This window comes from Ectobacillus funiculus (genome assembly GCF_004138295.1).
GTDB lineage: Bacteria > Bacillota > Bacilli > Bacillales > Bacillaceae_G > Ectobacillus > Ectobacillus funiculus.
Map to the genome: position 1 here is coordinate 1 of NZ_SCFM01000033.1, position 57,671 is coordinate 57,671.

48 protein-coding genes, 4 pseudogenes and 2 riboswitches (1 of these 54 running past the window's edge) are annotated in these 57,671 nt (G+C 39.8%); of the genes and pseudogenes, 24 read left to right on the forward strand and 28 right to left on the reverse strand.

Annotation, left to right across the window (positions count from 1 at the left end):
- Nucleotides 1-803 (reverse strand): annotated as a pseudogene (gene iolA / locus EP737_RS18500) (methylmalonate-semialdehyde dehydrogenase); the annotation flags it as partial.
- A 117-nt stretch (nucleotides 804-920) separates the two neighbouring features.
- Entirely contained in the window at nucleotides 921-1,310 is a 390-nt protein-coding gene (locus EP737_RS18505; RefSeq protein ID WP_129729704.1) for a tautomerase family protein, read from the reverse strand.
- Nucleotides 1,311-2,195: 885 nt separating this feature from the next.
- Here EP737_RS18505 and EP737_RS18510 point away from each other — a divergent pair.
- Nucleotides 2,196-2,957 (forward strand): DeoR/GlpR family DNA-binding transcription regulator, encoded by a 762-nt coding sequence (locus EP737_RS18510; RefSeq protein WP_129729705.1) that lies wholly within the window; start codon nucleotides 2,196-2,198, stop codon nucleotides 2,955-2,957.
- Nucleotides 2,958-3,345: 388 nt separating this feature from the next.
- Here EP737_RS18510 and EP737_RS18515 read toward each other — a convergent pair whose 3' ends face one another.
- Both EP737_RS18515 and EP737_RS18520 read right to left on the reverse strand, forming a co-directional pair.
- Entirely contained in the window at nucleotides 3,346-4,128 is a 783-nt protein-coding gene (locus EP737_RS18515; protein ID WP_129729707.1) for a PhzF family phenazine biosynthesis protein, read from the reverse strand.
- Nucleotides 4,129-4,461: 333 nt separating this feature from the next.
- The gene (locus EP737_RS18520; protein ID WP_129729709.1) at nucleotides 4,462-4,641 is read right to left on the reverse strand and encodes a hypothetical protein; all 180 of its coding nucleotides are present in this window, start codon (nucleotides 4,639-4,641) and stop codon (nucleotides 4,462-4,464) included.
- A 105-nt stretch (nucleotides 4,642-4,746) separates the two neighbouring features.
- On the opposite strand from EP737_RS18520, the gene pdxR reads away from it, so the two are divergent.
- Both pdxR and EP737_RS18530 read left to right on the forward strand, forming a co-directional pair.
- A complete protein-coding gene (gene pdxR, locus EP737_RS18525; protein ID WP_129729711.1) occupies nucleotides 4,747-6,225 on the forward strand; it encodes a MocR-like pyridoxine biosynthesis transcription factor PdxR in 1,479 nt (492 codons plus the stop codon).
- Nucleotides 6,226-6,238: 13 nt separating this feature from the next.
- Nucleotides 6,239-6,682, forward strand: a pseudogene (locus EP737_RS18530) (GH32 C-terminal domain-containing protein); the annotation flags it as partial.
- A gap of 206 nt (nucleotides 6,683-6,888) precedes the next feature.
- On the opposite strand, the gene EP737_RS18535 reads toward EP737_RS18530, so the two are convergent.
- Nucleotides 6,889-8,328: an NAD-dependent succinate-semialdehyde dehydrogenase gene (locus EP737_RS18535; protein WP_129729715.1), complete on the reverse strand. Its 1,440-nt coding sequence runs from the start codon at nucleotides 8,326-8,328 to the stop codon at nucleotides 6,889-6,891.
- A 295-nt stretch (nucleotides 8,329-8,623) separates the two neighbouring features.
- Between EP737_RS18535 and EP737_RS18540 the strand changes: the two genes are divergently transcribed.
- Complete coding sequence (locus EP737_RS18540; RefSeq protein WP_129729717.1) at nucleotides 8,624-9,013, forward strand: thiol-disulfide oxidoreductase DCC family protein; 390 nt, start codon at nucleotides 8,624-8,626, stop codon at nucleotides 9,011-9,013.
- A 52-nt stretch (nucleotides 9,014-9,065) separates the two neighbouring features.
- Here EP737_RS18540 and EP737_RS18545 read toward each other — a convergent pair whose 3' ends face one another.
- From EP737_RS18545 to EP737_RS18560, 4 genes are all read right to left on the reverse strand, one after another.
- On the reverse strand, nucleotides 9,066-10,232 hold the full coding sequence (locus tag EP737_RS18545; RefSeq protein WP_129729719.1) for a mannitol-1-phosphate 5-dehydrogenase: 1,167 nt from the start codon (nucleotides 10,230-10,232) through the stop codon (nucleotides 9,066-9,068).
- Nucleotide 10,233: 1 nt separating this feature from the next.
- Nucleotides 10,234-10,671 carry a PTS mannitol transporter subunit IIA gene (locus EP737_RS18550; RefSeq protein ID WP_129729721.1) on the reverse strand — a complete coding sequence of 146 codons (438 nt, stop codon included), beginning with the start codon at nucleotides 10,669-10,671 and terminating at the stop codon, nucleotides 10,234-10,236.
- A 2-nt stretch (nucleotides 10,672-10,673) separates the two neighbouring features.
- Nucleotides 10,674-12,788, reverse strand: a complete 2,115-nt coding sequence (locus EP737_RS18555) for a BglG family transcription antiterminator (protein WP_129729723.1) — start codon at nucleotides 12,786-12,788, stop codon at nucleotides 10,674-10,676.
- Nucleotides 12,789-13,158: 370 nt separating this feature from the next.
- Nucleotides 13,159-14,610, reverse strand: a complete 1,452-nt coding sequence (locus EP737_RS18560; RefSeq protein WP_129729725.1) for a PTS mannitol transporter subunit IIBC — start codon at nucleotides 14,608-14,610, stop codon at nucleotides 13,159-13,161.
- Nucleotides 14,611-15,095: 485 nt separating this feature from the next.
- On the opposite strand from EP737_RS18560, the gene EP737_RS18565 reads away from it, so the two are divergent.
- Nucleotides 15,096-15,320, forward strand: a complete 225-nt coding sequence (locus tag EP737_RS18565) for an alpha/beta-type small acid-soluble spore protein (protein WP_129729727.1) — start codon at nucleotides 15,096-15,098, stop codon at nucleotides 15,318-15,320.
- A 108-nt stretch (nucleotides 15,321-15,428) separates the two neighbouring features.
- Here the strand turns inward: EP737_RS18565 and EP737_RS25720 are convergent, their stop codons facing one another.
- Entirely contained in the window at nucleotides 15,429-15,794 is a 366-nt protein-coding gene (locus EP737_RS25720; RefSeq protein WP_165350857.1) for a hypothetical protein, read from the reverse strand.
- A 201-nt stretch (nucleotides 15,795-15,995) separates the two neighbouring features.
- Between EP737_RS25720 and EP737_RS18570 the strand changes: the two genes are divergently transcribed.
- Nucleotides 15,996-18,086 (forward strand): LTA synthase family protein, encoded by a 2,091-nt coding sequence (locus EP737_RS18570; protein ID WP_205650976.1) that lies wholly within the window; start codon nucleotides 15,996-15,998, stop codon nucleotides 18,084-18,086.
- A 77-nt stretch (nucleotides 18,087-18,163) separates the two neighbouring features.
- On the opposite strand, the pseudogene gudD reads toward EP737_RS18570, so the two are convergent.
- Nucleotides 18,164-18,496: pseudogene (gene gudD / locus EP737_RS18575) on the reverse strand (glucarate dehydratase); the annotation flags it as partial.
- A gap of 191 nt (nucleotides 18,497-18,687) precedes the next feature.
- On the opposite strand from gudD, the gene EP737_RS26610 reads away from it, so the two are divergent.
- The 4 genes and pseudogenes from EP737_RS26610 to EP737_RS18590 all read left to right on the forward strand — a co-directional run bounded on the left by EP737_RS26610 (nucleotide 18,688) and on the right by EP737_RS18590 (nucleotide 22,046).
- Complete coding sequence (locus tag EP737_RS26610; protein ID WP_281278908.1) at nucleotides 18,688-18,822, forward strand: hypothetical protein; 135 nt, start codon at nucleotides 18,688-18,690, stop codon at nucleotides 18,820-18,822.
- A gap of 5 nt (nucleotides 18,823-18,827) precedes the next feature.
- Nucleotides 18,828-20,402 carry a spore germination protein gene (locus tag EP737_RS18580; RefSeq protein ID WP_129729731.1) on the forward strand — a complete coding sequence of 525 codons (1,575 nt, stop codon included), beginning with the start codon at nucleotides 18,828-18,830 and terminating at the stop codon, nucleotides 20,400-20,402.
- Nucleotides 20,403-20,465: 63 nt separating this feature from the next.
- Nucleotides 20,466-20,854: pseudogene (locus EP737_RS18585) on the forward strand (GerAB/ArcD/ProY family transporter); the annotation flags it as partial.
- A 1-nt stretch (nucleotide 20,855) separates the two neighbouring features.
- Nucleotides 20,856-22,046 carry a Ger(x)C family spore germination protein gene (locus EP737_RS18590; RefSeq protein WP_129729733.1) on the forward strand — a complete coding sequence of 397 codons (1,191 nt, stop codon included), beginning with the start codon at nucleotides 20,856-20,858 and terminating at the stop codon, nucleotides 22,044-22,046.
- A gap of 153 nt (nucleotides 22,047-22,199) precedes the next feature.
- Here EP737_RS18590 and EP737_RS18595 read toward each other — a convergent pair whose 3' ends face one another.
- Complete coding sequence (locus tag EP737_RS18595) at nucleotides 22,200-22,466, reverse strand: hypothetical protein (protein WP_129729735.1); 267 nt, start codon at nucleotides 22,464-22,466, stop codon at nucleotides 22,200-22,202.
- A gap of 203 nt (nucleotides 22,467-22,669) precedes the next feature.
- Here EP737_RS18595 and EP737_RS26615 point away from each other — a divergent pair, with 203 nt between their 5' ends.
- The 3 genes from EP737_RS26615 (at nucleotide 22,670) to EP737_RS18605 (ending at nucleotide 25,821) form a co-directional block, all read left to right on the forward strand.
- Entirely contained in the window at nucleotides 22,670-22,792 is a 123-nt protein-coding gene (locus EP737_RS26615) for a hypothetical protein (RefSeq protein ID WP_281278907.1), read from the forward strand.
- A 249-nt stretch (nucleotides 22,793-23,041) separates the two neighbouring features.
- On the forward strand, nucleotides 23,042-23,935 hold the full coding sequence (locus tag EP737_RS18600; RefSeq protein WP_129729737.1) for an ATP-binding protein: 894 nt from the start codon (nucleotides 23,042-23,044) through the stop codon (nucleotides 23,933-23,935).
- Between the two features lie 2 nt (nucleotides 23,936-23,937).
- Nucleotides 23,938-25,821, forward strand: coding sequence for a vWA domain-containing protein (locus EP737_RS18605; RefSeq protein ID WP_129729739.1), 1,884 nt, complete (start codon nucleotides 23,938-23,940; stop codon nucleotides 25,819-25,821).
- A 218-nt stretch (nucleotides 25,822-26,039) separates the two neighbouring features.
- Here EP737_RS18605 and EP737_RS18610 read toward each other — a convergent pair whose 3' ends face one another.
- From EP737_RS18610 to EP737_RS18675, 14 genes are all read right to left on the reverse strand, one after another.
- A complete protein-coding gene (locus EP737_RS18610; protein ID WP_129729741.1) occupies nucleotides 26,040-27,380 on the reverse strand; it encodes an MATE family efflux transporter in 1,341 nt (446 codons plus the stop codon).
- 12 nt (nucleotides 27,381-27,392) lie between these two features.
- Nucleotides 27,393-28,178, reverse strand: a complete 786-nt coding sequence (locus tag EP737_RS18615; RefSeq protein WP_246040302.1) for an ATP-binding cassette domain-containing protein — start codon at nucleotides 28,176-28,178, stop codon at nucleotides 27,393-27,395.
- A gap of 16 nt (nucleotides 28,179-28,194) precedes the next feature.
- Nucleotides 28,195-29,016: an ABC transporter ATP-binding protein gene (locus tag EP737_RS18620; RefSeq protein WP_129729745.1), complete on the reverse strand. Its 822-nt coding sequence runs from the start codon at nucleotides 29,014-29,016 to the stop codon at nucleotides 28,195-28,197.
- The gene (gene nikC / locus EP737_RS18625; RefSeq protein WP_246040303.1) at nucleotides 29,016-29,846 is read right to left on the reverse strand and encodes a nickel transporter permease; all 831 of its coding nucleotides are present in this window, start codon (nucleotides 29,844-29,846) and stop codon (nucleotides 29,016-29,018) included. The genes EP737_RS18620 and nikC overlap by 1 nt, the downstream gene beginning before the upstream one ends.
- On the reverse strand, nucleotides 29,846-30,787 hold the full coding sequence (nikB, locus tag EP737_RS18630; protein ID WP_129729749.1) for a nickel ABC transporter permease: 942 nt from the start codon (nucleotides 30,785-30,787) through the stop codon (nucleotides 29,846-29,848). The genes nikC and nikB overlap by 1 nt, the downstream gene beginning before the upstream one ends.
- On the reverse strand, nucleotides 30,784-32,319 hold the full coding sequence (nikA, locus tag EP737_RS18635; RefSeq protein WP_205650977.1) for a nickel ABC transporter substrate-binding protein: 1,536 nt from the start codon (nucleotides 32,317-32,319) through the stop codon (nucleotides 30,784-30,786). The genes nikB and nikA overlap by 4 nt, the downstream gene beginning before the upstream one ends.
- Nucleotides 32,320-32,417: 98 nt before the next feature.
- On the reverse strand, nucleotides 32,418-32,567 hold the full coding sequence (gene rpmG / locus EP737_RS18640; RefSeq protein ID WP_129729751.1) for a 50S ribosomal protein L33: 150 nt from the start codon (nucleotides 32,565-32,567) through the stop codon (nucleotides 32,418-32,420).
- Nucleotides 32,568-32,845: 278 nt separating this feature from the next.
- On the reverse strand, nucleotides 32,846-34,033 hold the full coding sequence (locus tag EP737_RS18645) for a GTP-binding protein (RefSeq protein ID WP_129729753.1): 1,188 nt from the start codon (nucleotides 34,031-34,033) through the stop codon (nucleotides 32,846-32,848).
- Nucleotides 34,034-34,528: 495 nt separating this feature from the next.
- Complete coding sequence (locus tag EP737_RS18650; RefSeq protein ID WP_129729755.1) at nucleotides 34,529-35,482, reverse strand: aminoimidazole riboside kinase; 954 nt, start codon at nucleotides 35,480-35,482, stop codon at nucleotides 34,529-34,531.
- A 181-nt stretch (nucleotides 35,483-35,663) separates the two neighbouring features.
- Nucleotides 35,664-35,837 (reverse strand): H-type small acid-soluble spore protein, encoded by a 174-nt coding sequence (locus tag EP737_RS18655; protein WP_379952513.1) that lies wholly within the window; start codon nucleotides 35,835-35,837, stop codon nucleotides 35,664-35,666.
- Nucleotides 35,838-36,028: 191 nt separating this feature from the next.
- On the reverse strand, nucleotides 36,029-36,292 hold the full coding sequence (locus EP737_RS18660; protein WP_129729759.1) for a metal-sensitive transcriptional regulator: 264 nt from the start codon (nucleotides 36,290-36,292) through the stop codon (nucleotides 36,029-36,031).
- A gap of 111 nt (nucleotides 36,293-36,403) precedes the next feature.
- Entirely contained in the window at nucleotides 36,404-37,186 is a 783-nt protein-coding gene (locus EP737_RS18665) for a nucleotidyltransferase domain-containing protein (RefSeq protein ID WP_129729761.1), read from the reverse strand.
- Nucleotides 37,187-37,359: 173 nt separating this feature from the next.
- Complete coding sequence (locus tag EP737_RS18670) at nucleotides 37,360-38,514, reverse strand: acyl-CoA dehydrogenase family protein (protein ID WP_129729763.1); 1,155 nt, start codon at nucleotides 38,512-38,514, stop codon at nucleotides 37,360-37,362.
- 230 nt (nucleotides 38,515-38,744) lie between these two features.
- Nucleotides 38,745-39,431, reverse strand: coding sequence for an aspartate/glutamate racemase family protein (locus tag EP737_RS18675; RefSeq protein ID WP_129729765.1), 687 nt, complete (start codon nucleotides 39,429-39,431; stop codon nucleotides 38,745-38,747).
- Nucleotides 39,432-39,634: 203 nt separating this feature from the next.
- Here EP737_RS18675 and EP737_RS18680 point away from each other — a divergent pair, with 203 nt between their 5' ends.
- On the forward strand, nucleotides 39,635-40,510 hold the full coding sequence (locus EP737_RS18680) for a LysR family transcriptional regulator (protein WP_129729767.1): 876 nt from the start codon (nucleotides 39,635-39,637) through the stop codon (nucleotides 40,508-40,510).
- A gap of 439 nt (nucleotides 40,511-40,949) precedes the next feature.
- Nucleotides 40,950-42,029 carry an isocitrate/isopropylmalate dehydrogenase family protein gene (locus tag EP737_RS18685; RefSeq protein WP_129729769.1) on the forward strand — a complete coding sequence of 360 codons (1,080 nt, stop codon included), beginning with the start codon at nucleotides 40,950-40,952 and terminating at the stop codon, nucleotides 42,027-42,029.
- A 252-nt stretch (nucleotides 42,030-42,281) separates the two neighbouring features.
- Here the strand turns inward: EP737_RS18685 and EP737_RS18690 are convergent, their stop codons facing one another.
- Nucleotides 42,282-43,592: a hemolysin family protein gene (locus tag EP737_RS18690; protein ID WP_129729817.1), complete on the reverse strand. Its 1,311-nt coding sequence runs from the start codon at nucleotides 43,590-43,592 to the stop codon at nucleotides 42,282-42,284.
- Nucleotides 43,593-44,115: 523 nt separating this feature from the next.
- Between EP737_RS18690 and EP737_RS18695 the strand changes: the two genes are divergently transcribed.
- The 5 genes from EP737_RS18695 (at nucleotide 44,116) to EP737_RS18715 (ending at nucleotide 51,571) form a co-directional block, all read left to right on the forward strand.
- On the forward strand, nucleotides 44,116-45,849 hold the full coding sequence (locus EP737_RS18695) for a hypothetical protein (protein WP_129729771.1): 1,734 nt from the start codon (nucleotides 44,116-44,118) through the stop codon (nucleotides 45,847-45,849).
- Nucleotides 45,850-46,165: 316 nt separating this feature from the next.
- Nucleotides 46,166-47,350, forward strand: coding sequence for a class I SAM-dependent rRNA methyltransferase (locus EP737_RS18700; RefSeq protein WP_129729773.1), 1,185 nt, complete (start codon nucleotides 46,166-46,168; stop codon nucleotides 47,348-47,350).
- Between the two features lie 605 nt (nucleotides 47,351-47,955).
- Nucleotides 47,956-49,212 (forward strand): VanW family protein, encoded by a 1,257-nt coding sequence (locus tag EP737_RS18705; RefSeq protein ID WP_129729775.1) that lies wholly within the window; start codon nucleotides 47,956-47,958, stop codon nucleotides 49,210-49,212.
- A 99-nt stretch (nucleotides 49,213-49,311) separates the two neighbouring features.
- Nucleotides 49,312-49,854 carry a TVP38/TMEM64 family protein gene (locus EP737_RS18710; protein ID WP_129729777.1) on the forward strand — a complete coding sequence of 181 codons (543 nt, stop codon included), beginning with the start codon at nucleotides 49,312-49,314 and terminating at the stop codon, nucleotides 49,852-49,854.
- 256 nt (nucleotides 49,855-50,110) lie between these two features.
- Nucleotides 50,111-51,571 (forward strand): nicotinate phosphoribosyltransferase, encoded by a 1,461-nt coding sequence (locus EP737_RS18715; RefSeq protein WP_129729779.1) that lies wholly within the window; start codon nucleotides 50,111-50,113, stop codon nucleotides 51,569-51,571.
- A gap of 151 nt (nucleotides 51,572-51,722) precedes the next feature.
- Here the strand turns inward: EP737_RS18715 and helD are convergent, their stop codons facing one another.
- Nucleotides 51,723-54,029 (reverse strand): RNA polymerase recycling motor HelD, encoded by a 2,307-nt coding sequence (gene helD / locus EP737_RS18720; protein WP_165350858.1) that lies wholly within the window; start codon nucleotides 54,027-54,029, stop codon nucleotides 51,723-51,725.
- Nucleotides 54,030-54,544: 515 nt separating this feature from the next.
- Here helD and EP737_RS18725 point away from each other — a divergent pair.
- The 4 genes from EP737_RS18725 to metE all read left to right on the forward strand — a co-directional run.
- Nucleotides 54,545-54,937 (forward strand): YybH family protein, encoded by a 393-nt coding sequence (locus EP737_RS18725; RefSeq protein ID WP_129729783.1) that lies wholly within the window; start codon nucleotides 54,545-54,547, stop codon nucleotides 54,935-54,937.
- Nucleotides 54,938-55,022: 85 nt separating this feature from the next.
- Complete coding sequence (locus EP737_RS18730; RefSeq protein WP_129729785.1) at nucleotides 55,023-55,508, forward strand: GNAT family N-acetyltransferase; 486 nt, start codon at nucleotides 55,023-55,025, stop codon at nucleotides 55,506-55,508.
- A 69-nt stretch (nucleotides 55,509-55,577) separates the two neighbouring features.
- Nucleotides 55,578-56,045 (forward strand): GNAT family N-acetyltransferase, encoded by a 468-nt coding sequence (locus tag EP737_RS18735; RefSeq protein ID WP_129729787.1) that lies wholly within the window; start codon nucleotides 55,578-55,580, stop codon nucleotides 56,043-56,045.
- Between the two features lie 462 nt (nucleotides 56,046-56,507).
- A riboswitch (SAM riboswitch) is annotated at nucleotides 56,508-56,618 on the forward strand.
- A gap of 112 nt (nucleotides 56,619-56,730) precedes the next feature.
- Nucleotides 56,731-56,923: riboswitch (cobalamin riboswitch) on the forward strand.
- A 161-nt stretch (nucleotides 56,924-57,084) separates the two neighbouring features.
- Nucleotides 57,085-57,671 carry the start of a 5-methyltetrahydropteroyltriglutamate--homocysteine S-methyltransferase gene (metE, locus tag EP737_RS18740; RefSeq protein ID WP_129729789.1) on the forward strand. The gene runs 1,711 nt beyond the window's last position, so the window shows 587 of its 2,298 coding nt (coding positions 1-587); its start codon is at nucleotides 57,085-57,087; its stop codon lies beyond the right edge, outside the window.

The following is a 57,671-nucleotide window of genomic DNA, read 5'->3' on the forward strand; positions in this document are numbered from 1 at the left end:
AAATCCGCATCATTTAGAACGATTGTATGGTTTTTCGCACCTGTTAACGATTGAACACGTTTTAGGTTCTCACTGCCGCGTTTAAATACGTACTCACCAACTGGCTTAGATCCAACAAACGAAATTGCTTTTACTTCAGGGTGATCTAGAATACCGTTTACAACATCATGCGCACCGTGAACCACGTTGAATACGCCATTTGGAAGTCCTGCTTCTGTAAATAGCTCTACTAATTTTTCTGTTAAAAGTGGTGTTCTTTCAGATGGCTTTAACACAAACGTATTACCTAACGCAATTGCCATCGGGAACATCCAGCAAGGTACCATCATTGGGAAGTTAAATGGTGCAATTCCGCCAACAACCCCAATTGGATAACGGTAGTTTGTTGCTTCAACATCCGTAGCAATGGAAGCTAATGAATCGCCCATCATTAGAGAAGGTGCACCGGCAGCAAATTCAACATTCTCAATTCCGCGTTGTACTTCCCCACGTGCTTCAGAAAGGCTTTTTCCATTTTCCTTTGTGATCAATTGAGCCAATTCTTCTTTATGCTTAGTTAGTAATTGTTGATAGTTAAATAGGATTCTTGCACGTCTTGGTACTGCAACGTTTTGCCATTTTTTAAATGCTTTTGCAGCAACCTCGATCGCATAGTCGATATCTTCTTTTGTTGAGTGTGGAACTTGAGCAATTACTTCTTTTGTAGCTGGATTGTAAACATCCTCATACTTCGTTGTGTTACTTTCAACCCACTCACCGTTAATGTAGTTTTTCAATTTTACCGCTTTTACTGTTTCTACCATGTTTTCTTCCCCCTTAGAAAATTTGCTTCTGCTTCTATTGATTATCTAAACCACTTTAACAACCCATACGGGCAGGTCCTCACAAGAGAATTTCCGTATCTTTTTTATGAAATACGGTTATAATTTACCAGTTAAAAACTGGGCTTCTCCAAATCCAAAGCTCCAATCAGCATCTCCGTTGGTAACAATAGAAACCATAATATCATTAGGTTCTATTCCGCAGCTTTCCCCGAGCTCTTGAACCAAAAGCTGATAAAGAGTCTGCTTTTGCTCCTCAGTTCTTTGCTTACTAGTTACACTGATAATTACTACATTTTCACTTCTCTCAAATCCTAAACCAGTATCCTCTATAATTAACTCATGAGCAGGATGCTGATGAACGATTTGATAACGATCTCTTTCCGGTACACCAAAAGCCTTAACCATTGCTCGGTGAGAAGCATCTAATAGACTTTTTAGTGACTCCTTGTCTCGCCCTTCTATTACATCGAATCTAATTAATGGCATAATGAATAACCTCCAAAGCTAATGTAGTTACGTTAAGCCAGCGGTGTCATATTGAAAATTCATTTTATATTTAGACATAAGGTCGTCTAAATATCTTAGATTATCGGGTAGTAGTGCAATCGATTACATCATCTTGCTTTTATACCCTTGTCATATGAATTTCAATTAGCTTTAGATCCTGCAAGGACTTAATCACATTCAGATCGTTGGGCAAAATTTGCAATCGATTACATTCTTTTCCCCTTCTATACCCGTGTAACAAGAATCCCAGATAGAATTTAAATCCTACAAGAACTTAATCACTTTCAGGTTATTGGGCAACTAATACAATCGATTACATCGTCTTGTTTTTACATCTTTACATCTTTGATTCCAAATGGCGTACAGATATCACCAAGACTTAACCATACCCAGATTATCCAGAAAGTGCTGCAATCGATTACAACCTCTTGCTTTTCTGCCTCTTTCAAGACGATCTTGTCATATTTCGGTAACATGTTGGATATGTTTGATTTCATAATACTGTTAAAACCGCTTTCAGTCAATAAAAAATCCAAGATTTTTTCTATCGACTTAAGTTATCATGAGAAAAACCCTTATAAATCAAGAGATTTCTATTAAAATTTATCTTCTTTCGTCAAAATTATAAACATTAAACGACATTATTTTTTATTTTTAGACAGTTCTTCATCTGCAATCAAATGAATATCCCATAAAAAACATGGTGAATTCTTGAGTAAGTTTTGTTAGAATACATTAAAACACTTATACTATCACCAGAAATACATTTCTAATCCTATGATTGTATAAATTGTAATGGTGAATTATATTTTTGATCAGCAGTTAAGTTAATGTAAAATAAAAAAAATAAACCGAGGGATAAATATGTTAAAAACAAAACGGATTGAACGAATACAAGATTATATCTTTGAGCATCAAACAGTATCTTTAGATGAACTTACCACGGTGTTTAATGTATCAAAAAACACAATTCGCCGTGATGTTCAGCAATTGGTTGAAGGAGGAAAAATAAAAAAGGTCTATGGCGGAGTAGCGATAGATCATGCCCCTGCTCCACTGGAATCCTTTAATAAAAGACAAACACGTAATCAAGAACAAAAAGAGGCAATTGCCAAAGCGGCAGCAGATTTAGTAGAAGATGGGGACATTATTTATATTGACTCCGGAACAACCACATTAGAAATGGTGGAATATTTACAGCCAAAACAAGTGACTGTCATTACTAATAACTTGGATTTTATTACTCATTCCCTTCCTTACTCTAACTTAAATGTAATTTCAACAGGCGGAGTAGTTAACCGTGAAACAAAATCATTTGTTAGCTTTAAAAACACGGATTTATTAAAGGCTTATAATATTAACAAAGCTTTCATGGCCTCAACTGGCATCTCTATAGAAAATGGCGTGACTCATTCATCTCCTCTTGAAAGCGAAATAAAGCAAGCGGTCGTTAAACGGAGTTCAAAAGTATATTTGATGGTGGATCAGCATAAATTTGACAAGTATGCCCTGATTACTTATTGCGGTCTCAATGAGATCGATTATATCATTACTAATACTAATCCAAGTGAGGATTACCAAGAGTACGCAAAAAATCATAATATTGAGCTTGTAATCTCCAAGTAACTGAATTGACCTGCAGAAAAAATTGGTATCGGTTATGTTATTTAATGGAAAATAGCCCCTTGCAATAGAGTCTGAAAGCTGATTTTTTGCAAACGGATACAATAAGGGGGCTCTTGCAAAAAATATTCGAGAAAAATATAAAACCTACATGAATTATTCAAGGATAGTGTAAAGAAAACTCGTCGATTGGCGAGCCCTGCCTTTGGGCGAAGACAGCGGCGTAGTTGCACTTATACTGTATTCTTAAAATTTCCCGCTACTTCGAATTGTCTTCCAGCTAGAAATTTATACTTTTTCTTAAAGTGCAAAAAAGCCTCTATAATCTCTGCAGGCTTTTTTGCACTATTTACTTAAAAGAGATACCATCATCGGCACATAGGCCCATCCCTTATGAATTTATCTGCAGATCTGCAATGGAATATAAAACTGCTGATCCGCTGATTTTTACTCTATCACCAGCTAATTTACAGTATACTGTTCCACCACGCTTAGAAAGCTGTCTCGCTATCATTTCATCCTTTTCTAAACGTTTTGCCCAGAAAGGGATGAAATTACAATGGGCAGAACCACACACAGGGTCTTCATTTACATTTAGCTTCGGAAAAAAGCATCTAGAAACAAAATCATACTTTTCACTTTTCGCGGTAATTAAAACACCCAAACCATCTGACAATTTTTCTAGCTTAGAGAAATCAGGTGATGCATTTTGAACGTCTTCTTCCCTCTCCAGTACAAACATTAAATCTCTGCCCAAATAGGTTTCAATAGGCTTTACCCCTAGAGCTTCGACCATTTGCTCCGTTAACCTAAATTCTTCAGGCATTCTGCTAGGAAAATCCATTTCATAAAGCTCATCTTTTTTTAGCACAACAAGCTCCCCGCTCATTGTCTGAAACGTAATTCTATTCACAGTCTTTTCATAATAATTGGCAATCACATACGCTGTTGCCAAAGTAGCATGGCCACAAAGGTCAATTTCTCCCCCCGGAGTAAACCATCTTAACCGATAACCGTCTCCCTCCTTCACAGCAAACGCTGTTTCAGACAAGTTATTTTCAGCAGCAATTTTTTGCATCGTATCATCCAAAATCCACTTCTCCATAATACAAACAGCAGCAGGATTTCCTTCGAATACATTTTCGGCAAATGCGTCCACAACATAGCATTTCATTATTACGTCCCCCTCTAAATATTATAAAGTATTTATTCAACAATGTTATTTTACACTAGCGCTATACATAACACTCAACACACTTGTATAACACTTTAAAGAGGATCAACTACGTATATTAACATGCAGCAGAACGCTGAGATTGCAGTGCGAGTTAAAGTCAGAACCACCGGTCGAGCCCTGCCTTTGGGCGAAGACAGCGGCGTAGCCCTACTTATACTTTATTCCTAAAATTTCTCGCTACATCAAATTGTCTTCTAGCTAGAAATTTATACTTTCTTAAAGTGTAAAATAGATACTTGACCTTCATTTTGCTGTTCGCCTAAGTGTGCTTTACCCAGCCTTAAACTCGATATATGGAGGCAAACGTACAGGATGGTCCCTCTTGATTACAGCTAAGGCGTAGATAAATATTCCGATTACAATAGTCATACTTATTATCGTGAAAACACGAAGGAAGCTCTGCAACTTTTTTCTTTTACGATACTCCTGCAGCTCAATAGCTTTGCTCATCCTATCCCTCCAAGTGTTATAATATGTTCATCTGTAATTGGCATTTTATATCAAAACTATGTATAACACTCAACACACCTATATAACACTTGAAGGAGAAGAATTATGCATATTGAAATCCAACGGAAAGCTGAGATTTCACTTTCTAAGCAAATATACTTATCTATCATCGATCACATCCGTTCAGGGCTCCTGCCAGAAGGAATTCAACTGCCTTCCGTACGTGATCTATCGAAACAGCTGGGAGTAAGTTTGGTTACTGTTGTGAAGGCATACAACAAACTGGAGCAAGAAGGTTTTATTACTTCTGTCCAAGGAAAAGGGACCTTCGTAAATGCTGAAACAGAAGAGCTAGCGGATGAGGGGCATGAGGTTCTTTCTTTTGATTGGCAGTTATCCCTTCAAGATTATTTACCTAGAGCTCAGTTTGCCCGTTTTCATCACACCTCTGAAAAGATTCATCTTTCATCTTCTATGATTGATCCTGGACTTCTTCCAAATCGATATTTAGAGCGGGAGATTCATCAAATTCTGTCTAAAAGTCCAAGAATTCTCTCTCAATATGGAGAGATTCAAGGGGATACAGGGCTGAGAAATGCAATGTCCGAGTATTTAAAGAATTTTGGAGTTGCCGCTGCACCTGATAACCTTTTAGTCACGAGCGGTTCACAGCAAGGAATAGATCTTGTTGCACGTACATTTGTTGGACCGGGTGATGTGGTTGTGATGGAAGCCCCTACCTACCCGGGAGCGATTGATGTTTTTCGCGGGAGAGGAGCTACAATCCTCACCGTCCCTGTTGATGCTAATGGGATGCGAGTAGATATTCTTCAAAACTTATGCGATAAATACAAACCAAAGATTATTTATACAATCCCTACTTTTCATAATCCAACAGGTGCTGTTATGACTTCGAAGCGCCGTAGACAAGTTCTGGATATAGCGCAAAGTATTCAAAGTATTATTATTGAGGACGATCCATGGGGGGAAATTTATTTTAACAAAAAACCGCCTGCTGCCATTAAAAGTATGGATCATTACGGTCATGTGATTTATTTGAAAGGTTTAAGTAAAACATTAGCACCCGGTTGCAGGATTGGAATATTAGCTGCTTCCGGTTCTATATTTAATCGTCTACTGGCTGCAAAGGCAAATGCTGACTTAGGCAGTCCTTTGCTTACACAAAAAGCAATTTTGCCATTTATCCAATCTGAAAAAATCATGGATCATATGACAAAACTAAGAACTGCTCTGAAGATAAGACGCGACTTGGTTCTTACGCTACTTTCACAGCATGCTCCTTCTGGGGTATCATGGGTAATCCCACAAGGGGGCTTGAACCTATGGCTCAGTCTCCCTTCCTGGATAGATACGCATCATCTTCTAGTAGAAGCTAGAAAACAGCAGCTCACATTCTTACCAGGATCAGCATGTTACGCTGTAGAACAAGAAAATCACCATTTACGATTGAGCTACTCTTATATCAATGAACAACTATTACATGAAGGAACTACAAGACTATGTAACATTATTCAGTCCGAAATTACGTCAAAAACAGCGCATCACAGTTCACCGTATTTTTGATGAAAGTCACATAATCGAGGTTAATGGGTCAAAAACCCTTAAGGTAAAAGGGGATGTTTATCAGCTTGATGCTGATATATCTTGGTCAGATGTCAAAAATGTAGGATTAAGAATTCGAGAATCAACAGACAAAACACGTCATATTGATGTGGGATTGTTTATAAAAGATAACTTTTCTTATGTTAATAGGGCCTTTACAGACCAACCCGATAAGAGTAAAAAGTATGTTGAAAGTAAAGCCCCGTTTGATGCAAGCAAGAAGAAGGTTCATTTGAAAATTCTTGTTGCTAAAACAAGTATTGAAGTATTCATTCACGATGGTACTGTAGCCCATTCGAATCAAGTATTTCCTCATTTAAACGATAAAGGAATAACACCTTTTTCTGAAGGAGACACAGCTATTTTTAAAAATGTTGTCATCAAACATTTTCGTTCTATACAATTAACCCCCGAATGATCTAGTCTTCGGGGGTATTTTTTACACTATAAGAAAGTATAACTTTTCGGGGCGATGTCTAGCTCCCAAGGCCCAAAATGGCAGACTCCGAGCTAAACCTCCGCAAAAGGCAAAAAGCGCCTTTTACTCCGGCCCACCCCTATGCTGCCATAAAAGGCGGGCCTTGTCCGCTTTTCTTATAGATACGGACTGCTTACAACCAATCCTTATTTCAAATTCAATGACACGTACTTCGTTTCCAAAAACTCATCAAGTCCATGATGGCCGCCTTCTCTGCCAAGACCACTTTCCTTCATGCCGCCAAATGGCGCTTGCGCAACAGATGGCAAACCATCGTTTACACCAACAATGCCGTACTCTAAATTCTCTGAGAAGAAAAATGCCTTTTGCAAGGATTGCGTATAAACATATGCCGCCAAACCAAACGGTGTATTGTTGGCACGCTGCACAACTTCGGCATCGTCAGTATATATGCTAACCGGCGCAAGCGGGCCAAATGTTTCCTCCTGCATGCAAAGCATATCATCTGTTGCATTCGAGACAACAATCGGCTTCATAAAATGACCAACACTTGATGCTAATACAGCTTCTCCGTGCACAGCAGCACCTTTGGCCTGCGCATCCTCAAGATGTCGTTTCACCTTTTGTACAGCCGCTTCATTGATAAGCGGACCGATTTCCGTCCCTTCATCCAGACCATTTCCAACGCGAAGATCTGCTACCGCTTGGGTGAACGCTTCCAAAAACTTGTCTTTTATATTTTCGTGTACATAAATCCTATTTGCACATACACATGTTTGCCCGGCATTACGGAACTTCGACTGCATCACACCTTGAACAGCCTCATCTAAGTTCGCATCCTCTGCAATGATAAAAGGCGCAAGTCCCCCTAACTCAAGGGATACCTTTTTCACTGTATCTGCAGCCTTTCGCATTAATAGCTTGCCGACTGGTGTGGAGCCGGTAAAGGTGATCTTTTTGACGCGGCTGTCCTCCATCCAAGTATCCACAACCTCAGCTGGGTGCAGCGTTGTAACAATGTTAATCACTCCTTCTGGAATGCCAGCCTCCTGCGCACATTCCGCCAGCAGAAGTGCAGTAAGCGGTGTATGCTCCGCTGGTTTAATAACAACTGTACAGCCTGCCGCTAAAGCTGGAGCAACCTTGCGTGTAATCATAGCTGCCGGGAAGTTCCATGGAGTAACGGCTGCTACAACACCAACCGGCTGCTTTTGCACAAGAAGGCGCTTTGATCCCACAGAAGCGGGAATAATCTCACCATACACACGCTTCGCCTCTTCGGCATACCATTTCAAAAAGCTATTCGCATAGCGTACCTCTCCAATTGCTTCCGCAAGCGGCTTTCCTTGTTCCTGCGTCATGACACGCGCGATTTCCTCCAGCCGCGATTCAATTACATGAAACCATCTCTCTAGGAATGCCGCACGCTCATACGCTGTCGCCTTTGACCATGTCACAAATGCAGACGCCGCTGCATCTACCGCTTGCTTCGCATGTGCTACAGTACCGCTTGGAACCACGCCGACATTCTCCCAAGTTGCGGGGTTTTTTACAAAAAAGGATTCCTCTGCCTGTACCCACTGTCCGTTTAACAACATTCCCTTTTCCAATAGCTGCTCTGTCATATCATCTGTTCTCCCCTTTTACTACTCCCTAATTATGTACAATCTTCATTGCATGCACCGATTGATAAGCTTGTTATACGTATCGAACGGTCTCTTTTCCTTCTTATCCATTAGTGTATCACTAACAAATGTGATTTTTCACTCAAAATGATTTTTTTACATTCAATAAAATAGGATTGAGTTCTTATAAATGGTCTGCCGTAAAAGTAATACATTATTTACCGCTTTTACTTATAAGTGTACTGCATTTATATGTTACATTGATTCTAGAGTAACTTTGAAAAGGGAGGCTATCGTGAATAAAGTTATTTTATTTGATGGAGAATGTAATTTTTGTGATAGCAGTGTTCAATTTATCATCAAAAGAGACAAAAAAGCTCTATATAAGTTCGCCGCAATTCAAAGCGATGTTGGACAGGAGCGATTAAGAAAGCACAATGTCCCTGCCAATATAGATAGCTTCATTCTTGTAGATGGGGAACAATGTTACTATAAATCGTCGGCGGCGCTAAGAGTTTGTAAGGATTTAACGACTGGTTGGAAGCTACTTTATTGCCTGTTAATCGTACCAAGACCAATACGAGACTATTTTTATAACATCGTTGCGAAGAATAGATATAAATGGTTCGGCAAAAAGGATAATTGTATGCTGCCTTCACCAGAAATTAGGAAGCGATTTTTATAATCATAAATATTGAAACAACAGCCCTTCCCACATCGGGAAGGGCTGTCCTTACTCAAGCTTTTACTTTACTTTCTTTTAACGCATGGTACTGCTCAACAATCAAACGGAATAGCTTGGAACTGCCATCAAGCTTTGTAAGCTCTTGAATTGCAGCTTCTAAGCCAGCTTCTTGAATTGTTTTTTGAACCTGTACCGCTTCTTCATCTCCTGCAAAGTCATACAACAGTGCTGCGGCAATTCCCTTTACGAGATACGTTGGTTCATCTCCCACAACATCCATGTATTGCTGCGCTGGACTCACTAAGCGATCCTTTGGTCCAAGCTTACGAATCGGTGAACGTGCTACCCTTGTCACCTCATCCGAGATGTGCGGATTTGAGAAGCGTTTAACAATTTTCAGCACATATTGCGAATGTGCTTCTACATCAAAATCATATTTCTTCGTTAAAAAAGCTCCGCTTTCTTTTAGAGCACCTTCAACTAAACTATGAACCATTTCGTGATCCATTGCCTCATTAATTGTGGCAATACCAAAGTGGTAGCCTAAGTAGGCAGCAATGGCGTGCCCTGTGTTTACAGTGAATAGCTTTCGTTCAATATATGGCACTAAGTCCTTCACAAATGTGATTCCTTGAATCGCTGGTGTTTCTCCAACAATTTTCGTCTCGTCCACAACCCACTCATAAAACGGCTCTACAATTACCATAAGCTTATCTTCATTAGTTTGATTGGGAACGATGCGGTCCACTGCACTATCAGGGAAGCCAAAGCGCTCATCAAACAACGGTTTTTCTTCCTCTGTAAGATGCTCGTACACCTTTTCCTTTAATAGTGAACTGCCGCCAATCATGTTTTCGCATGCAATAATATTGAGCGGCTTCTCTACCTTGCTATATCGTTTGCGTAACCCTTCTGCAAGTAAAGGAGCAATAAATTGTAAAATATGAGGACCAACTGCCGTTGTCACAACTTCCGCTTCTACAATCGCTTCAATGACCTTCTCCGGGTTTTGCTGACTGTTTAACGCTTGGACATTGCGGATAATTGATTCCTGTTTAGCGTCTTCCGCTAGTACAACACGGTACTCTTTCTTTTCGGCAATTAAATCTACCAGTTCACTATTTACATCTACAAAGCATGTTTCAAAGCCGGATTGATATAATAAGCTTCCAATAAAGCCCCTACCAATATTCCCCGCTCCAAAATGAACGGCTAACATATTAGTTCACCTCTTCGAATAATGCTAAAATTTCTTCTGCAGATGCTGCGTGAATGATTTTTTCGACATTTTCTTCTTCAGAGCAAACAATTGCTATTTGAGAGAGGATATCTAAATGCTCATTGTTTTTTCCTGCAATTCCAATCAGCAGCTTGACGATGTTGCCATTTCCGAAATCTACACCACCTGGTACTTGAACAATTGAAATTCCAGACTCTTTTACTGATTCTTTTGCGTCCTCAGTACCATGAGGAATTGCAACAAAATTGCCCATATAAGTGGATGTTAGCTCCTCTCTCTCTAGCATTTTTTCGATATATGAAGGCGCAACATATCCACGTTTCACTAGAACATCTCCAGTAAAGCGGATTGCCTCCTCTTTATTATTCATCGCTGCCTGTAATACAATATTTTCTTTAGCTAAAACTGGTAATGACATAGTTATACACTCCTTATTTCTTTTATTTTTTCTTCAAAGTAGTTATCAAATTTGACAGTAAGATATTCCGCAATCCACTCTTCATTCCGCGACTGAAACACAACAATACTCTCATCGCTTTCAATCAACAAAGAACTAATATAGCTGAGCGCTTCTAACATCTTGTCCGAAGCCTGCTCAGGAGATAATAAAATAAGAACATGCTCTGTTTCGATGAGCGAGTTATCCATCGCTCTTACTTCTATTGGCTCAGCTAAGCTGTAGATCGTAAAAGAAGGGAGTTGCACATAGGAAGAACGTGCATGAAATAGCGCCAACGATGTATTCGGAATACCGAGCCCGCCTATAGCTTCCCTCTCAAGCAATGCTTGAACAACCTCTGTTACATCTGTAATCACTTGGTTTTCATATAGGTCTGTACATGCTTGCCTCAGGATATCCGCCATTGCATACGGAGGCTGTACTTCCTTCAAGAAGAATCCATCCAACAGCGTTGTAATAATAACAGCGTAGTCGCGGATGCTGTGCATCCCCCCAAGCACTTGCTGCCGGTTCTTCTCATTGGAAAAAGCGCTTTTCGCTGCTTTCATGGAAGGCTTCTGTTGAGTATGCTTTGTAATATAAGGCTTAATTTTCTCAATTTCATCTTTTGTTAAAATCGGACTGACTATAATATACTCTCCATAAAAATCTGGCAGCGGTATCGTTGAAATAATCAGGGGATACTCATTAATATCCATTTGCGGCAATTCAAACAAAGAAATGTTCCGCACCTGTTGCAACTCAGGAAATGCCTGCCGCAGCTTTGTGGCGAGCATCTTAGATGTACCAATGCCACTAGAGCAAATGACCAATGCTTTGATATCACTGTTTCTAACATTTCCTAATAAGACAGACCCAAAATGCATGACAACATAGGCGATTTCTTCATCCGGTACTATAAGCTCATGAAAGGTCTTCCTCATAGCATGTTTCACAATAGCGAATAGCTCTGGGTAATCCCCCTTCACCTTATGGAGCAATGGATTACTAATGCCCATATTATGCTTAATGCGATAGAGGGCAGGCTTTAAATGGACAACCAGCCCTTGGAGTAAAGAGCCATTATTTGTTAAGTCCTGATCTAATTGATCACTCACATATTGGATGAGGAGCTTTGCATGAATCGCCGTCTGAAGACTCGAATCTTCTATTAAATACTCTTTATCATGACGTAGCTTAGCACCTCGTAAGTGCATCGTAATATAACCGATTTCGGCAACAGGAATCTCGACCTGAAAGGCCTTCTCTAATTGTCGGATGATTTTTTCAGCAACTTCATATTCCGGCTCAGCTCGCAATTCATCTAAATATGACGGGTCTATCGCAATGTTTTCTCCCTGGAGAATACGCTCCATCGCTAAGGCGAGATGCACAACTAAGCCAATATATGCGCTATCAGCCATTGAATAGGCTAAATCCTCATTCGCTTCTTCAATTGCCTTCTCGACAATAAGCAGCTTCTTTTTTTCCACGAGACCTAATAATCGTTCAGAAATCGAATCAATTTGCTGCGTTGACTTCCGCTGGATATTTTCCCTCACAATCGAGAGAAATTCCGATTCATTCAAATGCTCGGAGATCATATTGGTCATCGCTCTTCTCTTCGCACCTTCAGAGCCTTGAATTTCTACGCCGTAGCTTCTTTTTCTAAGAAGAGAGAGCGCAAACTTCTGTAAGTATTCCTCTACTTTATTTAGATCATTACTTACCGTAGCCACCGTTACATTTAAATCATTTGCCAAGCTCGCCAGCTTGACCGGTTCTTTTGCTTCTAATAGCGTACATAATAGGATAGTTTGACGTTCCTCTGGTGTATATTCCGTATGCGAAAGACCAAACAGAAAAAACTGTAATTCATTGACCTTCTGTTCACTTCCTGCAACTTGAATGCCTACACCTGATTTTTTTAACAATGTCAAATCATATTCCGCTAAAATATCCTCCACGTTTTTCAAGTCCCGGTGAACAGTTCTTACACTCACATGAATTTCATCTGCAAGATCTTTTACTGTTAACTCGTCCTTAGTGGATAATAAGATTTCAAGAATTTGTCTCTCCCGTGCGGAAATATACATTGGATCCACTCCGTATAAAGATTTCCTATCAAATCCCCTCGTTAGGTTGCTGACAATTTTGAATTTGTATACCTATATTCTTATGATAAAGTGTGAACAATCTAGAAACAACAAGGACAAAATTCAATTTCGTCACAAGTATTGTTGCCATTATTTTAAAACGGATGTACAAACACAACTTTTCAACTAAAGAAAACCCGCTGACTGGTGAGCCCTGCCCTTGGGCGAAGACAGAGGTGTAGCCCTACTTATACTGTGTTCCTAACATTTCCGGCTACGTCGAATTCGCGTCTAGCTGGAAATTTATACTTTCTTACAGTGCCATAAAAGGACCCGATGCAATCACACCGGGTCCTTTCCTAAAATCCGCTTATTTTGCACTTCCTACAAGCTTCTCCTGCAAACTGCCTACGATTTCATCATATCTTGGGCTGTTCAGGAAGTTTTCTACAGAAACATGCTGTGCGTTTGGAAGCTTTGCTTTTGCACGATCTGTTAAATCCTTATGCGTAATCACAAGGTCTGCATCTTCCGGAAGATTATTAATAGCCGTATTAATAACCGTTACATCAAGATCTGCCTTTTTTACTTTGTTTCTCAAAATCGATGCACCCATCGCACTGGAACCCATACCTGCATCACAAGCAAACACAATTTTATTTACTGTGCCAAAAGCTGCAGGAGCCGCTGCTGTTTCCTCTACTAATGCTGCAGCTGCAGTACTGCGTTTTCCTTTCATTTCCTGCATTTTTTCTGCTGCAGCAGTTAAATTCTCATCATCTTCTTTTGCTTTGCTTGCCTTTAAAATAATAGAAGCAACCGCAAAAGATACAGCCGCAGCTACGATAACCCCAGCTAACACTGCGAAATATCCGCCTCTTGGCGTCATAGCCATCAAAGCAATAATACTTCCTGGTGATGGCGCCGCCACTAGGCCTGCGTGTAAAATATTGAATGTGAATACGCCGCTCACACCGCCGGCAATTGCCGCTAAAATTAAGACTGGCTTCATTAAAACGTACGGGAAGTAAATTTCATGAATTCCGCCTAAGAAATGAATAATAACTGCACCCGGTGCAGATTGCTTTGCTGCACCTTTACCAAACAACCAGTACGCTAATAAAATACCAAGTCCTGGACCAGGGTTCGATTCTAATAGGAATAAGATTGACTTTCCTGTATTTGCTGCTTGCTCAATTCCTAATGGACTTAAAATACCGTGGTTAATTGCGTTGTTTAAGAATAAAATCTTTGCCGGTTCGATAAAAATATTGGCAAGCGGTAATAATCCTGCCGCAACAATGGCTTTAACTCCTGCTGCTAAAGCCTTGCTTAACCCTAAAACAACTGGGCCAATTCCTTTATACGCAAGTAATGTTAACAGTCCGCCGATAATACCTGCAGAGAAGTTGTTGACTAGCATTTCAAAGCCAGATTTCACTTTTCCTTGAATCGCTTGGTCAAATTTCTTAATTAAATATCCTCCAAGCGGTCCGACAATCATAGCACCTAAAAACATTGGAATATCGGAGCCGACAATGACCCCCATTGTCGCAGTCGCACCGACTACGCCGCCTCGTAAATCATGAACCATTCTACCGCCTGTAAAACCGATCAAAAGCGGAAGAAGGTACGTAATCATTGGGCTCACTAATTTAGCAAAGCTTTCATTCGGTAACCAGCCTGTTGGAATAAATAACGCTGTAATAAGTCCCCATGCAATAAATGCACCAATATTCGGCATAACCATACCGCTTAGATAGCTGCCAAATCGTTGTATCTTTACTCTAGCATCAGTCTTTTCTTTAGCTGCTTGGCTCATTTTTGATGACGCTCCCTTCCATGCTTGTTTTTATCTTCCTTATATCCTTATAATAGAGCGATTTCAGATATATTATCAATTTATACAAAATTGCATTTTGGCATTTGCATTGTTGTCAAGTTTAAATTTAGAAAAAATAGGATGTCTTTTAAAGAGTTTCTCAATTTGTACACATCTTATTCATAATAAGAAAAGTGGACAAGGTCCGCCTTTTATGGCAGCGCGTAGGGGTGGGCCGGAGTCTGTCATTTTGGGCCTTGGGAGCTAGACATCGCCCCGAAAAGTTATACTTTCTTAAAGCGTAAAAAGCTAACCATCTATCTTTTGGTTAGCTTTTTCTCTATCTTATTGCAGCCTCTCTTTATGTATACAATCCTGATCCTTCAGACGCTTTCAATCTGAAAAAAAGAAAATAAAAGAAAGTAATAATATATTTAAGTTTAGCACATTCTATATGCAAGACTCATTTAAGGAGGTGATACACCATGCAACGACATACAACTGTTTCCGTAAACAGCTCCAACGAACTGCTCTTTGCAGCAGCTCAATCTTCCATTGATCAAATGAAGATAGAAATCGCACGAGAATTTGGCATCCAGCTTGGCCCAGAGACAACATCCCGCGCGAACGGTTCTGTTGGAGGCGAGATTACAAAACGCCTTGTTATGATAGCACAGCAGCAACTTGCAGGAGGAAGCCGTCTTCACTAAAATGAGCGTTTGCAGTTTTGTATTATTACTGCGTTAATACGTGCGAGCTTGGCTAACTTGTTCCTTCCTAGAGCCAAGCTCTTACTTATGAAATCTTATGCAACCAATCTACTTTTTCGTTTTTTTGCGGCGTGTTGATCTCTTCCCTAGCAGATATCCAATATAGATCAAAAGAAAATGAAAACCAATAAACCCGAAAAAAACAATGACGATTCCTTGAATGTTGCTGAATACACTTGCTATATCTGCCTCTATGAACCAAGCATATAAACAAACAATCAGTACACCCCCCGATAACAGGAGCGTGCTCCGTAACGGTCCAGGTTTTGCTGCTCGCTGTCTAAGGGTCTGCTTTTTTGGAACGGAAGGCTTTCTTTTTCTAGGCTTCTTCCTTTCGGTTCCCTTGCTTGCGGGCGCTGTAGATGTTTTCTTTTTACCCTGTACTTTCTGTTCTTTTATATTTCTAGCATTCATATCATGTAATCCTGTTCTACTATAATACACAAATCATATCATGGGGATACCCTCTTGCAAAACAGTTCTTCTTATGCAGAAGGTTAGAAAATTAAATTGAGTCTGATAGCTGGTTTAAACCGCTTTCTTATTTGGAATAATTTACATAATAGGAACACTCCTATACTGTAACTATATTTCAATGAGTTAGGAGCTTGCATGATGAAATCTTTAGTAAACAAGACCTATAAAATTTACATCATCACCTTCATTGGAAGCCTTCTGCTAGCCTTCCTCTTAGTTAATATGTATAAATTTCTTCAAGCATCTTATTCGATCGAACAGATGCTTGTACTCATTCACTCATTTCCTCGTGCATATCTGATTAATGCAGCTACTTTAACTGCGCTTATCTATTTTATTTGTACAACAATCATTATGCTGATTCAAGTACGGCGCACGACGAAGGACTGGACGGTAAGCCTTTCTGTTTATATGCTGCTCATCCTTGTCTCCCTGGCTGTCTCTATCTTATTTTTTATGGTTCAGAACACAATGGATGCTCATAAAGCCTTGTTATGGATGAAACAATATCCAAATCACGTCATGATGACAGCCATCTTGATTACAAGCATTATGTTATTTATTTTTGCCTTGTTTGGAAGCTATTATCTTGGAGCCATTGTAGCTATGGCTGGACTTTGTCTTTTAGCACTTATCAATTACCTCAAGCTAAAAATACTGGGGCAGCCATTATACCCAACTGATTTTGGACAGCTTAAGCAAGTAAGAGATCTCATTCCGATGATTATACAGAAAGTGTCGATTCTGTCTCTTGTCGCGCTTGTTCTTGGTTTGGTAACTCTCGTGATTTTGAAAACAAAGCTTCCTAAATATAAACCGCATTGGCTTCACCGCATCCTTGTTGCAGGCACTTCTGGGTTTATCATCTGGTCTTATGCTAATTATGAAAGCTCCATTATGTCCGCTATTTTCAAGGTAACAAAGATTGAGTTAATTAAATGGGATCCTGTCCTAAACTATGACTTGAACGGGGCAGTACTAGGGTTTGTTTTAAGCATAAACCAAAACGTTTTTGAAAAACCAAAGGACTATTCAAAGGAGAATGTGCTGCAGGTCGCTCAAGCTGTAGCACATGACCTACAGGAACAAACTGTTTTAACCGAGACAGCAGCTGCAGTAAAACCAAATATTATTTATCTGATGAATGAAGCCTTTTGGGATCCAACCCGTCTGCCAAATGTACAATTTGAAAAAGACCCTATTCCTTATATTCGGGAAGTAATGCAGCAAAATCCCTCTGGATATACACTGTCTCCTATGTTTGGAGGAGGAACAGCAAATGTGGAATTCGAAGCATTAACCGGGTTTTCACTAAGCTTCTTAGAGCAGGGCAGTGTTCCCTATATGCAAGTATTCGATAAAAAAAAGAGTGTTCCCAACATTGCGAGCATCTTACGACAGAGAGGATATGACGCTGTCGCATTTCACTCTTTTGAAAAGTATTTTTTCAAAAGAGACGTTGTTTATCCAAAGCTTGGATTTCAGTCCTTTACTTCTATGAAAGAAATGAAGCACAAGGAAATGGCTGCAGAGCATGTTAGTAATATGTCTGTATCAAAAGAATTAATTGATATGCTAAAAAGTCACACTAACCCTGTGTTTATCCATACCGTAACGATGCAAAACCATTTCCCCTATCTACCAGGAAGATTTAAAACAACCGAAATTAATGTAGAGGGATTGGATGAAAAAAGCAATCGAGTACTGGAAACCTATACAGAGGGGGTTCGTCAATCAAACGAAGCATTTCAATATCTCATGGAGCAGCTCGACACTTTGGATGAGCCGACTATCGTTGTCTTCTGGGGAGACCACCTTCCGACGTTTGGAGAAAATAATAACGCAATATACAATTCAGGGTTTATCAAAACCGGAGGCACAAGCGAAGAAAGCCGGAGAATGCACGAAACTCCCTTTTTTATTACAGCAAACTTTCCGATTCCCCCTGTAAATCTAGGAACAACGAGCCCAATTTACTTCGGTCCCATCCTATTCCAGGTTTTACAGGAGCCGCTGCCGCCTTATTATCAATTTCTCATGTCGCTTTACGAACGATATCACGGCATCATCCGTGAACTAAAAGTAAATCCTGAAAATGGAACCGTTACAACCCTTACAAAGGATGACCAAAAGCTATTAGACAAATACCGCTTGCTTCAGTACGACTTACTCATTGGAGAGCAATACTCCAGACCCGTCCTGTTTCCTGGAGAAAATTCCAATAGTTGATTTTCCTCAGGAAAACTCGTCGATTGGCGAGCCCTGCCCGGATATCGCTTCTCGTCTTATGAAGCGATATCCGGGCAAGTCATTTGGTGCTGCTCCCCAGGCGAAGACAGAGGCGTAACTGCTTCGATTTCCTCCTCGCCGCGCAGTACGCCGCCCTTTAATTTAAAATTATTAAATCCATAACGCTTATATGCTGCTTCCGCAAGCCGGACAACTGCCTCTGGAGTTAACGCCTCTTCATGGCGTAAGCGCATCTAATCATCTTCGGCATCATGCGCACTCAAATATGGAAGATCCGTCTTATTGCGGTCACCTACATAAAATAAATAGCCCAACATCTCTACCTTATCGCGCTGCTGCCCTTCACCAAGTAAGGCAGCCACTGGTACACCGAGACATTTCCCTACTAATCAGTCAATATAAAATGGGAATATTCAGAAGTTTTTTTAAAAATGCCAAACAGGACAATTTTATGTATACAGTGTGACAAACGTAGCTAAAGCCAGGTGTATGCATATAAAGAAATCCGTAATGAAATACTATCAAATAGGCTATGGTTAAATATTTCGTGGAATTTGCTCCTGATAGGGGCATTTGTAAGGTGATAAAAATGTGGAACATGATTGTTTCCTATCTTCCAGACTGGAAAGTTTGTACGCAAGCTTTTATCGTATTTTTCGTTCCGTATGTTATCTCAAAGTTTTTTAATTGGGTCCATGCAGCAGAGGAAGAGTGATGAAAATGAAATGGTGGAAATCAAAAGCCAAACAGATGCAAAAACATCCTATTGAAAGTGATACTAAGCAAGAAGCTATCCTTCCTCAAAATTCAGCAACCCCTTTTACGGGTGCTTTCATCTCAGATTTAGAACTGATAAAGCAGGAAATCGCTCTTAATTCAGATGTCTACTTTCGAGAGTTCAACATCGGATATACGTCTACTCGAGCAGCAATCGTATTTGTTGAAGGGCTGGCAGATAAAGATCTCATTGACACACATATTATGAAGTCGCTCATGCTGGAACTTTCCGAAGAATATAAACAGGAACAGGCCATTATGAAAGGCACTGTTTTAAAAGAGTTTATTAAGCATCACATTCTTTCTATTAGTCAGATAAAGGAAGTACATAACATAAAAGATTTGTTGTCAGAAGTATTAACGGGTTCGACAGCCCTTTTAATTGCTGGATCACCAGATGTCTTAATTCTCGGTACAGCGAAAGGAAAAACAAGAACCCTTGAGGAACCCGTATCAGAAGCTTTAGTCAGAGGTCCACGTATAGGGTTCACGGAAGCATTAAACGATAATACTGCTCTTTTGCGACAACACGGGAAAAATGAGAGCCTATCCATTATAAAATTCCTAGTAGGAAAACGTGCAAAAAAGGAGTTGGCAATCGCCTATATCAAGGATATCGCGGACCCGGAATTAGTGGAAGAAGTAAAGAAGAGAATTCGGAGAATCGATGTTGATAATGTCCCTGAATCAGGATATGTAGAACAACTCATTGAGGATAATTATCTAAGTCCTTTTCCGCAAGTACAAAATACCGAGCGCCCTGATCGCGTCATCGGTGCATTGATGGAAGGACGAGTAGCGATTTTGTTGGACGGAACACCCTTTGCTTTAATCGTTCCCGTTACATTTAATATGCTGTTGCAATCGCCAGAGGACTACTACGAACGTTGGCTGCCCGCTTCTCTCATCCGTCTATTGCGTTATGCAGCAGCCTTCATATCTCTTTTCACACCTTCTCTCTATATTGCCTTTAGCTCGTTTCATCCAGGATTGATTCCAACTAAACTGGTCATTTCCATCATAGGATCACGTGAAGGTGTTCCATTCCCTGCTTTTATAGAGGCATTGATTATGGAAATAGCCATCGAGATTTTACGGGAAGCCGGGCTGCGCCTGCCTAAGCCGATTGGTCCCACAATGGGGATTGTTGGCGGATTAATTATTGGACAAGCTGCCGTAGAAGCGGGGATTGTCAGTCCAGTTATGGTCATCGTGGTGGCAGTAACCGCGATTTCTTCCTTTGCGATTCCTCAGTATACCGGAGGGATTGCATTACGTATCCTTCGCTTTACAGCTATGTTTTGCGCTGCCATATTCGGTTTGTATGGGATTATCCTGTTTTTTCTTTTTCTTTATAGCCATTTAGTGAAGCTGAAAAGTTTTGGTGTACCTTATACAAGCCCTGCTATTCCGTATCGGTTAAGGGAATGGAAAGACTTTATGGTTCGCTTGCCGCTCATGATGATGAAACGTCGCCCACCCAATATGCATACGAAAGACCCTACGCGCAAAGGATAGATTACAACGAAAGAAAGCAGGTCAAAGATAATGCTCAGTACGAGTGACCGTATTACGACTTTAGGCGTTGAAATCATGCTGCTCCTGCTCTTATTTATGAAACAGCCAAAAAAAGCAGGAAAAGTTGTTCTAGTTGAGACTCTCATCCCTCTCATCTTTTATGTAATTACCATAGTAATGGTCATCGGAACGTTATCCGTTGATGGGGTAGTAACAAGAACATGGCCAACGATTGATCTCATGCACAGCTTTGAAATGCCCGGTTTGATATTTGAACGTTTTGAGTCTTTGCTGCTCGTAATATGGATTATGCAGATATTTACTAGCTTTAACATTAGCCACTATGCTGCTTCTTTAGGATTGTCTCAGGTCTTCAAAAAAATATACATCCATTTATGCATGGTTTACTGCCGCCTCTGTTTCTCATTATTGCAAAATTGAAGGGGGGAAATCATGAAGCTTAATAATATGAGTTGCCTCTTGCTTCCCTTTTCAATTCTTTTACTTCTATCCCTTACAGGATGCTGGAGCAGTAAAGAAATTGTAGATCGTGGTTTAACCACAGGTATAGCAATGGATAAGGGGAAAGAGTCAGCGCTTGAGAAAAGGTTAAGAAAGCAAGGAGGAGGATATACCAAAAAGAATCTTCTCACATTGACCTATCAATTTGCCAACCCCCAATCAACAGGTATGAAAAATAAGGAGGGAGATTCCCAATCTAAATCTTATATCAACATTTCTGAAACCGGGGATTCTATCCATCAAATGACTCGTGAACTTTCATTGAGAACAAATCGACCTACGTTCAGTCCACATTTAAAAGTGATTGTGATCAGTGCGGATCTTGCACGCACATATAGCTTAGATCAATTATTGGATCAATATCTCCGCGACAATGAAATTAGACTTAGTTGTCTCGTGCTCATTAGCAAAGGTCGAGCCAGTGAGACGTTGAAATCAAAAGAAATAGGAGAAATTCCCGCATTCCGTTTGCTTGAAATTGTAAATAATCGACCTAAGACAGCAAGAATTTTGCCACCTATGCCACTTGCTAAATTAGTGGGCAAGATGAAAGCTGGAACTAGCTTTCTCCTGCAAAATGTGATTTCAGCAAATGAAGAGGAAAAATTTGCGGGAGCTGCCGTAATTGAAGGTAAGACAAAAAAGCTGCGGGGTTTTTTGAATGAAATGGAGGTAGAGGGATTAACATGGCTAACAGGAACAGGAAAAGGCGGTGTAGTGAAAAGCTTTGATAACAAGACAGGACAACCTATCGTTTATGAAATAAAGTCAATGAAAAGCAAAATTACACCCCATGTTGCGAAAAACAACATTTCTTTTGATGTAAAAATTGAAGCAGAAGGCCGCCTATCTGAAAACTGGGCCACTTCAGGAACCTCTTCTGAAAATAAATCTCTAAAGATGAAAGAAACAATTTTTGAAAAAGAAGTAAGCCGTTTGGTGAAACAGGCATTAAAAAAAATACAAGTCGAGTACCGTACAGATGTTGCCGGTTTCGGAAATCAATTAAGAATTGAACATCCTAGAGTGTGGGAAAAGATCAAAAAAGATTGGGATAAGAGGTTTAGTAAGGTTCCAATCAAATATAGTGTGAAATTAACGATCACCGATTATGGGGAGTGAAGCTATAAGATTTTTCATTAATATATAGAAATTAAAAAGAAGCTAGCCACCTATATAGTAGATGATTAGCTTCTTTCCCGCTTCGGATGGACTTCTTCAGTGCCAATAGATGCTGTTAATAGTTTTTTGCTCTTACATCAAATGAATCATGGCTTAGTAGTATGGATATGGATACGGACAATACGGATATGGATACGGACAATACGGATATGGATACGGATAACCATATCCGTAACCTGGCGTAAGCAGCGCTCCCAATGCTAACCCACCTAAAAACCCTGGAAAAAACGGACGGCCGAAAAATGGACGACCAAAAAATGGACGACCGAATCCAAAAAATGGGCGATGAAATCCTCCAAAGAATGGACGATGAAATCCTCCAAATCCTCCAAATCCTCCAAACGGACGAATACGTTCCATAATGCTTCCTCCCTTATCTTAGATAAATTCCTGTCACTATCACCTTATACAGGACAAATTCAATTGGAATAGGCCGTTATCTCCTCTTCGACAAAAATATTTTTCAATCAGACAGAACAACTCTTTTCTCCGTGGCGGGTATACTCTCTACGTTCCACTCCTGTATACACTATTGCACATAAGCAAAGGAAAGAGATGACACTATGTATCAAAGCGTTGATATGCAGCAATTCCCGCAAATCCCACTGGAAGATTCTCGCATTTGGTGGGGACCACGTCCTTGGTTTTATAGCCCTGTTGTTTACCGCCCTTGGTGGTTCTATTAATCCAAACAACTATAAGAGCCTTCGTTTATGGAGGGCCTTTTGCATGTGAGAAATACCCATCTTTCCTCAACGAGGCTTTTGTATTCCAAAATATATAGACCAAAAGTAGCATCCATCACCACCTAAAACTGGTTCGTTTTCCTGCTTTTTTTTACTGCTCTTTCCTTTGCGAATCATAGCTAAAGAAGGTATCATATAATAGGTATAACAGATATTTTTATAAACAATAACAGAATGGTGGTCATCCCAATGTTTCAACATTTTTCAATAAATGAACAGTTAAAAAACCAATTGCAACAGCTGCATGAAAATAATAGAAACAGTGCCGGAAGCGATGCGTTTCTTATCGGGAAAAAGCTGTACAAGGCACAGGATATGAGCATTTTAGAAGATGCGCTTACTGCGCTCCTGCTAGGCAAAAATGTTCTTTTAAAAGGACCAACAGGAAGCGGAAAAACGGTTCTTGCGGAAACACTCTCTTACTTGTTTCAAAAGCCAATGCACAGCATTAACTGCTCCATTGATTTAGATGTAGAAGGAATTCTTGGCTACAATACGCTGCAGGCTCACAATGGGGCCTCAGAGGTTGCATTCGTAGACGGTCCGCTGATGAAGGCCATGAAGGGCGGGCACTTCCTCTATATTGACGAAATTAATATGGCGAAGCCGGAGACATTACCACTGCTGCACGGTGCACTCGATTACCGGAAAATGATTACAAATCCATTTACGCAGGAGGTCGTATACGGTGATGATGATTTCCGCGTAATTGCCGCAATTAATGAAGGCTACGTTGGAACAAGTGAGCTAAATGAAGCTTTAAAAAACCGTTTCGTCATCATTGAGGTTCCTTATATCCAAGGCTCTACATTAAAAGAGCTCCTTCTATCTGAATCAAAATTAAAAAATGAATCCATCGCTGAGAAATTTGCACAGTTTTCAAATGATCTTGTTCCGTTGGCTCGTGATGGACGGGTAAGTGAAGAAGCGGCAAGCATCCGCGGCATTATTGATGCGTGTGACTTAAGCTTATATATTCCGGTGCTGCGCGCGATTGAACGAAGCATTATCGCGAAGCTCAGCGATGAAACAGAACAAATAACGGTACGGGAACTCGCTGAAAGCTATTTTCTTGAGGGATAATTATGAGACAGGTCTTTAATGAACGAAAAGTTGATGCTTCCCTCTTTTTACAAATGGAAAATTTAATGTGCGCGCTTCTCAAGGATCCAAAAGCCCAATTAGAGTACGATTATCAAACATATTATGACGAACAAGAGGACAAGGTGACCATCAGTCGTTTTTGGGATGACCGCAGCCAAGAAGACAAAATTCTCGGTTTAAAAAGCGAAGTATATTTAAAAGCTCTCGGCTATCGGCACCATTCCGATATGAAGCTAATTCGTGAGTATGCGAAGGAGCTGCTCTCTTCGCCGCATAAACACTTTTTAACACAATTATTTGTACTGCTTGAGGATTTGCGGGTCGAGGAAAAAATTAAAACACTTCGTCCCGGCACAAAACCAATTTTCGCATGGCGCAGAAATACGTACAGAAGCTACTTCACAGCGCAATATGAAATGAACCGCATCCGTGATTTTCAAGCGGACATGCTGTTTTCCCTTTGCTACCTTACGCTGACGAGCGATAAGTACGAAAGCTTTGGAAATGACTATCTCACTAGCATTGAATCCCTTCTATATGAGGCGTTTCACGCGCGTAATACAGAGGATACGATGTACACGGTTGAGAAAATTCGTTACCGTCTTGAAGAAGCGTTACCGAGCAACATGGTTAACAATTACTTCGGTCTTGCTCCTATTGGCGATAAAGCCGAGAAAATTGAAAAAGATGCCTGTGCGCATGAATTAGCCAATGACGACACACAGCTGCTAGACGATGATGAGAAGAAAGATAAAATGGACGAAACCTTCTCTACCTGGCATCGGGAAAATAAAAACAATGACAATGAAAACTTTTTACGCTTCGAGCTAGAAAGCGGAACAAAAACAAATCTGATGGGTAACGCTGCGCGGGAGTCTGAGGATGCAGATCAGGCACTTGCTTCCGTGCAGGGCGGCTCAAAAAAAAGCAGCCAAGCTAACTTTAATCCAGCAGATGCAAAAGATGCCCGTTCCTCTCATGCATCTGGCAGCGGTGAAAATGCATACGGCAAATATAATATTGGTGCGGTTCATACTATAAAAGGTTCCCGCAAGCCGACGATCGATGAAAAGGCTGCCTATCAGACCATAAAGTCACTAATTAACAAAGATGTAAAGGAACTAAAGAAAACCATCGAAAAAACGATTGAAAATAAAACAAATGCCCATTCGGAGAAATACTATGGCCGTCTCCATAAAAAGTTCCACCGGATCTATACGGAAAAACAACCTCGTATGTTTTATAAAAAAGGGAACGAATCGAAGGAACTTGATGTTGTCTTTCATCTCTTAGTCGATTGCTCCGGCTCGATGTACAACAAAATGGAGGAAACGAAAAAAAGCGTCGTCTTATTTCATGAGGCATTAAAATCATTAAAGGTTCCGCATGCGATTAGTGGCTTTTGGGAGGATGCTTCTAGTGCAAAAGCCGAATACAAGCCAAATGTCATCCATGAAGTGATAGCATATAAAAACTCTACCTCTCCAAGCAGCGGTCCAGAAATTATGCAACTGCGCGAAGAAGAGGATAATCGTGACGGCTATATTATCCGCATCATATCTGAAGCATTGGCAAAACGTCCGGAAAAACATAAATTCTTGCTCGTATTTACAGACGGGGAACCATCTGCTTTAGACTATCACCAAGACGGGATTTTAGATACACATGAAGCAGTAAAGCTTGCACGCAAGCATGGGCTTGAGGTAATCGGTATTTTTATTGAAGAAGGCGAAGCAAAGGAAGAAACCTATCAATTAATGAAAAATATATACAACCATCACTTCCTAGTAGCTAACCATGCAGAGGATTTACGTTTAAAAATCAAGCCGCTTCTTAAAAAGCTGCTTCTTAAAATTATTTCTTAAAGTGTAAAAAATGAGGGTGCCCCATAAGCTAGTTACACTTGCTTATGGGGCACCGCTCTTCTTGTTTAACAAATCTTTTTAGTTTAGTGGATAGCTTTTTGGTTCTGTTTTTACGCCTGAACCACTCTCTATAAGATTTACAATTTCTTATCCATATTATATTTCAAAATCCACTGTATTTGTAAAGGGTTTTTTATTTTTATTATATATCCTTATATCTAAATACTTCTGCTGCTATGCTCATAACAAGCTTCTTTTACAGAAAAGAGCTTACGGCTTAACTTAGGGATATAAAGAGCTAAAAAAACGGAACGACCTAAGCTAAATAAAATAAAGGCCAGCCATAATCCATGGTTTTGCAGTACAGGAACACATACATATAAAATGACTAGAAAAAGGATTAACGCATAAACCATTGAATTTCTAATTGGTTTCGCTTCGGTTGCTCCAGTAAATACACCGTAAAGAATGAGACCAAGAGCTGCTGATAGAGGATACAACATAATCCATCGTTCATATGTACTAGCTAACTCAATGACGCTCGGTATTTGCGTAAATAACGGAATAATATAACTCTTAGACAAGTAATACACCCCAGTAATGAACAGCGAAGAAAAAAGTGCCCACTGACAGGATAATGATAATGTCCGCTTATACAAACCCTGATCATGGGAACCTACTGCTTTTCCCACATAAATACTCGAAGCATTCGCAAAGCCGTCAAATGCATATGCCATCATATAATGAACTTGAATTAGAACGGCATTGGCTGCCAATACCTCTGTTCCAAACGAAGCTCCCTTCGCTGTGAATACATTAAAAACAGCTAGTAAACAGAAGGTTCTGATCATTAAATCCCGATTCATAGCCATCATTTTTTTAAAAGGTTTTGGATCCAAGATTTCTTTTATTGCCAGAAAGTTAAATGATGGTGATAGCATTTTGATAATGATGCAAAGACTCAGAATAAATGCTGTTATTTCAGCAATGAGTGTAGCTGCGGCAACTCCAGATACATCCCAAGAAAACCATTTGACAAACATAATCGCCAATAGGATATTAATCAAATTCATAAGCACCTGAAGAGACAATGATATCTTTATACGAGATCGCCCCACTAACCAACCGATAATAACATAATTCATTAAAGTAAATGGCGCTCCCCATATCCTAATGGAAAAATAGTCAGATGCAAACTTATAAACATCAGCAGCAGGATTAATAAAAACGAAGGCCAGATACTGGATTGGCCACTGTAAAAAGAGAAAACTGGCTCCTACAACAAAAGCAATAAACAAGGGCCTGATGAGCGCAAGCACTTGTTGTCTCTCATCATTAGCTCCTTGTGCTTGGGCAGCAAACCCAGATGTACTTACCCGCAAAAAGCCGAATAACCAATACATCGTATTAAAGATAATAGTACCGACAGCTACACCGCCGATATAAGCTGGATCTGGCAGCTGCCCTACTACAGCCATATCTACAACACCTAATAGAGGCGTTGTTATGGTCGAAATCGTAAGAGGAATAGCTAAGGCTAGATAAGATCGATGATTCACCGCACTTCCTCCTTATGCTTCGAAAACTTGAAGCAATTCTTTTGTATAGGGATGTCTGCTCTCCGAAAATAGGTCTTGTTTCTGGCATGTATCTACAATACGGCCTTGCTGCATCAACATAATACGTTGGCTCATAAAATTAACAGCTGCAAGATCATGGGAAATAAACAAATAGGAAAGCTGTAATTCTTCTTGCAAATCCTTCAATAGATTTAAAATTTTAGCTTGTATCGACACATCTAGACTGGCTGTCGGCTCATCTAGAATGATTAAAGAAGGCTCTATGCTAATAGCTCGAGCAATACTCACTCGCTGCTTCTGCCCCCCGCTCAGCTCATGGGGATAGGAATATAGATACTTTGACGGGATATCCACCATATCAAGCAAATATTCCCCAGCTTTCTTTCGATCATCGCGAAAACCTTTTAAAAAGGAAGGCTGTATACCCTTTTGAACATCTAACGGCTCCATTAAAGAATCGATAATTTTTAATTTAGGATTTAAGGAAGCCGCAGGATTTTGAAAAACAGCCTGAAGCTCTCTTCTAACACTCCGCATATTTTCTTTACTTAACTCATGTAACGGTTTCCCATTCAGCCAAACCTCTCCTTGATCTACTTTTTCCAGCATTAATAAGCATCTGGCTAACGTGCTCTTTCCGCTTCCGCTTTCTCCTACTAGGCCTAAACATTCTCCTTTGTGAATCTCTAACGATACTTGATCCACAGCTTTATGCCCGCATGAATATTGTTTCGTAATGCGGCCGGCTATTAAAACTTTCTGCCCTGCTGTCTTCAACATATCCTCTCCCTTTTTATATGAGTACTGCTTCTTTTTCAGCTATCGTTAACAGGCGTGATGGTGTCTCCCTTAAAGGAGGAATCGCTGTAAATAATTGTTTCGTGTATGGATGCTGAGGCTTCTCAAAAATAGCACCCTTCTCTCCAGCCTCTACAATCTCACCTCGCAGCATAATCGCCATTGTATCCGCGTATTTACGGACGTGCCGCAAATCATGTGTAATGAATAACACGGCACAGTTTGTTTGCTCTTTTAAATCAGCAATCAGCTCCAATACGCTCATCGCTGTCATGCCGTCAAGAGCAGTAGTCGGTTCATCCGCAATTAATAACTTTGGCTTTAAAATCATCGCCATTGCAATAGCGGCTCTTTGCAGCTGCCCGCCACTTAATTGGAAAGGATAGCTTTTGTAGACTCTCTCTTCCGGAAGCTGCACATTTTTAAGAGAAAGCAAGGAATATTCTTTTCTCTCTTTTCTAGACATACTCGTATGTGTTTTCAGCATCTCATCAAACTGTTTCCCGATCGTTATAAAAGGTGTAAAAGCTCCCTGGTAATCCTGAAAGATATAAGAAATATCTTTGCCACGAATGTTTTGCAGTTCCTTTTCGGTCAGCATGGATACATCTAAGTTTTGCAGAAGGATGCTTCCCAATCGAACCTCCAATCCAGCTGGCAAAAGACCTCCAATAGCAGAAGCTGTCACACTTTTTCCACTTCCGCTCTCTCCTACCAACGCCAACCATTCTCCTTCATGGATCGTAAGACTAACATTATTTACAATCGTATTGTCCTGATGTTGAATTGTAAGCTCCTTAATTGTTAAGATGGCCATTATATTTCTCCTTTTTGATTTTTCACATCAAAGCGGTCTCTTAAGAAATCTCCTAATAAATTAGACATAAGCACAACAATCATAATCGCTAATCCTGGTATCACCATTAAATGAGGTGCATGATAAAAAAATGCTTTTCCTTCATTTAACATTGCTCCCCACTCCGGAGCAGGAGGTTGAGCTCCTAATCCAATATAAGAAAGAGAAGCAATCATCAAAATGATCTTTCCAACATCTAATGTAGCCAGCACCATCACATTTCCTACTACATGAGGAATCATATGTTTACGTAAAACTCCAATAGAACTCAGTCCATTAATTTTGGCCATTGTAATATAGTCTCTTTGCTTCTCTGACAATACAATGCTTCTTGCCAATCTCGCATAACCAACCCATTTGACCATAACGATAGCAAACACAAGATTGAACATTCCTGGTCCTAACAAGCCGCTTAATATAATAGCGACAATATAATCAGGGAAGGCCATAAAAGCATCTACCATTCTCATAAAAAATCGATCTATTTTTCCTCCAAGATAACCAGCAAGAAGGCCGATTGGTACACCAATACATAATGAGATCGCTAAAACAAGAACACTTATTCCAACAGTCATTTGAGAACCTGCTAGAATACGTGAAAACACATCTCTTCCTAAATGATCGGTCCCTAATACATGCTCTGCACTGATTCCCCTCAATCGTTCCTCCATGTTGACGTATACCGGATCATGGGGAGCAATAAAAGGCGCTGCTAATAAAAAAATAAAAACGAACATCACAAAACTAGTAACATATAAGGCTGAACAGGATGTAAACACACTTTTTCGTATCATCGACGCTCCACCTCCTTCAGTCGAATCTCAGGATTTAAAAACCGATACGAAAGATCGACTAATAGGTTTATTATGACAATAAAGAGACCCATAAAAAGAATGTAACCTTGTATAATCGGATAATCTCTTCGGACAATTGCCTCTACTACCAATTTCCCAACACCTGGATAAGCGAACAACACTTCAATAATGACTGTCCCGCCTAATAAGCTTCCTAGGCTGACGCCAAAGATCGTAATAACAGGCATCAGACTGTGGCGGAATGCATGAAAGAAAAAAATCCTTTTTCCACTCAGCCCTCGGGCTTTTGCCGAACGGATAAAATCTTGGCCTAAGGTTTCCAATAAGCTGGACCGTAACAGTCTAATGTACACCGCAGATAATGCAAGACCTAATGTAAGAGACGGCAAAATCAAATGAAGAAATGTCCCTTTCCCCATTGATGGTAACCATCCCAGTCTTACCGAGAAAAACTGAATAAAAAGCAATCCTAGCCAAAAGCTAGGAACTGAAGCGCCAATTAAGGCAATTACTCTGCTTACGTGGTCAATCCATTTGTTTTTGGATAAGGCAGCAAGTGTCCCAATAGGAACCGCAATCAGCGTCATTACTATAAGTGACGTAATGCTGAGCGTAAGCGTAGCAGGGAATTTTTCTGCCAGTTCATCTAAAACAGGCTGACTGGTCATATATGAATATCCTAAATCAAACTGGAAGAAGCGTATTAACCAATTCCAATACTGAATGTATATCGGTTTATTAAATCCTAATTCATCTCTCAGCTCTTCTATCTGTTCATCAGATATAGCCACATCATCAATATTTAATATATATCGAACAGGATCACCTGGAGCTGCTTTCATAAATACAAAGCTAATAAAAGAAAGCAACAATAAAAACAAGACGAGTTCCAGCATTCGTTTTCCTATTTGTTTCATGTTGTCTTCACATCTAAATCTTTCGTCAAAATATAGTACTCGCTTTTACTTGTTTTCCAGCCCTTCACATAGTCCTTATATGCGACAAAATTGTGAGGATGAACAATAAACGAATGAAGTGCTTCCTGATCAATAATAGTAATGGCCTCCTTTGCTAATCCATTCCGCTTTTCTTCCTCCACTGTGTGATTTAACTCATCTATCAGACCAATTAGTTTCTCATGTCTAATTTGTCCTGGATTGATTGCACCGCCTGGCATATATGCAGAGTTGAGGAAATAACTCGCATCTCCTCTTGGGGCGGTAATCAAGCTGTATGTAGCTAAATCCCAATCCTGATTTTGGGCCAAATACTCATCCATGTTTTCTACTTGCTGAATTTCAATGGCAATACCAAGCTCTTTTGCATTAGATTGCAGAAGCTGAGCCATTAATGGAAGTTCAGGACGATAAGAATACGTTAATAATTTAAATGAAAGAGGCTTTCCATCCTTCATCGCCTTTCCGTCTTTCATTTTGTACCCTGCTGCTTCCAAGTATTTTCTAGCAGCATCTAAGCTAAATATTTTTTTCTCATAAGAAGGAGCAAAAGGAAAATCCGGTAAGAATGGACCGTCCGCAACTGTCGCTTGCCCTGCCATAATGCTCTCTGCCACTGCTTTACGATCAATAAGAGCATCAACTGCTTTTCTCACATTGAGATCCTTTAAAGCTTCTTTTCCGGTATTGTACATCAATAGATGCGTTCGCAAGCTTGGAACTACATCCGTTACAATAGATGTATCATTTTTCAGCCCTTCAATGCTTTCGATAGCTGGACGATACACAATATCTGCATCTCCAGATTGTAATGCTGCTGTACGGGCATTGGCATCTTCGTTAAATGTAAGTGTTGCACGCTCAAGCTTGGCCTTCCCGTCCCAATAGCCCTCATATCGTTCTAGTTCCAACCTACTGTTCGCTTCGAATGAAGCAACTTGAAATGGACCTGTTCCAATCGGTTTTTGTTCTACATTTGCTTCACTTACATCAATAATGGCTGTGTTCGGATGAACAAGCTCAGATGGAAACTGTGGTAAAGGCTGTTCGGTTGTGATTGTTAAAACCTGCCCATCTGCTGACATCGTTTTAATTTTCAAAGCATTTTTCATTGCTTCACTCACTTCGATGTTCCGCTTCAAAGACCTCTTTACAGCTTCTGCATCAACCTTACTGCCATTTTGAAAGGTGATATTCTCTCTAATTGTAAATGTCCATGTTTGTCCGCTATCGTCACTCTTCCATTCTTTTGCAAGCCACGGTTCAAGCTCTGAGTTCTCATTAATCTTAACAAGAGTTTCTGCTATACCGGCTCTAACCGGTGTATAGTTTAAATGTGGATCTAAGGTCTCACTTGGAAAATTAGAAAGAAAGGTTAGTTCCTTCTTTTTATCTTCACTTTCACTCTTTGACTCTGTCGAAACTGAGCATGCTGATAAGATTAAAACTAGAATATAAGCTGTTACATGCATGCTTATTTTTTTTACCGACATATCCTAACCCCCTAAAATTGAAATCATTACGATTTACAACACAAGATAATCCCCTAATTTTTCTATAAATAAAGCTTTCAGTAACATCGTTATGTTAGTTACTTTGTTTCACGGTGTAATGTCACCCTTTTTAGTCTTGGACAGTATTTCTTCAGTTCAATTCGTTCAGGGTTATTCCGCTTATTTTTTGTTGTAATATAATTACGATCTCCACACTCTGTACACGCTAATGTAATGTTTACACGCATCTGAAATTCCTCCTAATAACATTTAGTATAATTTTACAACTGTAAGACATGCTTTTTTATAAATAAATCCTATGAATGTATCGTGATCTACTTCACTCAAATCAAAATAATTACGATTTGATGAGTATAGAATTCCTAAAAATTTTTTAGTTTATAATTCGTTAACCCTTTATACATAGAAGCTCAATATAAACCGTAATTATTCTTATTTAAAACCAATAATGCAGGAGCTCTATAAAAAAGTCAATACATGAGGTTTTATTTTATAATCAAATAACCTACTCCATTACCGTAAATGGCGGAAGCGGATCTCGAAATGTAGACCAATCCTCTATCATCTCTTGATCTGTTAACAAGCATTTGTCTAATGATTCCTCAATTTCCGCTCTATCGATATCAATCCCAATCATAACAACCTCTGTCATTCTATCCCCGTATACACTATCCCATTTTTGCAATAGTCCAGGTTCTTCTTGTAATATTCGCTGTATCTCCTGCTCGGGATAGGCAGCAATCCATTCACCGGCACCTTGAATCATAATTGATGTACCTGCTTGTGAAAGTAAACCTGTCATATCATTACGAGATGCCAGCCAAAAGAATCCCTTAGCTCGAACTACATCTATAGGCCAGTCCTCTAACCACCTCATAAAACGCTCAGGATGAAACGGGCGTCTTCTTCGATACACAAAAGAGGTAATGCCATATTCCTCTGTTTCTGGTGTGTGTTCTTCGTTTAATTCTTTCATCCAGCCAGCGCTCTCACTAGCCTTCTCAAAATCAAATAACCTTGTATCTATTACTTTGTCCAACGACACATGAGCATGATTTGTCTCAATAACGTGTGCATCCGGATTCAATTTTTGCAGTACTGCTTTTAACTCTAATACATCCTCTCTTTCAATCAAATCAATTTTGTTAAGTAAAATAACATTCGCAAATTCAATCTGATCAATTAAAAGGTCGACAACTTCCCTTGTATCATTTTCATCATCGGTTTGTTTCCGGTCAAGTAAGCTGTCTCCTGAAGAAAAATCATTCCAGAAACGATTAGCATCAACAACTGTTACCATCGTATCAAGTGTACACATCTTTGATAAATCAATCCCAAGATTCTCATCTACATATGTAAATGTTTGTGCAACAGGGACAGGCTCACTAATTCCTGTTGACTCAATCACAATATAATCAATGTCGCCGGATTTCACTAGCTTCTCTACCTCAATAATTAAATCTTCCCTTAATGTGCAGCAAATACATCCATTCTGCATCTCAACCAGTTTTTCTTCTGTACGAGAAAATCCTCCTTGTTTGACTAGTGAAGCATCTATATTAATTTCACTCATATCATTTACGATAACAGCTACTCTTTTATCTTCACGATTTTTTAAAATATGGTTTAATAAAGTTGTTTTTCCTGAACCTAAATAACCACTTAAAACCGTAACGGGAATCTTCTTTTTCATAAAAACCTCTCCTATCTAAGTAATAACAGTTATTATTACGATTTATGTATCGTACTGCTCCAACTCTTTCATGTCTCCTCCTAATCATCCAATAGATACAACCTTCAGTAACGTATATAGTCGTTAGACCGAGCAGAAACTTAACAGATTGTATTTATAACAGCCTCTATTCTTCCATACAATTCTTTAGTGCTTTTTCACTTACTTGAAATACCTACATAGATCTCTACCCTTTCGTATAATTTAAAACGAAATCATTTCGTTTTAAATTATAGCACTCTTTCTTTAGGATGCATACTACCTTTTTATGTTGTCTCATTAAATTTCTCACTACGTCAAATGATCTCCCGGCTAGAAATTTATATTTTCTTAAAGTGTAAAAACACAAAAAGAGGGATTACTCCCCCTTTTTTGCTTTCTTTGCTGTTCACCTATCCAGTTTTTATGTTCCATTCCTCTGAAAAAGAACCGGTTCCATTCATGGACAGTATTATACTAGCATTTCTCAGCAAGCTCCAATACCTGTTCTAGAGTAGGAAGTGCTGTCATCGCACCTTTTTTCGATGCTGCCAAGCCACCAGATACACTCGCGAATTTCGCAAACTGCTCTAAATCACTTACAGTCGCAGCTGCTCCGTTAAACTCATGGAAGCTGTACAAAATACCTGATACATATGCATCACCTGCTCCAGTTGTATCGACTGCCTGCACCTTCATCGCAGATACCTTGCTCATATTCTTGCCTGCCGCAACATAGCTTCCCTCTGCTCCAAGCGTTACAAAAATGTACGGGATATTATAAATAGATAGTGCCTTCAGCCCTTGCTCAATATCCGTATGGCCCGTTAAAAATTCCAATTCCTCTTCAGAAATTTTCAAAATATCCGTATGACTCATCATAGACAAAATTGTTTCACGCGCTTCCTCTGCACTATTCCAAAGCCCAAGACGAAGGTTCGGATCATACGAAACAAGAACACCGTGCTTTTTCGCAAGCTCAACTGCACGAATTGTTGCGCTGCGGGATGGCTCATGAATAAGGGAAATAGAACCAAAATGCAAAAGCTTGCTCCCTTCAAACAAACTCTCATCCATATCCTCTTCACTTAGCAACTGATCAGCACTGCGGTCGACAAAAAATTCAAAGCTTCTTTCTCCATTTGCCGCAAGAGTAACAAAGACAACTCCTGTTTTTGCCTCACTTGTCAGCGGAAGATAGGATGTATCTACACCATAATCATGCAGCGTTTCTTTCAAAAATTCCCCTAACACATCATTGCCTAATTTCCCGAGAAATGTCGACTTTACGCCAAGTCTCGCCACGCCTACTGCTACATTTGCAGGTGCACCGCCTGGACACTTTTGATATGTCAGATTTGTTTCATCTGTTGGAATAAAATCAATTAATGCTTCACCTAAACAAATAATCCCTTGTTTCAAACGTAACATCCTTTCTACAACTAGAGTGATCTACAATTCTATTGTACCATTTCAAAAAACGATGAGAAAGCGGTGTTATCTTTTATATCTCTTCTTCTATAAGAAAATATGCCAGATTCGCTTCCGGGCGATAATTTACAATTTATTACAGAACAAAAAAACGGTCAGAAATGAATCTGACCGGCTTCTCTTATATCTCTTCCAACTCTGCTACCTTCACTTCTACTGTTTCGTCTGGGTTTGTAATATCATGCACGTTTGCGATACCATTTCCTTCGTCACAGCTTTCAATCCAAACTGAAACACCATGGTATTCAACACGAACATTTCCAGGAGACGATAAAATTTGCTTTACACGATTCATATCCACAGAAATACCCTCCTCAATCTTCATACTCTCTTTTATATTCCCGCTTTCCGGCGGAATTATAAGTAAAAGCAAGTGTTTTTCTAAGAAGATGAGAAATGATAGGGCAAACCTATTGGTTGTCTCTTTTTATATACCACTGTAGGTATTTAAATTCCCACGAGAAATCTGCCAACTTCTTTGACAGATTATCTGCTTTTGACAAGAAGCTGAACAGCCTCCTTCACAAGGTCGCGATCGCTGTAATCTCCATTTTCCATTTGCTCACGTAAGCAATGCTCTAGATTCGTTCCAACAATCACGCCAATAGCTCGGTCGATTGCGGCACGAGAAGCGCTCAATTGTGTTACAACATCCTTGCAATCCTGTTTTTCTTCCAGCATTCGAAGAATCCCCCGAATTTGTCCCTCAATCCGTCTGAGACGATTCTTCATTTCTTGCGTATATTCCATGCCGCAGCCTCCTCTTTATATACCTTTATAGGTATGATGTTATTACACTACGGCAGACTTGTCAAAGGAATACCCGATGAAGAGAGTCCACTAAAAGGCTGGCTCTTTCTTCTATCCTCTCTCCCATACCTCTGCTAAGGTTTCACGAAAGAGCCTGTTAAGCAGGTCGATATTTGTCTGTCCCTTTTGCTCAAGCTGCTTCGCATATTGCTCGTAATACGATAGCTTATCTTGAATGAATATATGCAGAGCAGGGAGAGCCGCTTCCTCCCCTAACTCCTCCCCTGCTTTCTTGCGTGCAATCAGCTCCTGCAATTCCTGTAACACAGAAGAAGCTAGCTGCCGCTGCTGTGCCTGCAGCAGCTGGCCAAACTCTACAGGAGGAATGGATTGTTCGTTTTCTAACCACATACAAACAAAAATTGGCCGGAGAACATAAAAGTATTTTTTCACTTTAACCGTTTCACCGCGTAAATAATCCTGATAATTCCCCTTCGCCATATGTAAATAGTGATACATGACAGCTTTTTTGGACAGATGTGATAATCCTATATTTCGAAGGCGCTGCGCAGTTGTATAGGCTTCTTCATATACGATAGGAGAACGAAGCCATTCTAGAAGTGCCGGATTCGATTTTGCCAGCAGCTGCAGCGCCTTACGCAAATCCCAGCCGCTTATATCCAGCATATTGCTGATGGGCTTCTCAATCACATCACGCTTTTGATCAATGGAAAGATACCAGTCCCTCCTATGTACATAAACAAAGCGAACATCATAGTCGCTTTCCTTTGATGGAAAGCCCCAAGCTCGGCTCCCCGACTCGACTGCATATAAAACCTTTACATCATGCTGCCGTTCGATTTCTCGAAGCTGCTTTCTAATTTCTGCATCCATCTATCTAGCATCCTTCCTTCAGTACATAAAGAAAACTCGCCGATTGGCGGGTCCTGCCTTTGAGCGGAGACAGAGGCGTAGCCCTACTTATACTGTATTCCTAACATTCCCCACTGCGTCGAATTCACTTCTAGCTGGGAATTTATGCTTTCTTAAAGTGCAAATTCAGAAGTCTAATTCGATCCTTGAGAATCAACCGCCAGCTTCGCTAATAAGGCAATCGTAATATCATCAGCAGGCGGATTATGCAGCCCTGCTCTTACATGTAAATAATAGCGTTGAAGCGGGTTTTTCTCCGATAAACTCCGTGCTCCAACAATTCTCATTGCCTTATCCACAACAGAGATGGCCGTATTTGTAGCAGTATGCTTGGCGGCTGCCAGCTCTCCCCGCAGCATATCCTTATTCTCCGCTGTATCATATGCGGCAGCGGTGCTATACATCAAATGACGCGCCTGCATGAGCTCAAGCTCCATCTCTCCAATCAGACGCTGAATGCTCGGCAAGGAGGCAATCGGCTGCTGGGTGCTATTATTATGATATGTTTTTGCAAACTTTATCGCGTAATTTCGCGCCGCACGCGCAATGCCTAAATAGCACGCTGGAATATGAAGAAGTGAGCCGGTATGCTTCTTGATCGCACCTTTCGTTTCCACTAAAGAAGAAAGCGGAATATGTACATTCTTCAGAACAAGATCATGGCTCGCTGTGCCTCGCAGCGCAACACTATCCCAAGTCTCTTCAATCACAACGCCGTCACTTCCTCTTGGTATCAGAAACTCGGCGATATCATCGCTGCCCTCTACGCTCGCTGTAACAATAAAATAATCAAGAACAGGCGATAATGACGTAAATGTTTTACGGCCGTTAATAACCCATTGATTCTCTTCCTTACGGGCCGTTGTTTCCGGTTTTCCCCCGCGCGTCGGGCTTCCGGTTCCGCGCTCTGTAGCAGCACGATTTAGCAGTGCCCCATTCCTCACTTCACCGCATATCCGAGAAAATAATTCCGCCTCCCATTGCCTATGCTCCGTTAATTCCATAAAAAGGCTCATATGCCAGCCAATCGATAAAGCGGTAGAGCCATCTCCCTCTGCAATTTTTTCTTGAAAGAGAAGCAAATCATATAAGGAAATCTCCTCTCCTCCGTATTCCTTTGGCAATGACAACGAAGTATAACCGATTTCCTTTAGCTCCTGTATATTTTCAAAAGGAAAAGAACCCAATGCATCAAGGGATGGTTCTCGCTCCGCAAATCTTCCAATCAGCTTTTCTAACTGAGCCAGCACTTGTTCTTGCAGTTTCGTTTTTACAAATATGTCACTCATCTTCCCCGCCTTCTTTCCCCAGTTCTTCAACATGAAACTTTGTGTTTCATTGTATATGAGGATGGTTTATTTTTCAAAATATTGAGTATGTTATATTTACCTTATGTAAAAAGATTATCAAAGAGCGCGTCTTCCATTAAATGGACTAATTACTTTCATGATTCTTTCTTCTGTTTGAGTAACTACTTTGCCATCCACAAGTGAAGTAACTTCCATTCGTTCAACATGTATCATACAATTATCTCCTTTTTTGATATTTCAGCGACAATCGATGTTACGCTAATTTCAGGACTTGTTAATATAGGTATTGTTGTAATCGTACTATCAAGGGTTTCCAATGCTCTTGCCATGCTAAATTGTGCAAAAAGAATGACATCACAATCATTAGACAGCTCTTGCACCTCCCGATGGATTAATTCATCGTGTTGTGTACGATTTCCGTTTTGTAGTGCCTTGAATGCTTCTGGAATAACCACAGTTTTAACCACAGCATCCTTTTGCTTTTCTAATGAAATTTTTTCTAGAATTGTTGCTGTTGTTGGCCCTGCCGCTTCTACTGTAGCAATGACCCCAATCCGGCTCCCCATCTCCACTGCCTTTTCTAACATACTTAAATCCGCACTTAACATTGGTACATCAAATAAGTGGCGAATTTCTGCAACGACTGGAGTGAACGATGAACAGGTTAGTAAGACTCCATCTACACCACTCATCACTGCCTTTTCCACCAAATTCAATAAACGTCGGGCCATGCTTTTGGTAACAATTCCTGTCTCATTTAATTCAAAAATAAGACTTTCATCCATGAAATTCACCAGTGTAACTTGTGGCGCATGAACTTGAAAAGCTTCTAAAATTGGTTGAACTGAGTTCATCGTCGCATGGATAAGCCCAATTCTATAATCTGCTTCTGACAATTTACTGCCTCCTAACCGAGTTTTGAATTCGCTTTCAAATATCCTTCAATAATAGTGAAGTCTGTGGACTTTTTTGAAATCCATTTGAAGATAAAAGTTATCATTGGTATAAATTAAATGTATTATAAGTTTAGGGATTAATAAAATATTGAATTTTTATAAATTTCAATAGATATTTTTAATACCAGGAGGGATCTCTCACTATGGATAAAAAAGACTGGACCATTTTACAGATGGTTTATGCAGAAAAAAACATTTCAAAAGCAGCTGAGCGCCTATATATTTCTCAACCTACTTTAACGTACCGCTTACAACAAATTGAAAAGGAATATGATATTAAACTGCTTTATAGGGGAAGAAGGGGCGTTGAATTTACAGAACAAGGAGAATTATTAGTTAAATATGCGAAAGATATGCTCAAACAACAACAAGAGATGGAAGAATTGTTATGGAACTCAGGAAATGAAGTACGTGGAACGTTACGATTAAGCGTTTCCAGAACATTTGCTTTTTATCGATTACCGCAAATTCTAAAAGCTTTTAATGAAAAATTCCCTAAAGTTGAATTTCATGTTAACACTGGTGTAAACATAGATGTAGTTCAATCTATTTATAAACAGGATGCTCATATTGCTGTAGTGAGAGGCAATCACAGCTGGCCCAGCAAACAAATAACGATTACAGAAGAAAACATTACTGTTCTTTCATCCCAGGAAATTAATTTAACAGACCTTCCCTCTATGCGAAGAATTAGTTATAAGACTGATCCAACCTTAGAAATGGTCGTCGACAACTGGTGGAAAGAGAATTTTACTTCCCCCCCAATTAGTAGTATGAATGTTGATAATGTAGAAATGGCAAAAAGAATGGTTCTGAACGGGTTAGGTTATTGTATTGCACCCAGCATTGTATTAGAGAAAAACGATAAGTTACACAAAATTTTTCTGAGTGACACACTCGGCTCTCCAATTGTCTGGAAAACAAATGTCTTATATCGTGAAGAGCTTCTAGAGTTAGCAATGGTAAGAGAGTTCGTCCATTTTATTCAGGAATACCACCGCAATTACTCTGAAAACTAATATCTTGTGTGCATACTTTCAGGAAAATCATTTGCAGTTTAAAAATTTCGAATTGAAGTTCCTAACTTATATAATAATTTACAACTAAAGAAAACTCACCGATTGGCAAGACCTGTCTTCGGGCGAAGACAGCGGCGTAGTTGCACTTATACTGTATTCCTAAAATGTCTCACTACGTCGAATTGGCTTCTAGTTGGAAATTTATACTTTCCTACATAGTAAAAAAGCTCTATACTCCTCTTTTATTTTCAACTTTATCTTATAGGAAATAAATAAAAAGACATGCTTAGCATTAAGTATAGAAAATTTTAATCGTTAAATATAAAAAAACCATATTTTATTAATTCCTAACTTTATATTACATTAATAGTATAAAGCTCAAGCTTTTCTAAGAAATCTTAGACTATTACTATACTATTGCAGAGAGGAATGTTAAAAAATGACTGTTTATCGTCTTGGTGTGCTAGCTGGTGATGGAATTGGCCCAGAAATTGTAAGCGCTACAGTTGATGTATTTAAAGCTGCTGCATATAAAGTTGGAGTTGAAATCGAATGGATTGACCTACCTATGGGATGGGAAGGAATCAAACAACATAATGATCCCCTTCCAGAGGTAACCACAAAAGCATTGAAAAACACTCATGGATGGATACTTGGTCCTCATGATTCTGCTGCCTATCCACCAGAGCATAAAGTAAAACTCAATCCAAGCGGGACGCTTCGCCATACACTTGATTTATTTGCAAATATTCGCCCAGCTAAAACTATGCCAGGCATTAAAAGCGTAGTGGGAGAAGCAGACTTAGTCATCTTCCGCGAAAACACAGAAGGATTTTACGCAGACCGAAACATGTTTGTCGGTCATGGAGAATGGCAAATTACGGAGGATGTGGTTGTTACATCAGGTGTATTTACAAGAAAAGCCGCAGAACGGATTGCCCACGCAGCTTTTAAAATGGCTATGAAGCGCCGCAAAAAAGTAACGATTGTCCATAAAGCGAATGTTCTCCGTTTAAGTACGGGATTGTTTTTAAAGGTGTGTCGTGAAGTAGCTGAACAATATCCTGAAGTGGCGGTAGATGATTATCATATCGACGCAATGGCTGCTCACTTAGTCCGCCGGGCAAAAGACTTCGATGTCATCGTAACGGAAAATATGTACGGAGATATCCTTTCTGATTTAGCTGGTGAACTTGTAGGGAGCCTAGGATTGGCACCTTCTATCAACTCAAACGAAAAACTGGCTATGGCTCAGGCAGCCCATGGTTCTGCACCAGATATTGCAGGACTAAATATAGGAAATCCAACGGGTATTATGCTGTCAACAGTCATGTTAATGAAATGGCTTGCTGAGAAACATAATGATAGCAATCTTGAAGAAATTGGTAAGTTGGTGGAACAAGGTCTTTACCAATCACTTAAAGACGGTGTGAAGACAAAAGACTTAGGGGGTATTGCCTCTACTTCTGAGTTCGCAGAGGCTATTTCTGAGAGAATCAATCAAACTGTTTTAAGTTAATATCCTAGATTATAATCCCGGATTTTTTCAAAGGTACTACAACTTTTGGAAAGTCCGGGATTTATAATAGGATATATTTTTTAAGACCTAATAAGTAAATTATTAAATCAACCATATTAGTTTTTTAATAAATAGAGAAATGTAACAACAGCCACAAGATTATTGTACTTCATTCGGAAACGTAATAAAAAAAGACAATGGACTTCTCCATTGCCTTTGCTGCATCACTTTATTTCCTTCTGAGGAAAGCAATTATTCCGGTACGGATACAACGGCTTCCTCCTCCGTTGGTGTTAGTTTTTTAATTTCAACTAACTTAATTTGATGAGAATCTTTAGACATAACGGTCAGCTGCCAATCATCAACTGTAAAGGACTGTCCTTCTGTAATTACCTGCTCCTGCATTAATATCCAGCCGCCAATTGTATCAACATCATTTTCCTCTAAATGAAGACCAAGTAAATCATTAATTTCGCTTACTAATACCTTTCCATCCACAATTTTATAATCCTCGGATATATGCTGAACCGGTGCCCGTTCATCCTCATCATATTCATCACGAATTTCTCCGACAATTTCCTCCAAAATATCCTCAAGGGTCACAAGTCCTGCAGTACCGCCATATTCATCGTATAACACAGCGAGGGGAATACGCTCTTTTTGCATGTGCAATAGCAAATCATGAATGGGAACAGTCTCCATTACTTCAATAACCGGGCGCATATAGGACGTAATAGATTCCACACGCCCTTGTTCACCCTTCACATAGTTAATAAAGAAGTCTTTGACATTAACCATACCAAGAATCTCATCTTTATCCTCTCCAAACACGGGATAACGAGTATACTTTTCGGAACGAACTATTTCTATATGAGCTTCCATCGTATCTTCTTCATATAACCCGACAATTTCCGTTCGCGGCACCATAATTTCCTTTGCAAGACGATTATCAAATTCAAAAATATTACTTACATATTTAAACTCAGCTTGATTGATTTCCCCGCTTTCGTAGCTCTCTGATAAGATAAAGCGCAGCTCTTCCTCTGAGTGAGCTACCTCATGCTCTGATGCTGGCTTGAGTCCAAACAGCCCTGTCACAAGACGTGCTGAACTGTTCAGGAGCCAGATAAAAGGAAACATGACCCTATAGAAATAAATAATTGGTTTAGAAAAGTTCAGGCTAATACGCTCTGCCTCTTGAATAGCCAATGTTTTTGGGGCCAGCTCCCCTACTACAACATGCAAGAATGTAATGGAAGAGAATGCAATAATAAACGCAAGCGTACTTGCCATGGCTGGAGAAAGATGGATATCCCGAAAAATGGGCTCCAACAGGTGGTGAACAGTCGGTTCTCCCAACCATCCAAGCCCAAGTGATGTGACAGTAATACCGAGTTGGCATGCTGATAAATATTCATCTAAATTGGTGATTACTTTTTTTACGGCTAGTGCGCCTTTCGTATTTTCCGCTATAAGCTGGTCAATTCGACTCGGACGCACTCGAATGATTGCAAATTCTGTTGCGACGAAAAAACCTGTTAACGCAATTAAAAATGCAATCATGACTAAGTTCCATGCTCCCAACAGTAGCACCTCCTAAGGAAGCCGAGGTTTATCCTTCTATGCTGCACAAAAATGGATTGCTTTTATTTTTCCTCATAAGATCAAAAACAACTCATTATAAAATTCGCCAATTCGAGATCCAAAAGAAATTTCCCTTAGACGTATAGTCGGTAAAATATCCTTATTTTAAAGATGTTTAAAATAGGACAAGATGAAATATGAGAACATTTCGTTGGCACTTTGCCGCTTAGTTATAGAAATTTAGCTAAGAAAACCTGACGGGCTTGTCCTCAGGATGAATTGGCTTCGGTCAAGGAATGGCTATTGCCATTTCAGTTGACCAATGTTTTCCTATGTACAAATGTAAATTTTTTCCTTTTTTATATCGATATGATTTGATAATGAGACACTTCCATTATTATAATAATTCTATGAACTGAGTTAACTGTTGCATGTGTTCGTATACGTAATGATCATATCAGCTATTAATCAGATTCTACTACATAGAAAGGAGAAACATAAAATGACAAATAAAGTAAAAAAACGTCAAAGGAAACCGAAATCAGAGTTTCAAAAGCAATTAGATGTCATACGAAAATTTTCTCCTTCTCATGTATTAGAAGTAGAATTACATGTTTGGGAATTTCAACATTGGAAGATGGAGCGAATCGGTGAACAACTGCGTATCATTCGAAATACCGTTTTAGGTGAATTGTTAAAAAACTATAAACAAATGGTCCGTACAAAGGCATACAAGCGAACAATGAAATTGTATCACTTCCTTTCAGAACAAATCGATAAAGAAAAAGACGCTAGGGAACTAAAGAAGCTAGAGCAAAAGAAAAAAGAATTAACTGATACACTGGAAAATCTTCGAAATACACATCATGTAACATTTGATTTCGCCCGTAAATATGGCGAACAAATTCGCAAAACTACGTTTGGTTTGCCTGATGCTGTAACTGTCTGGTCTGCTTGTGAAATGTCATGGAATTCTATGGAAACCATTCTCTTCAAAGGTGCTGAAAACCCGTATTTTTATAAACGAAATGATTTGATTACGTTTCAAGGAAAGCAAGCAGAACGTTGTATCATATTAAAACATAATGAAAAGAAAAATAACTTTTACATTCATTTTCATGATATGCAATTTCCTTTGATGATTAAAAAAGATGACGTATTCATTCAAGAAACATTGTCCTCTATTGCTTATTATATGAAACATGGTGAAGAAATAGATAAGCAAAATGTAGAACGCCATCCATTAGGATTGCCACTCCTTTCAACATCTCGCATTCGGAACAATCGTATCGTTCGTAAGAATATTCGTGAAAAAGTACGATATTTTGTACAAATCGTGCTAGAAGGCATACCTGTTGCAAAACGAAAGAAAGACGGCTCATTCCGACATACTTACGGTGTGGGTCGTGTAGCTGGAGACATTGGCACACAATCATTAGCAGTTGTGTCAAAAGATAAGGTCTTTCTAAAAAACCTAGCAGAGCGCTCTGATCATACGTTTGTCTATGAAAGAAAACTCTACTTGTTACAACGATATTTAGAACGTTCTCGTCGTGCAATGAATCCACAATATTTTGATGAAAAAGGACGTATTACAAAAGGTAAAAAGGTATGGGATTTTTCCAAACGATACCTAAAATCACAAAAAGAGCTTCGAGACCTACATCGAAAAGCAGCAGAAAGCCGTAAATATGCACATAATGAGGAAGTAAATCGTTTGCGTTCCATGGGTGATGAATTCATTATCGAACAAATGAGTATCAAAGCTCTTCAAAAGAAAGCAAAAGAGGTAACTGTAAATGAAAAAACGGGTACATTTAATCGTCGCAAACGTTTTGGAAAAAGCATTGGAAAACGAAGTCCAGGATACTTCATTCAACAAGCGAAATATCGCTTTATAGTAACTGACGGAACAGTAAAAGAAGCAAATACATGGACATTTAAGGCTTCTCAATATGACCATATTCTTGATGATACAAGTAAAAAACAATTATCGAAACGTTGGCATACTCTTCCAAACGGAATACAACTACAACGGGATTTATACTCAGCTTTTCTTCTGTTTTGTACAGAACATGATTTACAAAAGCCAAATAAACAAATTTGCGATAGTTTCTTTCATGAATTTCTAATTTTACACAACCAATGTATTGAGGAAATCAAAAATAAATGTAAGGTTGTTCTAAATAGTGGGATTACTTGTAATAAAGGAAAAATAGTTGTAACATCTGCTTGAACATAAAATTTGCATTATGTTGATAAAACAAAGGGAGTATGACTTTGCTTCCTTCTCTGTAAGGAGAGAAGACGTACGCGAATGTGGTCAGAGGACTGCTTGTACGTCGGGTTTCAACCCTACTGTGAGTTCTCAGTTCAGGACGTAAGGAATGAACCATAGTGGTCTTTGACCTCTATGCTCCAAAGCAATCTTATCTTTTCGGAGGTAACTTTGTGTACGATAGAGAGAAACAGTATTTCGAACCCACGCGGGCTTGCCCCGTGGAGAAGTCGGGTATGATGAATAAGCAAAATACAATGATGGAGTGAATCACGTGGCAAAAGTTATTTTACAGCGTAATCGAAAAAAACGTCTAGAACAAGGACACCCTTGGGTATTTCAAAGTGAAGTAAATCGTATTGAAGGCGATTTTGAACTAGGGGACTTTGTTGATGTATACAATCATCAAAACTTCTTTTTAGGAAAGGGATACATAAATCCAAATTCACAAATGATTGTACGTATTCTTACGCAAAATCCAGATGAAGAATTAAACGAAGCATTCTTTATCGAACGCATTCGAAAATCTTGGGAATACCGACAAAGAATGCTACCAAATGTTCGTTCCTGCCGCGCTGTGTACGGCGAATCGGACCTCCTCCCTGGCCTTATTGTTGACAAGTATGAGGATGTTCTCGTCGTCCAAATTTTATCACTCGGCATGGAGCGAAGAAAGGAATGGATTTTAAAAGGACTTCTTACTGTTTTTGAGCCAAAAGCTGTTTATTTACGAAACGACGTATATGTACGCGAACTAGAGGGCCTACAACAGGAAAAGGGATTTTGGTATGGAGAATCTCCTACTGAAATTCAAATAGAAGAAAACGGTGTATCCTATATTGTTGATATTGAAAATGGACAAAAAACAGGCTTTTTCTTTGATCAGCGTCAAAATCGTGCTGCAATCGCACCGCTCGTTTCTCAACATGAAACTGTCCTGGACTGCTTTACCCACACTGGTTCATTTATGCTGAATGCATGTCTATACGGAGCAAAGCATGTAACCGCTGTTGATATTTCTGAGCATGCCATTGATACAGCAAAGCGAAATGCTGACCTAAATGGTTTTGATAATGTAGAGTTTGTAGTAGCTAATGCATTTGATTATTTACGGGACGCTGTTAGAGAAGAAAAGCAATGGGATGTTGTCATCGTTGACCCGCCTGCCTTTGCGAAATCTGCTCATGCGGTAAGAAAAGCAATGGGCGGATATAAGGACATTAACTTAAATGGCTTAAAGCTCGTTAAGGATGGCGGCTTCTTCGTTACTGCCAGCTGCTCATACCACATCCATGCTGATATGTTTCAAAAGATGGTGGAGGATGCAGCATTTGATGCCAAGAAAATTCTTCGTCAGGTGCATTGGAGCGGAGCTGGCTACGACCATCCAAAGCTGCTCGCTGCAAATGAAGGAGATTACTTAAAGTTTGCTATTTACGAAGTACATTCCCGCATGTAAAGAAAACTCGCCGATTGACGGGACCTGTCCTTGGGCGAAGACAGAGACGTAGCCCTACCTATACTGTATTCTTAAAATTTCCGACTACGTCGAATTGGCTTCCAGTTGGAAATTTATACTTTCTTACAGTGTAAGAAAAGTACAGCCGTTTCACAACGGCTGTTTTTCTTTGTTGTAAAGCGAATGACGAGCCCTGCCCTTGAGCGAAGATAGAGACATAGTTGCACTTATACTGTACTCCCAAAATTTCTGACCACGTCGAACGACCTCCAACTAGAAATTTATATCCTCTTACAACTGTAAAAATCCTTTCTACTTGTAATGTACACGCATTTGACACCATGATAACTGCCCGAACAAGGAATAATAATACACAAATTACAAAAAATAGAATTAACATGACAATTTGTTTCTTATTTACTGTATAATTATTATATAACATATAACACATTACCCTTTTCTATCTTTTACCTAAAAAGTTACAGTATCATGACAAATTTTATTTTTTTATTACACATATTTTTCAGTTAGTAGTATACTAGAGCTAAAGTGATGACAACTTTACCGGACGACACTGAAGGAATAGAGATTCAGGAGGGAAAGAAATGAAAGTGCGTAGCTGGATTATTGGTTCAGTAGCCGCAGCCGGTATCGGTATTTGTGCTATTGGGGGATTTGCTTATAATTACATATCAAAAATGAATAAGGAACTTAATACATATGTTCTTCCGAATACAACCTTTGCAGATATATCGTTAGATGGGAAAACGAAAAACGAGGTAGCAAAGATTATTCAGCAAAAGATGAACTCGCTGGACCAGCAATCGATTACATACTCTTTGCGTGGTACAAAAGGCACATATACGTGGAAGGACTTAGGTGTGCAATATAAAGAGACTGACATTGCCGACGAGATTTTCAAGGAGCAAAAAGGCAGCATCAGTGAACGCTATACCCTGCGGAAACAAGCGAATGAAGGAAAGCTGCAGCGCTCCTACGAATTAATACCTCAGTTGGATGCCAAAAAATATGAGGAGTTTATGAAGGATAAGTACAACGGCCTCCTAACGCAGCCGAAAAATGCATCCATCAGCATCTCAGGAACCAATATTTCAATTTCTCCAAGTGTAGACGGCGAGAAGGTTGATAAAGAGAAACTGAAAGCTTTAACCGAAGAAGCCGTAAGCAAAACAATCGCTAGTGTTGACGTTCCTATCACTGCCGCAAAGCCGGAGCGTACTACAGAAGATGTGCAAAACATGGGCATTAAAGAAGTCATTGCCGAATACAGTTCACCAGTCGCAGGCCGCAATGCAAATCAAGTCTACAATGTATCAAGGGCCGCAAATAAATTAACTGGCGTATTTATTGCACCTGATGAAGTATTTAGCTTTAATGGCCATGTTGGATTGACTAACGCTGCAAATGGCTATAAATTAGCAGGCGTATACGTGAATGGAAAGCTGGAGCAAGAAGCTGGCGGCGGTGTTTGCCAGGTTAGCAGCACATTGTACGGAGCCGTTCTTCGTGCAGATTTATCCATTGTCGAACGAAGCAATCACTCCAAGCCGGTTCATTATGTGCCGCTTGGCCAGGATGCAACTATAGCTGATTATGGCCCAGACCTAAAGTTTAAAAATAATACAGGGCATTATATCTACATTCAATCCTTTGTTGACGGAGCAAATACAGTTGTGCGTGTGTTTGGTACAAGCACAGGAAAAAGCGTAACTGTGTCCTCGAAGGTTGTCAGCGAAACGTCTAAAAATATTACTGTCGCTACTTATAAGACTGTTAAACAAAACGGGCAGGTCATCGAAAGCGGGCAAATTTCAAAAAGCAGATACAAAAAAACGGCGTGATTTCCACGTCGTTTTTTTGTATCTTCCTCTTCACAAGTTTACTCCGTATTTGTATGCTAAAATGGTATCACATCATTCATACTAGGAGTATATACGACAATGAATCAATTAGAGTCTATTCTTAGCGCCCACAAGGAAATCGCCCTTTTGTTCAGTATACTCTGCAATATCCTCATCAGCATCATTGGCGTAATTCCAAGTGTATTTATTACAGCTCTTAACGTAAAACTATTTGGCTTTGTCGGTGGAGCAGTTGTATCTCTGATAGGAGAAGCATTTGGGGCCATTGCCGCTTTCTTTTTATATCGACATGGCTTCCGTAAGTGGATCAATCAACATGCAGCGCGCTATCCAAAAGCAGAACGGCTGCTTCACGTAGAAGGAAAAGAGGCATTTCTTCTCGTTCTTTCCTTGCGGCTGCTGCCATTCGTACCGTCAAGTCTTGTTACATTGTTTGCGGCGCTCGGGAAAATGGATTGGCTCTCCTTTCTTATTGCCAGTACAACCGGAAAGATTCCCGCTCTACTCATAGAAACATACTCTGTTTCTGAAGTGCTCAATTGGAGCGGAACAGGAAAAGTCATACTAGGAGCTCTCTCTGTTATCCTGCTTCTGTACATCTGGAAACAGAAAAGGAAATAATAGTAAATCAATAAAACTCGCTGATTGGCGAGCCTTGCCCTTGGGCGAAGACTGAGGCGTAGTTGCGCTTATACTGTGCTCCTAAAATTTCCTGCTACGTCGAATGCACTTCTAGCTGGAAATTTATACGCCTACAGTACAAGCTGATCTCCCCACGCTCCGATAGTCCATGCACAACGCGATGTTTCATCAAGAAGGGAATCTCAAACCATCTTTTTACCGATAATGTTACTAAAACTAACTAGGGGGTACTACGATGAATAACCTGTATGAAGATGATGGCTATGCGTTACACACTGATTTATATCAAATCAATATGGTCGAAGCCTATTGGCGTGATGGAATTCATAACCGCCGGGCAGTATTTGACCTGTACTTCCGCAAGCTTCCATTTGGCAACGGATATGCCATTTTTGCCGGTTTAGAAAAGCTCATTGAATACTTGCAGCAGTTTCGCTTTACAGAGAGCGATATTCGTTATCTTCGTGAAGAACTCGGTTATGGCGAGGACTTTCTCTCCTATTTACACACTCTCCAGTTTACGGGAACATTGCGTTCGATGCAGGAAGGGGAATTGGTGTTTGGAAATGAGCCAATGCTCCGTGTCGAAGCACCGCTTGCCGAGGCACAGCTCATTGAAACAGCCATGCTAAACATCGTCAACTATCAAACGCTTATCGCTACCAAGGCGGCCCGGATAAAGCAGACTGTCGGTTCTGAAGACCTGATGGAATTTGGTACGCGTCGTGCTCAGGAGTTCGATGCGGCACTTTGGGGAACAAGAGCAGCTTTTATCGGCGGTTTTTCTGCAACGAGCAATGTGCGGGCGGGCAAAAAGTTTGGTATCCCCGTCTCGGGAACACATGCGCATGCATTTGTACAAGCTTATCGCGATGAATATACAGCCTTTTGCAAATATGCTGAGACACATACAAATTGCGTGTTCCTCGTGGATACATACGATACATTGAAATCGGGAGTTCCTAATGCAATTCGAGTAGCAAAGGAATTTGGGGACCGTATTCATTTTATCGGCATTCGTCTTGATAGCGGCGATATGGCCTATCTTTCCAAGGAAGCACGAAAAATGCTTGATGATGCCGGATTTCCAGAAGCAAAAATCGTTGCTTCAAGTGACTTAGATGAATATACGATTATGAATTTAAAGGCACAGGGAGCGAAGATTGATATGTGGGGAATTGGGACAAAGCTCATTACTGCCTATGATCAGCCTGCGCTTGGTGCTGTTTATAAAATCGTCTCGATTGAAGATGAAAATGGCAAGATGATGGATACGATCAAACTTTCCTCGAATCCTGAAAAGATCAGCACCCCTGGCTTAAAAAAGGTGTATCGAATTATTAATCTCGTCAATCACCATGCTGAAGGTGATTATATTGCACTTGAAGAAGAAAAGCCTCAAGAAGAAGAACGGCTAAAAATGTTTCATCCTGTTCATACCTTTATCAGCAAATTTGTAACAAATTTTGAAGCCCGTGAGCTGCATCATGATATTTTTGTAAACGGACAGCTTGTATACGATATACCGCGTCTCACGGACATCCAACAATATGCAGCGGAAAATATGGGGCTTCTCTGGACGGAATATAAACGAACGATGAATCCTGAGGAATATCCAGTAGATCTAAGCGAGGCTTGCTGGAACAATAAAATGGCGCATATTCAGCGCGTAAAGGAAGCAACAAAGCGCTCCTGATAAATACTTCTGCAACATAAATAACCATAAAAACTTTTAGGAGTTATTCTTCCGTTTAGAGGATTTAAGAATAACTCCTTATTTTATTGCTATCATCACTTATAAACAATGTTTTCAAGCTCTCGCCTTCTAAGAGTCTTCCTCTTCCCTTTTACTCATTTCCCAGTTCTCCAGTCTCTCTCATGAATAAATCCTTATTTATATCATCAAGCAGCACATCCTCTGCTCGCTTCGCACATACATATAGCTGGTGAAGCGGTCTCGTCATTCCTACATATAAAAGCTGTGCATCGAGTTCCTCCTTGCTATACGTTTCCGAGTGGGAAACAATTGCCACAAAATCAAATTCCAATCCCTTCGCAACATGGATGGGAATGATTGAAACAACAGACGTATCAAGCTCCCGCTGCTCTGTCATTAATTCAACAGCTAGAGAGCTATGCGCCTCGAATATACGCATGAGATACTCACATTCCGCTTTTGTTTTCCCAAGTAAGGCAAATGACTTTAATTTATCTGCTTTCGCCCGCAAAATAGCCCGCTCCAAAGCAGTTGCCAACTGTCTTTCATCGTCATATAAAATGAATACAGGTGCATCCCCATGACGAACAACTGGAATCGCTAATGGTACCTTCACCTCATAGCTGCTGCTTAACACCGCGTTTGCTAGGTTCATAATCTCAATGGTTGTCCGATAGCTTCGCTCAAGCGTTAAATAGTTTGCTTTTGGAAATAGCTGCTCGACAACATTTCCCCAGCTCTTTACTCCCCGGTAGCTATGAATGCCCTGCGATAAGTCACCCAATATGGTAAATAGCTCAGTTTTACATATTTTTTTCAGCGCATACAGTTCAAACATCGTATAATCCTGCGCTTCATCGATAACAATGCTTTTTGTTTTTACTTCTTGCCTCGGACCATATAAATAGTGCTGCAAATAAAGCAGCGCAGCCGCATCCTCTGCCCTATAGTGCCGTTTCCACCTGAGACGTGAGGAAGCAAGTCCGCTTACAAGCGCTCCCGTTAAACGTTCATCATAAGTTCTTAGCAGTTCTTCATTTGTCAGCAGCTCAGAATAGTAATCAAATACATCCCGCTTTGGGAATCTCTTGATGTAATGGTTCACAGCCGTCCGGCATCCTTTTTTAAAATCCGCCATCAGTGTTTCCTTTTTCTCCATTAAACGCGTTACAGTTTCTTTGCGCCTCATGTCATCTTCGATGGCAAGCGCACGCCCTAGCTTAATTTCATAATTTTTGAGAATCCGCTGCTCCCATTGTACCTTCTTCGTTCTTACATAGTTCATCAAGACAATTTTCAATTTTTGAATTCGTTTATATACTGGTAAATACTTATACTCATGCAGGAATAACTCCTGAATCCGTTCATGCTTCATGACTAAGATATTTCCGATTTTAAAATCTCCCTCTGGTATCATGCCCTGCTCAATATCCTTTGCATATCGTTGAACCAGACGAGCAAAACGGAGTGATCCCTTAAACGCAATCACTTTTGCCCGTTCCTGCTGCTTCTCCTCCTCCCTGCCTTGCAGCAAAGAGATAAGGTCCTCTTCCATATGGGAAAATCGGAGCTTTGGATCAAGGCATTGTACTACAAACTCCAAAAATGTCGTTTGTCTCACTTGATCAACCCCAAGCTCTGGCAGCACTTCGGAAATATAGGTAAGAAACAACTTACTCGGGGCCAAAATCATGATGGACTGTGGAGAGAAGTAGGCAGCATGCTTGTAAATAAAATAAGCAATTCGGTGCAGGGCAATCGTTGTTTTCCCGCTTCCAGCCACCCCCTGTACAATGAGCGGCTTATACAGGTCAGCACGAATAACCCTGTTTTGTTCATCCTGAATGGTTGACACGATATCGGTTAACCTGTTTTGTGCGCTTCCCGACAAAGCCTGCTGCAGCAATTCATCGTGCGTTGTAATATCAATGTCACGAATCTCTTCCAGCTCTCCATCCTCAATGATATATTGACGCTTTAACGAAACGTTTCCAGTAACAACCTCGTCCCCTACCTCATATGTCACATCACCGAGTCTGCTGTCGTAATACACATTTGCGACAGGAGAGCGCCAATCTACGATAATATCCTTTTGTGACTCCTTATCGTATAGCGAAGCCTTTCCGATATATAACTTATCGTGCTGCTCATGATTTCTCTCTTGAAAATCAATTCGCGCAAAATACGGCTTATGCCGCACGTGCTCTAGCTGCCGATGCTCTCGCTCTGTCATTTCTAAAAACTGCACGTTCGTAAGCAAATTGGAATAGCCGAGCGAGCTGTCAAGCACATTTAAATCGGCATACGCTTCCCCCATATTCTCCTGATAATGCTGCTTGCTTTCCTTTGCCTGCTCAAGCAAAAAGCGAATATACGTCTTCGTAAATTCTAACCGTTTCTTTTCAAAATCGTAATCCGGATGCTGTTTTGCTGACATACTTGCTCCTTTCCTCATCTCTACACAAGGAAAGACAAGTTCATTGCACTCTTAGAGAACTTGCCTTTTCTATGGAAGTATTTTGCTTTTGACATAGAGCAATATTATAGCAGGAATTAGCTAAAAAAGGAAATAGTTAATGGGATACTTGTAGATTGCTCTAGAATCAGAAATAGGACAAAGTCCATAGGTGCACGCGTCATCCTCTATTCTACCTTCCCATTTTTTTTAAGATACTCAAACAAAAATGATTGGCCATTTCGGTAAAAACGCGGATCATAAATGCTGAGTCTATCCTCGCTGATGTGTAATGCTATCCACTCTCTTCATCTTCTTTCATTCCCATACTTTGGTGTAACTTTGCTCCATAGGGCTTTCAAATAATCCACTCCCTGAAAACTGGCTGCGGGAGCTAAGCATTATCTAAAAATGAATATGGGATACAAAGGTTTTTCGTTCGGTAATGTTTAATATCCTAATATAAGTACTGAATTTACAAAAATCAGGAGGTTGCTATGCAAAGTCATGAATTAAAACAAATCATAAAAAATGCAGATCTTGCAATCAACCAAGAAAACTTTGATGATTTAATGAACTTCTATTCAGAAGATGCCACTTTAGTTGTAAAGCCTGGAATGCTAGCTAAAGGAAAAGCAGAAATCCGTCGGGCATTTGAGGCTATTGCTAATTATTTTAATCATAGTTTAATTGTGAATCAGGAAAAGATGGAGATCATTGAAACTGGCGATACAGCATTAGTTATTGCAAAAGCAATTTTGAGCGCCAATCAAAAAAAAGATTCAGAATTCTCCATGGAGAGAACCACAACGTACGTATTTAAAAAAGAAGCTGATGGAATTTGGCGTTGTATAATTGATAATTCGTATGGGGCTGAATTGCTTCAGTGATAGGACTCTCGATTAAGCGAATCTCCTCATAAGCAAAAATTAACGATGTATACCAGTTTCTATAGAAAGAGAGGCTGTATTCCCCATGCAGAAGATTGAAGCGGAAATAGAACACTTTTTCATCTCTACAAGCAAAGAACTTCTCGATCTAGATATGATTCACGAGTTTTTAAGTGTGCAATCTTATTGGGCAAAGGATATAAAAAAAGAGTTAGTCAATGAAATGATCAATCATTCATCTCTTTGCTACGGCATCTACAAGAAAACACCCGATATCAATAGCCGCTTCCAGCAAGTTGGGTTTGCAAGAGTTATTACCGATTTCGTTCGTTTTAGCTGGTTAGCGGATGTTTTCATTCTTCCAGCATACAGAGGTGAAGGACTAAGCAAATGGTTATTAGACATCATTGTGAATCATCCTAAACTGAAGGGCACTCGTTTTATGCTGGCGACCGAAGATGCTCATGGATTATATAGCCAATACGGATTTGGTTCGTTGCAAAAACCAGAGAATTTTATGATGAGACAAGCAGATATGGCCTTAATTCTCGAAGGGCATAGTCTAAAATAATTTAAATCTTGTATACTAAATGCTCCTCTCTTTAGAGAGATCTGTATTAACTTGCGGAAGGAGATAAAAATGATTCGTCTGGCAGAGGCAAAAGATGCACATTTAGTTCATGCAGTTACGCTGGCTGCATTTGAGGAGTATCGACATATAGACATTCCCTCAAGTGCTTTAAGCGAAACAGTACATTCCATCCAGGAATCGTTATCTCACAATAAGGAACAAGCTTGTTTATACATACAAGATGAAACTCCAATTGGCTCAGCAAAATTCTCATTAAATGAGAATTCCCTTTATTTTTCTCGCCTCTCTGTTTCTCCACAGGAACGAGGAAAAGGCATCGCAAAATCCATGCTTTCATGGCTAGAGACATATGCCCGCCAACACGGCAAGCGAGAAGCTCTCTGCCAAGTACGTATGTCTGTCCCGCAAAATATAAAATTATATGAATCTGTTGGATATGTGATATACAGTGAAGAAGTAGTGGTAAAACCAAATGGCAGTGAAGTAAAAACTGTATTCATGAAAAAGAATATTTGAAGAATGATTGTATGATTGAAAATTATCTAGCAGAACCGCCTGTTCTTGAGTGCTTACGTTAAGCTGTAACCATTCGTAAAATATTAAGTTACCTTATTTGGTTGTCTCCATTCTAAAAGGTTCGAACCTACTATTACATCCTAATACGGTCCTCGAAAAAAAGCAGCAACGACACCCCATATAGGTATCGTTGCTGCTTTACATATTTTATGCACGTATTGTTTGGTTTGCTACAAGCTTTTCATGAAAAAGTTTTGCTGCTTCAACGATATACCTCATCAGTGATCTTACACCACAAAAAATTATATTTATAAAATAAATAAGTAAGTATCAAGCACGAGTTATTTTATATTCATATAAACGGATAAAAAAACTACCCAATCGGCGAGTTTTCTTTAAAATTCTTTTTGACAGCCTGTGTATCTCATGCTAAGATGACTATCATATTCAAAATATTAAAAACTCTTATTGAGAGTGGTGGAGGGACTGGCCCTGTGAAGCCCGGCAACCATTTGACAGTTTTGTTGAAAAGGTGCTAATTCCCGCAAAGCAGATTGCTTTGACAAATAAGAGAGGATTTCATAAATAATGAATACCTCTCTATTGGGAATAGGGAGGTTATTTATATTTAGGAAGAGGTAAACTAAGGGCGGGTCGAGACCCAGCCGCTTGTCTTATTAAAATTTCATAAGAAAATGCATCAGGTGCTGTGTGAGTGATTCACTCAGCTTAAAAGGGAAGACCGGTGAAATTCCGGCACGGTCCCGCCACTGTGATGGGGAGCGACTTATCAATGAACCACTGTTTCATATTGAAATGGGAAGGGATAAGAAGCGATGAACCTAAGTCAGGAGACCTGCCTGTTGTGTGCGCTTATACTCTACGTGGACATAGAGAGGAGTGAGGAATACGTGTTGGGGAAATCAGGATATCTCAACTCTAGTTAACTATGCGTATAAATCTCTCTTTTCTATTTAGAAAAGGGAGATTTTTTAGTTGGGGATAAAACTACAAACATACAAGGAGTGTAAAACATACGATGAATACAGTAAAAAGCTCAAATTTAGGATATCCAAGAATTGGTGAAAAGCGTGAATGGAAACAAGCACTTGAACAGTTTTGGGCAGGGAAACTAGAAAAAGAAGAGTTTTTAAAACAAATTGAGGAGATTCGTCTACAGCATCTTCAGAAGCAGCATGAACAAGGAATTGATCTGATCCCGGTTGGAGACTTTAGCTTGTATGATCACGTGCTTGATACAGCGGTTATGTTCGGATTAGTGCCAAAACGCTTTGAATATAGCGGAGGTAAGGTATCACTTGAGACGTATTTTAATATAGCACGAGGCACGACAGGTGCGGTTGCATCTGAAATGACAAAATGGTTTAACACAAACTATCACTATATTGTTCCCGAGCTGGGTGAAGCAGTGCCTGCTCTTGTCGAAAACCGTCCACTTCAATTCTATAAAGAGGCGAAACAAAAGCTTAATATTGCTGGAAAGCCAGCAATATTAGGACCTGTAACATTTGTAAAGCTTTCAAAAGGCTATCAAAAAGGTGAATTTAAAACCGTCGTGAATCAATTTGTACCGCTTTATGCTGACATTTTACGTGAATTACAGCA

What these genes read in the sequence shown, in the direction of transcription:
- EP737_RS18505 (WP_129729704.1), bottom strand. Translation starts at nt 1,310, where the DNA reads ATGCCATTAATTAGATTCGATGTAATAGAAGGGCGAGACAAGGAGTCA.
- EP737_RS18510 (WP_129729705.1), top strand. Translation starts at nt 2,196, where the DNA reads ATGTTAAAAACAAAACGGATTGAACGAATACAAGATTATATCTTTGAG.
- EP737_RS18515 (WP_129729707.1), bottom strand. Translation starts at nt 4,128, where the DNA reads ATGAAATGCTATGTTGTGGACGCATTTGCCGAAAATGTATTCGAAGGA.
- EP737_RS18520 (WP_129729709.1), bottom strand. Translation starts at nt 4,641, where the DNA reads ATGAGCAAAGCTATTGAGCTGCAGGAGTATCGTAAAAGAAAAAAGTTG.
- pdxR (WP_129729711.1), top strand. Translation starts at nt 4,747, where the DNA reads ATGCATATTGAAATCCAACGGAAAGCTGAGATTTCACTTTCTAAGCAA.
- EP737_RS18535 (WP_129729715.1), bottom strand. Translation starts at nt 8,328, where the DNA reads ATGACAGAGCAGCTATTGGAAAAGGGAATGTTGTTAAACGGACAGTGG.
- EP737_RS18545 (WP_129729719.1), bottom strand. Translation starts at nt 10,232, where the DNA reads ATGTTAGCCGTTCATTTTGGAGCGGGGAATATTGGTAGGGGCTTTATT.
- EP737_RS18550 (WP_129729721.1), bottom strand. Translation starts at nt 10,671, where the DNA reads ATGTCATTACCAGTTTTAGCTAAAGAAAATATTGTATTACAGGCAGCG.
- EP737_RS18555 (WP_129729723.1), bottom strand. Translation starts at nt 12,788, where the DNA reads ATGTATATTTCCGCACGGGAGAGACAAATTCTTGAAATCTTATTATCC.
- EP737_RS18560 (WP_129729725.1), bottom strand. Translation starts at nt 14,610, where the DNA reads ATGAGCCAAGCAGCTAAAGAAAAGACTGATGCTAGAGTAAAGATACAA.
- EP737_RS18565 (WP_129729727.1), top strand. Translation starts at nt 15,096, where the DNA reads ATGCAACGACATACAACTGTTTCCGTAAACAGCTCCAACGAACTGCTC.
- EP737_RS25720 (WP_165350857.1), bottom strand. Translation starts at nt 15,794, where the DNA reads ATGAATGCTAGAAATATAAAAGAACAGAAAGTACAGGGTAAAAAGAAA.
- EP737_RS18570 (WP_205650976.1), top strand. Translation starts at nt 15,996, where the DNA reads ATGAAATCTTTAGTAAACAAGACCTATAAAATTTACATCATCACCTTC.
- EP737_RS18580 (WP_129729731.1), top strand. Translation starts at nt 18,828, where the DNA reads ATGAAATGGTGGAAATCAAAAGCCAAACAGATGCAAAAACATCCTATT.
- EP737_RS18590 (WP_129729733.1), top strand. Translation starts at nt 20,856, where the DNA reads ATGAAGCTTAATAATATGAGTTGCCTCTTGCTTCCCTTTTCAATTCTT.
- EP737_RS18595 (WP_129729735.1), bottom strand. Translation starts at nt 22,466, where the DNA reads ATGGAACGTATTCGTCCGTTTGGAGGATTTGGAGGATTTGGAGGATTT.
- EP737_RS26615 (WP_281278907.1), top strand. Translation starts at nt 22,670, where the DNA reads ATGTATCAAAGCGTTGATATGCAGCAATTCCCGCAAATCCCACTGGAA.
- EP737_RS18600 (WP_129729737.1), top strand. Translation starts at nt 23,042, where the DNA reads ATGTTTCAACATTTTTCAATAAATGAACAGTTAAAAAACCAATTGCAA.
- EP737_RS18605 (WP_129729739.1), top strand. Translation starts at nt 23,938, where the DNA reads ATGAGACAGGTCTTTAATGAACGAAAAGTTGATGCTTCCCTCTTTTTA.
- EP737_RS18620 (WP_129729745.1), bottom strand. Translation starts at nt 29,016, where the DNA reads ATGGCCATCTTAACAATTAAGGAGCTTACAATTCAACATCAGGACAAT.
- nikB (WP_129729749.1), bottom strand. Translation starts at nt 30,787, where the DNA reads ATGAAACAAATAGGAAAACGAATGCTGGAACTCGTCTTGTTTTTATTG.
- nikA (WP_205650977.1), bottom strand. Translation starts at nt 32,319, where the DNA reads ATGTCGGTAAAAAAAATAAGCATGCATGTAACAGCTTATATTCTAGTT.
- rpmG (WP_129729751.1), bottom strand. Translation starts at nt 32,567, where the DNA reads ATGCGTGTAAACATTACATTAGCGTGTACAGAGTGTGGAGATCGTAAT.
- EP737_RS18645 (WP_129729753.1), bottom strand. Translation starts at nt 34,033, where the DNA reads ATGAAAAAGAAGATTCCCGTTACGGTTTTAAGTGGTTATTTAGGTTCA.
- EP737_RS18650 (WP_129729755.1), bottom strand. Translation starts at nt 35,482, where the DNA reads ATGTTACGTTTGAAACAAGGGATTATTTGTTTAGGTGAAGCATTAATT.
- EP737_RS18655 (WP_379952513.1), bottom strand. Translation starts at nt 35,837, where the DNA reads ATGAATCGTGTAAAGCAAATTTTATCGTCTCCTGGAAATGTTCGTGTT.
- EP737_RS18660 (WP_129729759.1), bottom strand. Translation starts at nt 36,292, where the DNA reads ATGGAATATACGCAAGAAATGAAGAATCGTCTCAGACGGATTGAGGGA.
- EP737_RS18665 (WP_129729761.1), bottom strand. Translation starts at nt 37,186, where the DNA reads ATGGATGCAGAAATTAGAAAGCAGCTTCGAGAAATCGAACGGCAGCAT.
- EP737_RS18670 (WP_129729763.1), bottom strand. Translation starts at nt 38,514, where the DNA reads ATGAGTGACATATTTGTAAAAACGAAACTGCAAGAACAAGTGCTGGCT.
- EP737_RS18680 (WP_129729767.1), top strand. Translation starts at nt 39,635, where the DNA reads ATGGATAAAAAAGACTGGACCATTTTACAGATGGTTTATGCAGAAAAA.
- EP737_RS18685 (WP_129729769.1), top strand. Translation starts at nt 40,950, where the DNA reads ATGACTGTTTATCGTCTTGGTGTGCTAGCTGGTGATGGAATTGGCCCA.
- EP737_RS18690 (WP_129729817.1), bottom strand. Translation starts at nt 43,592, where the DNA reads ATGATTGCATTTTTAATTGCGTTAACAGGTTTTTTCGTCGCAACAGAA.
- EP737_RS18695 (WP_129729771.1), top strand. Translation starts at nt 44,116, where the DNA reads ATGACAAATAAAGTAAAAAAACGTCAAAGGAAACCGAAATCAGAGTTT.
- EP737_RS18705 (WP_129729775.1), top strand. Translation starts at nt 47,956, where the DNA reads ATGAAAGTGCGTAGCTGGATTATTGGTTCAGTAGCCGCAGCCGGTATC.
- EP737_RS18710 (WP_129729777.1), top strand. Translation starts at nt 49,312, where the DNA reads ATGAATCAATTAGAGTCTATTCTTAGCGCCCACAAGGAAATCGCCCTT.
- EP737_RS18715 (WP_129729779.1), top strand. Translation starts at nt 50,111, where the DNA reads ATGAATAACCTGTATGAAGATGATGGCTATGCGTTACACACTGATTTA.
- helD (WP_165350858.1), bottom strand. Translation starts at nt 54,029, where the DNA reads ATGTCAGCAAAACAGCATCCGGATTACGATTTTGAAAAGAAACGGTTA.
- EP737_RS18725 (WP_129729783.1), top strand. Translation starts at nt 54,545, where the DNA reads ATGCAAAGTCATGAATTAAAACAAATCATAAAAAATGCAGATCTTGCA.
- EP737_RS18730 (WP_129729785.1), top strand. Translation starts at nt 55,023, where the DNA reads ATGCAGAAGATTGAAGCGGAAATAGAACACTTTTTCATCTCTACAAGC.
- EP737_RS18735 (WP_129729787.1), top strand. Translation starts at nt 55,578, where the DNA reads ATGATTCGTCTGGCAGAGGCAAAAGATGCACATTTAGTTCATGCAGTT.